The sequence below is a fragment of the Cohnella phaseoli genome, assembly GCF_003386235.1.
Lineage (GTDB): Bacteria > Bacillota > Bacilli > Paenibacillales > Paenibacillaceae > Cohnella > Cohnella phaseoli.
Window position 1 is genome coordinate 115,343 of the sequence record NZ_QRDZ01000010.1, and the last position, 54,757, is coordinate 170,099.

Genomic DNA, 54,757 nt, shown 5'->3' on the forward strand with positions numbered 1-54,757 from the left:
TAGGTCTGGCGTTATATGTTCTGATCCTGTCGAACTTTCCATTCAGCAAGATCCTACCTGCGGAGATTGCTGCCAGGCTGGAGGGGGTCAATCTTCAATCTACCAGCGTTTTCTTAAGAAATACATTGTACGAAGACGCATTAAGGGCAGGAGCGGATTATCCGGTATTCGGCGCTGGAGGCGGCGCGTGGTCGGTATTATCCGAGTCGTTCAAAAGTTATCCTTATTCGAGTTCCAAAGTTCATAATTTTTATATAGAAACTTATTTAGAATCGGGATTGTTCGGCTTGATCGTTCTTATGGTTATCCTATGTTACGTGTTTGTCTTATTGATCGGTCAAATAAAGAAGAAGATCAGAGAAACCAATGATGATATTCGGTGGTTGATATTTCCCGTTTTTTCTATCGTTATTCTAGGCCACAGCCTCGTCGATTTTGACATGAGCTTCTTTTATCTGTCTTCCCTTGTTTTTTTAACTTTGGGAGCTACGGCGGCCATCTCGAATAGACCGATCGCAGCTATCTGGGGCAAAGGAAGAGTAACGAAGGCTTTTGCATCAGGATTGTTCCTGGTAGCGATATTTATGATTTACAAGTGCATTATAGCGTTAAGGGCGGATGAATATTATCGATCCTCAATGAACGTGCTCGCCGAGGAGGGGAAATACGCTGCTTATCAATCCGCAATAGAGCAAGCGGAGAACTTGATGCCTGGACATTCCCAATATCTTTTATCCATGGCTCAATTAAATCAACTTATGTATCGCGAAACGAAGAACGAAAGCTTCTCGAAGACTGCGGAGTACGCTTTGAACAGGTTGAAAGCCATTGATCCGTATAACATCGAAGCAGTAGAGATAAATTACGATTTGGATATGGATAGGATGAACTTCGATCGAGCTCATGAGGTTGCAAGAAGAGCCGTCGCACTCTTTCCTTGGTCAATCGGATTCTACGAGAACGCCATAGAGCTTAATCTCAGGCTCGGATCCGATGCTTCTCTCTTGGCAGATAAGCGCAGGGAGTATTCAAATGAGGCTCGTCTACTGGTTGACGAGATCGAGAGAAGAATCGGAAGGATAGATAAATTGCCTGAAACCGAGCGTTTAATGAGCCGAGGAGTCTTCGATGTTAATGACAACCTTCAAGCTCAGTTTCTAATGCTGGATGTAATGGAAGCATTGCAAAAAGCGGAACGTGAACGGTTGTCCACGGAGAGTAAACGACGATGAAGAGATATGCTTGTATTAAAAGGTTTATTGACGTCCTGGTTTCGATAATCGCTCTTGTCTGTTTTTTGCCAGCGTCGCTAATCATCGTTATCTTGATAAAATCGGAATCGAAGGGGCCGGCGTTATTTAAGCAACAACGTATCGGCAAGAACAAGCAACCATTTACGATTCTGAAATTCAGAACGATGAAAGAAGATTCTCCTTGCGATGTACCTACTCACTTGCTGCTTGACGATATTCACAAGTATACAACCAGAATCGGAGCAATTTTGCGGAAGACTAGCCTAGATGAATGGCCGCAATTAATCAACATTCTGAAAGGCGAAATGAGCCTAGTAGGTCCCCGGCCGGCGTTGTGGAACCAGTATGATTTAATTCTCGAAAGGGAGCGCTACGGTGTGAATTCTCTCGTTCCAGGTTTGACGGGATGGGCTCAAATTAATGGGAGAGACACTCTTTCGGTCGATGCCAAAGTTGGTTTTGACAGCGAATACCTCTTAACAAGGAGCACCTTGCTCGATTTGAAGATTATTTTTTTAACGATGATGAAGGTGATAAACAGAGAAGGAGTTGGAGAGGGCGCAGGCGCTGATCGGGGAAAGGGGGAATTGTTGTGAAAGTATTGGTAGTTTGCCAGTATTTTTATCCGGAACAGTTCAGAGTGAACGAAATGTGCTTCGAGATGGCCCGTTCCGGAACAGAAGTAACCGTATTGACAGGTCTTCCTAATTACCCTGGAGGAAACATCCATTCCGAATACAGGCGATTCAAAAGACGAAATGAGAAAATACACGGGGTTACCGTAAAACGAGTGCCGATAATAGGACGGGGTCGTAATCGGATTACGTTATCGCTTAATTATTTGAGTTTTGCACTTATGGCTTCCATTCAATCCTTTTTTCTAAGAAAAAAATTCGATCTCATCATCGTTTATCAGTTATCTCCGGTAACGATGGCATTACCCGCAATTATTCTTAAGCGGCTTATAGGAAAGCCCCTTATCCTCTACTGTCATGATTTATGGCCGGTCAGCGCATCCGCGGGAGGAATAGAGGAAGGGGGCATTCTCTATCGGTTACTGCTGGCCATGAGCAGGTGGCTATACCGAAAATCTGATGAAATCATCATCAGCTCTAAACAATTTGAGCATTATTTCCGCCATGTTTTGGGAATAGAGCGGAGGCTCGCCTATCTTCCGATTTTCGCCGAATCGATCTTCGAAGAATTAAATTTGGATAAGGGCGATTGTGAGGAAACCCATTTCGTCTTCGCGGGAAACATTGGAGAGATGCAAAGCGTCGAAACCATCCTGTATGCGGCTAAAGAGTTAATCGATGAGAATCGCATTCGCTTTCATATTGTCGGAAGCGGTACATCCCGAAAGAAATGCCAACAACTGTCCGAGGCTTTGGGCCTAGTTAATGTGACTTTCTATGGACATCTTTCCTTGGATGAGCTCCCATTCTTCTATAAGATGGCGGATGCCATGATCGTCACGCTGAAAGCGAACAAATCGCTATCCTACACGCTTCCGAATAAAGTTCAATCTTACATGGCTGCAAGCAAGCCGGTATTAGGCGCGATCAATGGCGAGACTAGAAGAGTCATTGAAGAATCGGGTTGCGGATATTGTACGACGGCGGAAGACTACAAAGGACTAGCGTCGATTATCCGAAAGTTTGCCTCTGAAAAAAATAGGCATGAACAATTCGGACAACGCGCTAGGAGCTATTATGAGAGCCACTTTTCAAAATCGTTGTTTATCGAGAGGCTGAATAAAGTGATGCAAAAATATGGTTAAGGTGGAGACGGGAATGTTAGCAGACAGAACGATTGCCATTACCGGAGGAACGGGATCTTTCGGACATGCGGTAGCGAAAAGGTTACTTCAGTCGGACATCAAAGAAATACGGATTTTTTCCCGTGATGAAAAGAAGCAAGACGATATGAGGAAGCATTTCGGAGATCGAAGGCTTAAATATTTCATTGGCGACGTCAGAGATTCGCACAGCCTTAAAGAGGTTTTCTACGATGCGGATTACGTTTTTCATGCGGCGGCTTTAAAGCAAGTTCCTTCCTGCGAAATGTTCCCGATGGAAGCCGTTAAAACCAACATTATCGGAACGGAAAATGTATTAAGCGCAGCAATCGAGAACGAAGTTAAGAAAGTGATTTGTCTATCTACGGATAAAGCTACGTATCCCATCAACGCGATGGGAATATCCAAAGCCATGATGGAGAAGTTGGCAGTTGCCAGATCAAGGCACGCATCCTCGCAAAATATGGTGATCGGTTGTACCCGTTTCGGCAACGTAATGGCTTCACGCGGCTCTGTTATCCCCTTGTTCATCGAGCAAATCAAAGCCGGACGTGCGATTACGGTGACTCATCCCGATATGACCAGGTTTATGATGAGTTTGGAGGATGCGGTTGACTTAGTTCTATTTGCATTTACGCACGCACAAACCGGGGATATCTTGATCAATAAATCTCCAGCATGCACGGTTGGAGACTTGGCAACGGCGATCAAAGAGTTATTGAATGCAAGCAATGACATTGTCGTTACAGGAGTAAGGCACGGAGAAAAGTGGCATGAAAAGTTACTTACGAATGAGGAATCCATGATCGCGGAAGAATTGAATAGCTTCTATAGAATTCCGGCCGACCATCGGGAGTTGAATTATTGCAATGATTACGTGAGCAGGCACAGTCTTCCTTATCTTGATAGGGAATATTCTTCAAGCAGCGCCAGACGGCTGCAATTAAGCGAGATTAAAAATAAATTACTGACATTGGATTGTATACAAGAAGCAATCGGGCAACGGGGGGAGGAAGTGTTATTAAATACTTAATTATCGGTGCTGGAGGTATGGTCGGCCACACGGTTACCCTTTACTTAAGCGAGCAAGGTCATTCCGTTACCGCGGTTGCCAGACGTCCACTGTCGTTTACTCCCCATATGGTTTGCGATGTGAGAGAATTGAAAAGATTGAATGAAATGATTCTAGCTGAACCATACGATACAATCGTCAATTGCTCCGGAATTCTTAACCGCGAAGCCGATTCCCGGCCATCCGAAGCCGTGTTCGTGAATAGTTTTCTGCCCCATCACTTAAGCGATATGACGAGGGACACGAACACGCAAGTTATTCACGTTAGCACGGATTGCGTCTTTTCAGGTCTTCAGGGGGGATATTCGGAACACTCGTACCGGGACGAAATTTCTTTATACGGTCGATCTAAAGCGCTTGGTGAAATCGACAACCATAAAGATCTTACCTTTCGTACTTCTGTGGTCGGACCGGACTTAAACCCCGACGGTATCGGATTATTGAACTGGTATATGAAACAGAAGAAGGAAATGGTCGGATTCGTCAAAGCAATATGGACAGGAGTTACGACTTTAACGCTAGCGAAAGCGATAGAAAAGGCGTCTATCGTTAAGCTAAGCGGGATCTATCATCTCGTTAATCAAACGTCTATTCCTAAGTTCGGGTTGTTACAACTGTTTAATAAACATTTCACCGATAACAAAAGGATCATTCATCCCAGCGAAAGTCTCGTTGTGGACAAATCTCTAATCAACAATAGGACGGAATTTGAATTTGTCGTACCTTCTTACGAAACAATGGTCGCCGATATGAAGGATTGGATGGAGCAGCATAAAGAGTTGTATCCGCATTACGATAAAGATTGAAAGGAAATGGGCGATGGATCGACTCAAAGTCATGACTATTGTAGGGACAAGACCCGAAGTGATCCGATTGAGTGAAACGATCAAGAAAATGGATCGTTACTTCGATCACGTACTCGTTCATACCGGACAAAATTGGGACTATACGCTGAACCAAGTGTTTTTCCAGGAGTTGGGCATCAGGCCTCCGGATTATTGCTTGGAGTGTATTGGAGATCATTTGGGCGAGACGATGGGGAATGTGATTTCGAAATCCTATGCGCTCATGTCGGAGATTAAGCCGGAAGCGCTGTTGATTCTAGGGGATACGAATTCGGCGTTATCCGCGATCGCCGCCAAGCGCTTAAAGATTCCCGTATTTCATATGGAAGCGGGCAATCGATGTTTCGATGAGAATCTCCCCGAAGAGATTAACCGAAGAATCGTGGATCATATTTCGGATATTCATATGCCCTATACCGAGAATGCCAGAAGAAATTTGATCGCGGAAGGGTGCAGAAGCGAGCATATTTTCGTCACGGGGTCTCCTCTGACCGAAGTCATACTCCATCATCGGGACAATATTGAGAATAGCAATGTTCTCGAGCGCCTTGGGCTTAAGGAACGCGGCTATTTTCTCGTATCGGCTCATCGGGAAGAGAACATCGATAACGAGAATAACTTTCTCTCCTTAATGAACGCGCTTAACGAAATCGCCCGTAGATATCAAATCCCAATTTTCTATTCGACGCATCCCAGAAGCCAGAAGATGATCGAAAAGAGAAATTTTAATTTCGACCCTCTAGTTAGAACAACAAAGCCCCTCGGATTTTTTGATTACAATAAGCTCCAATTAAACGCGTACTGCGTATTGTCAGACAGTGGGACACTTCCGGAAGAAGCCTCCATACTCGGCTTCCCGGCAGTATCGATAAGAACTTCTACCGAGCGGCAGGAAACGTTCGATAAGGGCGTCATTCTGATCGGCGGAATTACGACAAACGAAATTATGCAATCGGTTGAACTGTGCAGGCAAATGTGGGATAACGATGAAGCCTATTCCCTAGTCGGCGATTATGCGGATTCGAACGTAGCGAGCAAAGTGATCAAACTCATCCAGAGCTTTACTCCGATTGTAAATCGAACGATCTGGAGGAAATCATGAGCGTGACGGAAGGGGGAAAAGCCGCTCCAAAGAAGGTACTCACGCTTGTTCCGTATTTCGAACCGGGATTTAAGGCGGGAGGCCCGACCACGACGATCCGTAATTCCGTCGATCATTTATTCGATAAAGTAAAGTTTAAGATCGTAACTTCCGACAGAGACTTGGGCGATAAACATCCTTATCCGCTTCCGCTAAATCGCTGGATCCCGGGAGTCCCCGACATCTATTACTTATCGGGACGGAACGGAACAAAACTCATACGAATCATGCGCGAAACGGATTCCGATGTTTTATACTTAAACAGTTTTTTTTCGTTCCAATACTCCATACTGCCCGTTACTTGGAATAAATGCTTTAAATTGCACTTAAAGAGAACCGTATTGGCTCCAAGAGGAGAGTTTTCCGAAGGCGCATTATCTATAAAGCCCTTAAAGAAAAAGGTATTTATAGCGTTAGCGAAATGGTTTGGCATTTACTCGGATGTAATCTGGCAGGCTTCAAGCATTAAAGAAGAAGCAGAGATCGTCAAGGTGTTCGGACCCAAAGCTCTGGTGATCGTAGCACCGGATTTCCCATCTGCAACTAAGCTCGGAGAGGAACCCATTTTCGAGAAAATGCCCAAACAACGCGGTTCTTTAAGACTCGTATTTCTATCGCGCATATGCAGAATGAAAAATTTGAAATTCGCCATCTCATCTCTTCGAAATGTTAAGGGAGAGGTGCAATTCGACATATACGGGCCAATTGAGGATGGGCCCTACTGGGAAGAATGTCTTACCTTGATCCGGGAGCTTTCCGATAACATTAAGGTTAATTATCTAGGGGCGGTAACGTCAGCTAAAGTCAAAAAGATTTTAGGGAGTTATGATTTATTTTTTCTTCCTACGCTCGGGGAAGGGTTCGGTCACGCGATATTCGAAGCCTTGCAAACGGGTTGTCCCGTTTTGATCTCGGATCGTACTCCCTGGGGAGAAGTAACCCGATCGGGAGGGGGAATGGCGATCTCTTTGGATAAGCCGGGAGATTTCGCCTTATGCCTCCAACGATACGTAAATATGGATTCCGATGAACATGCAAAGGCTTCGTTATGTGCTCTTGCATTTAGTTCTAATTATATAAATAATATCGAATTGTTAAATTCGCATCTGTCATTATTTGAGTGAACGATGTGTACGAAAGCTACGACTTTCCGGTTTTATGCAACAGCTGGCATATGCTTCAGTTGTACGGCCTTTACAATCCAAACTGATGTGAACATCGTTCTTCTTCAGTAGAACCATCTACTGTGAACAAACTCATGCGGACACTTTCGCTCGATCGAGCAGAACCGTCTGCAACCGCTCTTGAGGCCAGGGGGAGAGACATGCTGCTGTGTGCGTTGCTTCTCTTTACCGCGGGTAATGAAACAAGAACTCAAGGGAAACAGGTAACAACTGGAAGCATTGAATTTGCTTAATATTCAAACTGCTTCCATAACTTGTGTTGGAACAAAAGGACCTCATCGTGTTGTTCATGTTCAGCGCCTCGCACAGATTTGCAGGGCACATGTTCTCTTAATGATGTTATTATTAAGAGAACAAACTTACTTATCGCGCATCTCTAGATTGGGGTCGGTCTCATCATGAGGTGTATTCTCCGTTTCGGTTCTCGTACAATCCTACTTTATATAGCTGCTGCCGTTTTCCACCAAGTATATCGAGCTGAGCGGAAGCGATGCATTAACCGGAATCGTCGCTGAAATGTTCATCACTGCAAGCCTGCTAGTCATTGGCGTGTGTCACCTGCACAGGAAGTCCCATCGAGTACATGCAATCTTCTCGTGTGTATTTGAGCAACTTTACGCTTGGCTATATGCCAATTGGCTCTGCCATTCTTCCTATGGGCCATCCGGCGTTGCCATCGCGCAAGCCGTCGCTCTTACTTTACCAGCGAGGTGTATTACGATTTATCTGAATATAAGTATCTTTATACAAGTTTTGGGGATAGGAATTGTAGTGACGATGCTCCTTTCTTTCTGGAAAAAGAGAGAGATCGAACGCTTGTATAGGGGTATGGGTTCAATTGTGGCGATTACCGGTATAGTCGGATCGTTTCTGATTCGTGATGCACTAGTGAAGTCTTTGGATCGTGCCCGTATTCGATTTAATGATGAGGAACGATTTATCCAATGGGCTCTTTCGAAGTTCGACACTTTCGCATTGTGGTCGCTGTTGGTGTTGGCCATTATTATTGTAGCTTTACTATTATACATATGGAAAAATAAGCAACGTTTAACGCCTGATAAACGGCTAGGCTTAACAGTAATTATCGTTCTTCTGATGGTTGCTTCCCCGATCGCGGCTATCGTTTATGGATTTGGAACGATCAATAAAGAATTTGATGTGGCGGCCTATATTTTGACACTGTCGATCTGTGAACTATCGATACTTTACATTCCGCTTCTATTTAAGAGAATGATGGCTTAAAAAATCGCCTGTCCCTTCAAGAGGACAAGGCGATTTTTTTGTCGTGACGCAATAATCCGTCTAGATCAAATCCGATTTTTGCAGCAAGCGTTTAACGATAGAGGCAACCTCGGCTCTGGTTATATAATCTTTCGGAGCCAGCTTGGTGCCGCTTTTTCCCGTTACGATTCCGGACTGTATGATGTCGGCGATGCCGCTAAGCGCCCAACTGGAAGCTTTTTTCGAATCCGCAAACGGACTTAATATCTTGTCGATCGATTGAGCGGAAAGCTTAGCTTTCAATCCGGTGATCGTCATCGCTTTAGCGGTAATGACCATAGCTTCTTCGCGAGTAATCTTAGCATTCGGATGGAAACTGCCGTCCTTCAGGCCGTTGATCAATTGATACGAATAGGCGGTACTAATCGCGCCGTTATACCAGTCGGAAGCTTTTACGTCCTTGAAAGGAGAGGCTTCGTTTTCCGGTTTAAGTCCCAATCCGCGAACGAGAATAGCTACGAATTCAGCACGAGTGATATCCGACTCCGGACCGAAAGAACCGTCTCCTTTGCCGTCGATGACCATACGCGAACCCAAGTCGTTGACTGCGTCTTTAGCCCAATGATTGACAACATCGCTAAACTCTATCGGATGCCATATGATCGAGTAGGCGCTATTGGTCAAACTATTCACTTTCGCGTAATACTTGCCGTCAATCATGACGATCTTGGTAGGTACATGACGTACGGTTCCGTCCGCTTCGACAACAACGCCCGTTGTAATCTTCTTAGGATCAACGCCGTCCGGAATTGCAAACGTGCGTTCAACATAGGCGCTGAACTTGGATACGACAACCGTTTTACCTTCATAGGTCGCTTTAATCGTAAATTCAATCGGCGGTGCGATAAGGGTGAAGCTTCCTTTGTTCGCTGCATTCTCCACCGCTTTTATCGTATTCGCGGTCGATTCGGCGATTTCGATCCGCACCTTTATATCTTTCAGAGGGACCGAATTGCCGATCTGATCGGAGATAGAGCCGATGTTGATTTGTTGAACGGGGAGCGTGTAAGCTGCTTGATTCGTTCTGATTTCCAAAACCGCTTGCTTGCTTTCCATGTTTCGAATCATCTGACCGTTCAGTTCGCCTACGACGACATCGGACTCGGCCATCACCGGAATAATGACGGTCGCGCCCGGACCTTCCGCGGCGAGCTTGTCCTCCAGCTTTTTCTGGTCGACGGTTACGGTGATTACGGTTCGTCCGTTCACTTTGGATGTCATTGCCGTGCCCATGCGCTCCACTTTGCCGTTAACGAGCACATCCACGCTTGTTGTCGCGGAACTTGGATTCTCGTTCGAAGCGTTGCCGCCGCCGGATGGCGAAGGGCTGCCACTGGGTGACGAAGCCGTGACAGCAGAGGTCAATAAACTCTCCGCAGCTAATCCTGTAGTCGTGCCCGTATTCGCAATCGGCGTCACTTCAAAACTAATGTACTTTCCAAGATCGGCCGACCGCAACGTATAGGAGGTTGACGTTGCTCCCGAGATTGCCGTCTTGTTCGCTCCCATCGCATCATCTGAGCGATACCACTTGAATAAACTCGTACCTTCCGCATCAGAGTTTGCATCGCTATAGGTGTAACTTCCGGTTAAGGGTGAGCCAACCTGTGCCGTTCCCGTGATACTCACATGGGAGGCTTTCGGTGCGACCTCTCCGAAAACAATGCCGGATGTGTTTTCAACATTGTTTAGCGTCAGATCAGCTTGAATGCCGTCTCCATCTTTGCCTATTAAAGTTCCTCCGTTGGCAAGCAAGGAACTTCCAATGGTAATGACATCGGTACCTAGGTCAGAAGCCTTCACCACATATTTGAATGTCAGGATACTGGTGCGCGTACCGCCGGAATAAATCGCCTCAACCGCGTTGCTACCGATCGTTAACGGCAAAATTGCAGGGTTTATACGCGCCCGCATCACTTCCGAGAAATGAACCTTAAAGAGCAATTCTTCGCCCACATTATAAACCTTTGCCTCAGGCACTTCGACCGACGTGATCGTCGGAGCTGAAGCGTTTAGACTGATCTGGACAAACGGCTTAGTGTCAATGCTCGCTTGACTGGCATTGCCTCCAGCATCGACAATCGATCCGTTCGTGCTGTCAATCAGTCCTAATGCGTCAATATTGACGTCTCTATCCGTATCTTGAACGGTATAACGGAATATGAGATCGGTCGGTTCTAAGTCCGGTACATCGGACACATATACAGCCTGAGCTACGGAATGGGCGCCGGACAGTAACGACAAACTCGGAATACCGCTAACCTTTACGGGTTCCGTGAAGCGAATCCCGAAATCAAAGCTTTCTCCTGTGACGTAATTCGGCTTGGTCGGATAATTCGGAGGGTAAAAGAAATGCTGTACTTTAGGGAGGACGGCATCGACGCGCACGTCCGAAAGCGCAAGCTTGTAAACGGCGAGAGGCATCGGCGTCGATGCGCTCGCGTCGTTGATGCTTCCACCGTTTAATTGAATGGCGTTGTCGACCCTAATCCCGTTAAGAGCTTCGTCCCCGTTCTGAACGGTATATCGGAACGTAACTTTGTTCCCTGATACATCCGCAACCTTTGCTTGCTTTTCTATTGGCGCTTGTGTTGTTCCGAAGAACAATGGGAGATAAGGCTCGTCGGTCACGGTCACGTTCTGATTATATTGGAATACGAAATCCAAGATCTTGCCTTCATTATAGTAGCCGTCAGCAGGAATGATCTCCGTTACGGGGAAAGATCCGCCGGCGCTTACTTTAACGCCGGTAAGTTCTGTAGCCGTTCCATTCGGGAAAACCGGATTGATTAGGTTATGTGCGGCATCCTCAATCACGCCTCCATACATCTTTATTTCATTGTCGATCGTAATCCCGTCGAGATCTTCAAGGCCAGCTTCTACGTTATAAACAAATTCAAGCTGAATGAGCCCGTTTGTAGAGTTTACCGCTTCTGCGCGTACTTCAGTTCCACCGATATTGAGACTGAGATAGGGCTTACCATAATTACTGACAACGTTGATATTCTCAGAGAATGTTACAAGGAACGAGAGAGGTTCGTTTGCAGCATACGTTTTATCAAGGGGATAACTAACGGAAAGAATACTCGGAATGACCGTATCTATCTTGGTATTGGTATTCAGCACCGATGCACCGCTTGGACCAAACCCGCTGCCGAGATCGGCGGCCTCGCCAGAAGCATTCGTTATGGAAGCGCCATTTAATTGAATGGGGCCTAGGACTTGAATGCCGTCCGCATCATTATCGCCCGGTTGAACCTTGTAAGAGAATGACAAATGTGTCGAGGAGTAAGGCACAGACTTATAAAATGCGTCCCGCATTGTACCGTCAACATCGAGCTTCAGGCTAGGCGTTCCGCCTGTCACGCTCACATTCTCGTTAAATACTACGGTGAATTCAATCACTTCTCCGGCTATATACGTTTTGACCAGGGGCAGGCTCAGTCCCGTAGTCGTTGGCGAAGCTGCATTAACGTGATTCACGGCAAGCGATGTCGTAAAAAGCAAAAACACAAGCAATGCTGCGGTCATCCTTCTCAGTGCCACGATGGTGCCTCCTAATTTTTCTCATAATTTTATTCAGAATATATTATTATTTCAAAACAGTAAACAGAAATTACGAATAAGTAATCCTTTGAGGCCGCCTTGATGTTGGGGAAGTTTCTTTTATGGTTAAATCGGTACTCTTAAACTGTGTGATCCAATTAGGTGTCGTTACATCCGGTCATCCCGAATAGTCGCTTAAGGAGTCGACAGATCCCGTGGCTTTCTCTGTTTAGTCTGTGTTTAGGGTGCTCTACTATAATGGAAATTGACGAAAAACAGCGAAGAATAGAATGGGAGGCGACAAGATGTCGACAAGTAAAGAGAAAGAGACCGGCAAGAGGTTCGGTCATAGAAGTAGAAAGGCGATTTTTCTTGTTTTTGCATTTCTGCTGGCGCTGCCGGCGATGACGGGGGGGAATATTGCGAATGCGGCATCCGATGCGAGCAGTTGGACGCTCGTAGACGACGGCGAACTTATCAAAGATAGGTCAAAGAGTCTTTACAATACCGACCTTATCGAGTATAACGGAGACCTGTATGTCCTATGGTCGGAAGATGCCGACTTAAACGTTCTCATGCATGCGATGAAATATGATGGAAGGGATTGGGCTTCCGTAGACGAGCCTCAAACAGGGTGTCCCGCCGGATGCCTGAATGCGTACGGGAATGAAAACAGGTTCGCAAATAAAGCGGTTTTTCCTTCGCTTGCCGTATATAAGGGCAAATTATATGCCTCTTGGTACGAAGGCTATCTCACATTCGACTATCGAGCCAGAGTCAGACAGTTTGACGGGACGAATTGGACGACGGTAGATGGCGGTACGTTGAATATGGCGCCTGGATTGTCGTGGGATCCGCGAATAACGGTTTTTAACGATGAACTGTATGCGATATGGCAAGAAGGTTCCCAAATTCAAGTTAAAAAATACGACGATACGGGAGCGGGATGGCAAGTTGCATCTCCGACGCCAAGTCTGAGCGGAAGTGGGGCAGGAAGCCCTCAATTGGCCGTATACAACGGTTCTCTGTATGCCGTGTGGCGCGAAGAATCGGGCACGCAGGGCGTGCAGAAGATCAAAGTGAGCCGCTATGTCGGAGGAAGAGACTGGGAGTCGATAGACGGCGGAGGCTTTGGTTCCGATGTGGACACGTACATCAACCATCCGAACGTGGCCGTATTCGGGGACAAAATGTACGTCGCTTGGTCGGACAACAACAAGGCTATTCGGGTCAAGTCCTACGACGAAGAGAACGGGTGGCAATGGGCGGATGACAATGCCGGGTTGAATTACACCGCCGGAAGCAACGTTTCCGTTCCGAAATTAATCGCATACGACGGCCTATTGTACGCCGCTTGGGTCGAGTCGAATACCGTCAGGGCGAAAAAGTACGACGGCATCAGCTGGACGAGCGCAGACAGCGACCACGGGCTTAATGCCCGGGACAACTCGACCGCCAACCATCCTTCGCTCGCCGTATATGGCGGCAAATTGTTTGCGGCATGGACGGAGAAGTACGATGGCAAAAACCAGGTTCGAGTCGCAAAAATGCCTGTGCTCGAAGCCCCCGACGCCCCGCAGTTCGTGACGGCTGTCGAGGGGGACGGCGAAGCGACGGTCAACTTTTATCCGCCGGCGAGCAACGGAGGCAGTCCGATTACGGAATATACCGTAACGTCGGAGCCTGAAGGAATTACGAAGAAGGGCAGTACCAGTCCGATCAAAGTGACGGGTTTGACGAACGGACAGAGCTACACCTTCACCGTGACGGCGAAGAATGCATTAGGAACCTCTGAGGCATCCGATCCTTCAAACAGTATAACGCCGAAGGCGGGCTTTAAAATCTTCGTGTCCGGCGGAATGGATGAACCAGCGGACGTGGCTGCCGACGACGATGGTAACATCTATGTTACGGATTCTGAAGAAGGTCAGGTTCTCAAATACGATGCGAACGGCACGCTCCTGTCGGTGTGGCAGCAGATTGACCCGAGTTCGGAAGTTAACTTCAATGTGCCTGTCGGCATTGCCGTAAGCGTGACCGGAAGCGTCTATGTGGCGGACAAATTGAACGCTCGGGTGTATTCTTTCAACGATAGCGGCAGTTTGGTGGGAATAATGGGCGAGAGCGGCGAGTTGACCGCTCCAAGCGGTGTAGCCCTAGACAAGGTTAGCGGCAAAGTCTATGTTGCAGACTCGTCCCAAATCAAAGTGTACGACGCGAACGGCAGCCTTGAAGGAACGTGGGGAGACGTTCCGGGCAACGGAGCGGGACAATTCCGTAATCCTGTGGGCATCGCGGTAGACGCCGACGGCAATGTCTATGTCGCCGACACCGGAAATCATCAAATTCAGAAGTGGGACGCTAACGGCCAATTCGTTAAAAAGTGGGGAAGCATAGGCGCTTTGGACGGTCACTTCAATAGACCGGGCGGGGTCACTGTGGATGGAGACGGGAATGTCTTCGTCGCCGATACGTTTAACAATCGGATTCAGAAGTTCGATTCCGAAGGCAATTTCCAGATGACGTGGGGAATGTTAGGAGATGACGAAGGCCAATTTGTTTTTCCTCGCGGCATAACGGTAGACAATTCTGGCAATGTCTATGTTGCGGACACGGACAACAGCCGCATCCAGATTTTGCGCAAAGGTCCGTTGCTGCCGACGATCACGGCTCAGCCTTCGAATACGACGGCCGCCAATGGCAGCGCAAGTTTTAGCGTTACGGCTACAGGAACGGGATTAACCTACCAGTGGCAAGTGTATTCGGCCTTGTCCAACAGCTTTATGAACGTGCCGGAAGCGACAAATTCGACGTTGACGCTCGTCCAATTGTCTGCGTCAGATAGCGGGGCACGGTACCGGGTGATTGTCAGCGGTAGCGGAGAGTCGGTGACGTCGTCCGAGGCGACGCTGACCGTAGACGGCGCGGCGGCGAATCCTGCGAACAACAGCGTAACGGCGAATACCCTGACGGTCAAGGTGGGCGCAACCATTACTCTGAGCGCGACAGGCGATCGGCAAGCGGCGGATGGAACCGTGAACGGGGACGAAAGGTACGTTCCGACGACATGGACGTCTACGGAAGAATCCAAGTCCGGCGCGTTCGAATGGAACGACGACGTCAACGGCTACGTCTCGTCGTACGTGACTACGGGGACAGGAAGCTTCGTTGTCACGGCAACGTTCCGGAAGCAAAGATGGAACGGCTCGGAATGGGTGGACATCGTTGGCTCGACGTCGACGAGCACGGTGAGCGTTACTGTGAACGCCGCTTCACCGGGAGGCGGATCCGTATCACCGGGAACCGCGCCGTCGACAGGGCCGGCCGCGGGAACCGAGGACAGCAATGCGGATATTCTCGTCAACGGTAAAGCAGAGAGCGCAGGCAAGGCAACGACAACCAGGATGAACAATCGGAAAGTTACGACGATTGCGATTGACGCGGACAAGCTGGACAAGCGTCTAGCCTCGGTAGGAGATCGTGCGATCGTAACCATTCCGGTCGGCGGCGATTCCGATGTCGTCATCGGAGAATTGAACGGCCAAATGATCAAGAATATGGAGGGCCGGCAGGCGATTCTGGAAATCCGAACGGATCGCGCGACCTATACCGTACCTGCGCTGCAAATCGACATCGATGCCGTTTCCAAAGAAATCGGCGCTTCGGTGGCCTTGAAGGACATCAAGGTACGAGTCGAAATTGCCGCATCCTCGGCAAGTACGGTACAACTGGCGGAAGGCGCCGGTACCAAAGGGGATTTCACTCTGGTTGCCCCGCCTGTAGATTTTAAGATCACAATCTCGTACGGCGATAAGACCATCGAGATCGCGAAGTTTAACGCTTATGTGGAACGGACGATTGCGATTCCGGATAGCGTAGATCCGAACCGGATTACGACGGGAGTCGTCATTGAACCCGATGGTACGGTGCGCCACGTTCCGACTAAGATCATCGTTGCGGACGGCAAGTATTATGCACGAATTAACAGTTTGACCAACAGCACTTATTCGGTCGTATGGCATCCGCTTGCTTATAGCGATTTGGCGGGTCATTGGGCGGAAGAAACGGTGAACGATATGGGCTCGCGCATGGTGATCGAGGGGACGGGCAGCAGCACGTTTAGTCCGGACCGAGACATCACCAGAGCCGAGTTTGCAGCAATTGTCGTTCGCGGATTGGGACTCAAGCTGGACAAAGGCACAACGCCATTCACCGATGTAGCGGCATCCGACTGGTATGCCGGTGCGGTGAATGCGGCATACAAATACGGCCTGATTGACGGTTTCAAGGACGGCAAGTTCCGTCCGAATGACAAGATTACGCGGGAACAAGCCCTGCTGATCATCGCCAAAGCGATGGCGATAACCGGATTGAAGGAGAAGCTTCCGGCGAAGTCCGCAGATACCCTGTTGAAAGGCTACGAAGACAATTCGTCCGTGTCCGGTTGGGCGCGAAGCGGAGTGGCCGACAGTGTGCAAGCCGGCATCGTGACGGGAAGAAACGGCGCGACGCTTGCTCCGAAGGCCTATATGACCCGGGCCGAGGTCGCAGCCATCGTTAGTCGCCTGTTGAAGGAATCGGGCCTCATCTAATCTAATATCGAATATGAGAAAAGCCGCTTCCGGCCGACGTTTGCAGACGTTGGCGGAAGCGGCTTTTTAATCGGGGCTCCCGGGGCTTATCATGCCCTGGCGCTTTAGACCGCTCCTGTGTTCTTGAGAAAATCTTCATTTGACTATAAGGCGAGTTTTTTTCATTATTATTTTAGACTTGAAACCATCTTTTCTGGTTAATGATACTTATTACCACAGTTGGAGAAGACATCTATGACAGAACAAACAACATTACTTAAGGAACAAGGCAATAATCGCGGAGCGTCCAAAGTGGCGGCGTTCTCTGGTATCTATAAATTTCTTGTGAGATTCCGGATTTGGATACTTGCATTCCTTCTTGGACTTATGTCGCTTGTGGCTTTCGCAGCCTACTGGGTCAGCTCTCTTGATATTGAGAAGCTTGTCGTTCCAGTGTTAGCACCTACTCAATTGATAGATAAGAATGGGGAGCCGAGCTCCCAGATGGTTTCCGTCAAAATCGAGCCCGTATCGATCGACCAAATTCCGCTACATATGCAGCAAGCCATCGTCGCCGTAGAGGATAAGCGGTATTACGATCATACCGGAGTGGACGCTTTCGGCATCATTCGAGCTGCATTCCGCAACGTGAAGGAAGGCGGCGCAGCACAAGGGGGAAGCACGATTACTCAGCAGCTCGCCAAGAACGTTTTTCTAACAGGGGAAAAAACGTTCTCGCGAAAGCTGACTGAAGCGGCCTATGCCCTCAAGATCGAATCTACTTATAACAAAGACCAGATTCTCGAAATGTACTTGAATCAAATTTACTTTGGAGAAGGCCAATGGGGAATACAGAGAGCCGCTAAGCGGTATTTCGGCAAAGAGACGAAGGACTTGACGTTATCCGAATCCGCCTTATTAGCCGCATTACCGAAAGCTCCCAGTCGTTATTCTCCGCTTAAGAATAAGGAACTCGCATTGGAGCGAAGGGACCTTGTACTCAGCTTAATGCGAGATGGGGGCTTTATTTCGAATGTTGAGTATAACCAAGCGATCGTTGAGCCCGTTCAGGTACTTAAAGAAGCTCCCTTGGAACATCAAAATGATTTGCTGGGTCAATACGCTTCATATACAGACGAAGTGATCGATGAAGCCATTGAATTATACGGATTTACCGAGCGCCAGTTGTTGGCAGGAAATCTTCTTATCTACACGGAACTAGATCCGATCGTTCAGAGTGCGATGGAAAATACGTATCGTAATGAATCTCTGTTTCCCGATAGCGCCCCCGATCAACTCGTACAGAGCGGAGCGGTCATTATGGATCCTTCTACGGGTGGAGTTCGCGGAATCGTGGGGCAACGGGGCGAGCATGTATTTCGCGGTTTTAATCGTGCGACGCAGCTTGTAAGACAACCAGGCTCGGCATTCAAACCGCTGATGGTCTACGGACCTGCTTTGGAAAACGGCTATGAGGCGAAGTCGATGCTGTACGATGGTCCGTTAGATATTAACGGTTATAAGCCGAATAATTCAGATCATCGAACTTTAGGGCAGGTATCGCTTCGGGATGCAGTTATTCATTCGAGGAATATTCCGGCAGTTTGGTTACTGAATGAGATCGGTCTGCAAACCGGAAAAACGTTTGTTGAGAAGCTCGATATCCCACTGGGCGAAGAAGATAATAACTTAAGTTTGGCGCTGGGAGGTCTTTCGCAAGGGTTATCCCCGCTTCAATTGGCGCAAGCCTACAGTGTTTTTCCTAATCTAGGTACAATGGCTCCAGCTCATACGATAACCAAAATCACTACGACAGATGGACGAGTTTTAGCGGAAGCTAAACTCGAATCGGTGTCGGTTATGTTACCGAATCATGCTTATGCCATGACAGAGCTTTTGGTCGATGTTGTGCGAGATGGAACAGGAAAGAACGCGGCTATGAATCGTCCGGTGGCAGGAAAGACGGGAACGACACAGCTTCCGCAAAATAAACAGTTCGCTGGGATTGCCGGAGGTTCCAAAGATGCATGGTTTGTCGGCTACACGCCGGAATTAGTTGGAGCGGTCTGGCTTGGTTATGACACTACGGATAGCAAGCATTATTTGACCACATCAGGTGGACAATATCCTGCTTTAATTTTCAAAGAGATGATGTCGTTGGCTTTAGAGGGTGTTCCAATCTCCGAGTTTAATCGTCCCGCGACTGGGCAAATAAGCAAAGGGAACGGTCCTAAAGAAAATATGAAAGGGGATAAGGGGAAAAAAGAAAAGGATAAGAAAGACAAAAAAGATAAGATCGATAAGAAAGATAAGATGGATAAGAAAGACAAAAAGGACAAGAAAGATAAGCAGAATATTGATAAAAAAGAACGGAAAGGGAAGAGAGAGGAGTAAATAACGACTACGAGTCATATCAAAATGCACAACTAAAATAAGAGCGAGACGGTAGCCTTCACAGCCTCCTGTCTCGCTTTGATTAATCCTGTGAACCCTTATCCTTATGCGGATTTGGGCTGTTTGTGCGCAGTTCTTTTATTATTCTTTTATTGGACGAGCTTAAGATGAAGATAGAGAGAAATGTTGGAAACCGGAGGACGGATTCGGGTATGGATGCGGGTGGCGCAAGCGGGAATCATTAGCGGTAAAGGGGGCGGGAAATTCGATCCCCATAATAAAGCCACACGCGCAGAAGCGTTGCAGATCATTTTGAATGTGTTGAAGCTCAACCCGCAATTGAAGGCACGGTTGGATTCGCTTAACTAATAGCATGAGAGACCGCGAAGCCAAACGGCTTCGCGGTTTTTCACGTCCGGCCCGTCGATCGTTTAGTAGAGCAACAGGCTGCCAGCACTACCGGCAGCCTGTTTGCTGTGTCTAAGCAGGAGATACGCAAGAAACCTAATAAAAGAACAAAATCGCACGATGTTAAACGCTTTCACCCGATTTTATACTGGGGATGACCATGAAGAAGGCCATAAAATGAGCAATAGCAGAAAGGATGCTAATGGAATGGTTGTCAAAACGGTATACGCCAGCTCAGTCGCGACGTTGGACAGCAACGTTTTTACGGGTGGCGGCACAAACGTCACGCGGCAGCTTCAGGAGGTTCTTGACAGAGCCCTAGTAGACGGAGGAATTCATCTGGTGATGGATGGCGCCGCGCTAGTGAGCGGACTTGTCGTTCACTCCAATACCACGATCGAATGTCTGACTAAAGACTGCGGTTTCTTTTTGGACGAACAGTCCAATTGCTCCATCGTTATTAACGCCGACCGGGACAAAAAGGTGATCAAGAGTCGCAGCATCTCGCTGTTGGGCGGCACTTACAATCACAACGCCCAAAACCAGCTGCATCATGCCCCCACCGACCAGCGCGACCTTGTATTCGGTACGCCCGGTGAACCTGATTTTTTCGACGGCCGTTTGGTGATGGCGCTAGAGTTTTATGGCGTGGAGTATTTGACGATCAAGGATATTACCATTCGCAACCAAAGATCCTGGGCAGCTATTATATGTAATTGGCGTCATGTGGTCGTGGAAAACGTGCATATTGATCTGATCGACCACATGAGCGGACAGAATCAGGACGGCTTGCACTTTTGGGGGCCGGGGCGTTTCCTTACGGTCAAAAACCTCAGCGGACGTACGGGAGACGATATCCTTGCTCTTGCCCCGGATGAGCTTGATCGGGAATCGGATATTACCGATGTAGAAGTCGACGGGGTGTTCATGGACAATGTCGATCAGGGGATCCGCCTGCTCAGCAGGGCCAAGGGACGTCTCGACCGGGTGACTATCCGCAACGTCAGCGGGACCTACAAGTGCTTCGGATTCTATATCAATCCGTGGTTCAGCGAGGACTATGGGTCTTTCGGGAATATTGTGATTGAGAACGTCGATCTGCGTCAGTCGGAACCTAATTACCATTATACGAACCCATTCCTTTTCCGCATCGGTGGGAATATCGAATGTCTTACGCTCAAAAATATCCGGCATCATTTCCCGAGCGACGATCGTCCGATCGCCGAGATCGGCATTCCGTTTGTAGATAAAAAGAAAAACATTGAAAAAGGGCAGGGCCAGCACATTCATACAGTCATCATTGACGGCCTGACTATTCTGGAGGAAGGCGGCGCCACAGCCAACGCCGAGTATATCAAAGTGGCGGGCCCTGTGGAAAATCTGGTGCTGAAAAACGTCATGGCCGTACGGAAAAATGATGCGCCTTGCGGCAAAATCGTTTCCATTGACGAAGAAGCGGGAAGCGTTGAAAACCTTCTGATTGACGGGGTTTACAGCAAAGGGTATGAATGCTTCGCCGATACGCGAGGCAAAGCTTCCAACGTTGATATTCTGAATACGATATGCGACGGCAAGCCTTTGAAGTGAGTAGGATCTGCCTTTTCGAAAGGGGCCATAGGTTGGCTCCTTTGTTATACGTAGGCTGCACACAAATTCGTTGGATAGAAGGTGTTTCGCGTGAGTGTTCATCCCGGCCAAGAAACGTGGAGCAAGGAAGATATTTGCGCGCATCTTGGAGACGATTACGACCGGTTTCTTGGGGCAATCGTCCCGCCGATCTTTCAAAATTCACTTTTTACGAGGAAAACGGTTAATCACGGCTATACCTATACTCGCGTAACCAATCCCACGACCGAGATTGCGGAGACCAAAATCGCCGCTTTGGAGGAAGGGGAGGAAGCCAAATGTTTCGCTTCCGGCATGGCCGCGATCACATCGACTCTGATGAGTGTGTTGGAGCAAGGAAGCCATGTCCTATGTCCGAGAAGCGTCTACACGCCTACACGCGCTTTTCTGGAAAACTATATGCCCCGTTTCGGCGTGGAGGCGACCTTTGTCGAATCGGAGTCCGTGGAAGCGTTCGAGCGGGCGATTCGCCCGAATACGAAGGTGATTTTATTGGAGAGTCCGGTTTCCAACCTGTTCACGCTTCAGGACTTGGCGCAGTTGGCAGGGTTGGCTCGCGCGCACAACCTTACGACCATCATCGACAACACTTGGGCCACCCCCATGTATCAGAATCCGATTCGCTTAGGCATCGACCTGGTCGTTCATTCCGCCTCCAAATATATGGGAGGGCACAGCGATATCGTCGGAGGCGTCGTCGTCGGTCGGAAGGAGACCTTGACCGAAATCATGCATCGCGAGAGAGGCTTGTTCGGCGCGATCATGGACCCGCATCAGTCCTGGCTGCTGCTGCGCGGTCTCCGCACCCTACCGCTCAGGATGCGTCAGCATCAGGAAAGTGGGATGAAGGTGGCAAAGTTTCTCGAAGAACATCCGGCCGTGGAACGCGTATTTTACCCGGGCCTTCAGAGCCACCCGCAATTCGAGCTCGGCCGTAAACAAATGTCCGGTTATTCCGGGCTGATGAGCTTCGTACCGAAGGGCAGCGTCGAGCAAATCAGGGCATTCATAAAGCAATTAAGCTTTTTCGAGGAGGGGCCGAGCTGGGGCGGATTCGAGAGCCTTATCAATTCTCCCGGAGTCGGGATCTCCGAGGAAGCTTCAAGCCTTACCGGCATTCCTTCGGGCCTGGTCCGAATATCGGTAGGCTTGGAAAAGGCGGAGACGCTGATCGACGATCTGGATAGAGGCTTATTCGCAATGAAGGCTTAAAACGGCTTCCGATTTATCGAGAATAAAAGAGCAAGGCAGGGGATGAAGATGCTGATCGGGGGCGAAATGGCCCAATATCGGAATGAGATCGTCCATCACATTTCCGAATTAGTCAAAATACGAAGCGTTCAAGAGGAAGCCGAGCCCGGCAAGCCTTATGGCAGCGGGGTTAACCGGGCTTTAGAGTACATGCTCGAATTAGCGTGCTCGATGGGATTTGCGACTAAAAACGTTGACGGATATGCCGGCTATGCGGAATACGGGAGCGGCGAGCGAATGACGGCGGTTCTGGTTCATTTGGACACGGTTCACGAAGGAGAAGGCTGGACCTATCCGCCGTTCGGAGGCCTGATCGAGGAGGAGCGAATCGTCGGCAGAGGGGCATCCGACAACAAAGGACCGGCTGTTGTTGCGCTATATTGCTTGAAGGCCATTCGCGACCTTGGCCTTCCGATCCGCACCCGAATTCGAATCATCTTCGGAACGAACGAAGAAAGCGGAATGAAGGATATGGACTATTATTTCTCCAAAGAACCGCAACCGGACTTTGCCTTTGTGCCGGATGCAGGCTACCCGTTATTCAATGTAGAGATGGGCAACGCGATGATCCGGATCTCCCACACTCGGGATCGTCGTCAAGGGAGCGGCTCACTCCAAATCGACAGCCTGACGGGCGGGATGCCGCTGATTATGGCGCCGGAAAGGTGCGAAGTCCGGATCGCCTCCGGGCACGTCTCTGAAGGGAAATGGCACGAGTTGTTGAACCGTCGAACGAACCTGCAAGCGGAGATGGGAGCTGACGGGTATATCGCGATTACGGCAAACGGAAATACCGCTAACCAACCAAGCGGCAATGCAATTGCAGATATGATGGAATGGCTCGCCGGTCTCCCATTTAGAACCGATGCCGATCCGTTCATTCTCTTCCTGAACAAAAAGATCGGACATGACACAAGCGGGAAGGCGCTGGGCATCCACCGCAGCGACGAGGTTTCGGGACCGACGCTTGTCCTTCTCAAGCAAATTCTCACAGAAGGAGATACCCTGACTGCCATAATTAACGTTCGTTATCCGGTAACCGAGGATGGGGATCGGCTACTCGGCCTCGTCGCGGAGCAAGCTCAATTGCATGGGCTGCAGATGACGATTACCCGGCATCTCCGTCCAGTGTATGTCTCTCCCGACCATCCCGTCGTTCGCACTTTAAGTCGAGTGTACGAACGTGCGACCGGAGAGAAGGCCGAGCTGTTAAAAATGGGAGCGGGCACGTATGCCCGAAAGCTGAAAAACAATGGCGTCGCCTTCGGTGCCGGACTGCCAGGCGGGGTCGATAACAACGTGCATCGGCCGGACGAGTTTGTCCGCATCGAGGATATGATGAAGCATGCGGACATCTGTCTACAGGGGTTATATGAATTAGCGATACAAGAAATAAATCCGTCCCTTACACAAATTTAGAAGATAATTTAGAGGAGATGATCGACATGAATTCCCACTTGATGCAAGCAAAGAAACATTACGATGATTTAGGCTATGCGGTTTTTCCCGATGTTCTGGACGCGGAAATCGTCCGGGAAGCTCAGGAGCATATCGCTTGGCTAATGAAGAAGTATCCCGACAAGCGTCCCGAGCTGCTTACTCACGACTTGGTCGCCAAGGATCCGTTTTGGGTTCGCCTCATCAGCGACCCGCGTCTTTTGGACATTGTCGAGCAGTTCATCGGCCCCAACATAGCCTTATTCGCTTCCCACTACATTTGCAAGCCTCCGTACGAAGGTCGGCCCGTACTGTGGCATCAAGACGGAAGCTACTGGCCGCTCGAGCCTATGGAGGTAGTTACCTTATGGCTTGCGGTAGACGATTCTGTAAGGGAGAACGGCTGCTTGCGGGTAATTCCCGGCACACATACGATGCAGCTGCAGCAGATGCAGCAGAGGACGGACATCGACAACGTGCTCGATTCCGAGGTGGATCCTTCGCTTGTGGACGAAGCCAAAGCCGTCGACTTGATTTTGAAGGCGGGAAGCGTGTCCATTCATAATCCGAATATTATCCACGGCTCCGAAGCGAATCATTCCGCCATGAGGCGATGCGGATTAACGATTCGTTATATTCCGACGACGACGCAAATCAAGTCTAAGGGCCCGTGGGCGTCCGCCTTCTTGTTGCGAGGGGAAGCGGTACCGGGGATAAACACGTATTTACCTTACCCCAGGTACGTAGAGGGAGAGCATATGCCTTTTCGCGGCTGCGAGCAATGGCAGGGGCATTCGATGACTAAAGAAGGTGAAAAATGAGATGAATGCATCTGCACGATTATCGGAACTGGCTGAGAAGATCGACCGGCTGCGCAATATGTTTCGTTCTAAGAAAGAGCAGCTTCAGGCGATCGCTTCTCTGAGCAAGTGGAGCTATACGAACCAGATTGTACCCGTGGAGCATTGCTCCGCGCAGCATCGCGAGTGGGAGGAAGCGCGCATTCGCTTCGCATGGCCCCCTCAGGAAAGCGACAAGACTTTTTACCTCCAAGTCCGGATTCCGGAGGAGTATATGGGCCTTAAGCTCGTCGGCTCCGAGGCTCTTCTCGAGATTTGCCTGCTGATCGGTTCGAAAATATATATTAATGGCGAGCTTGCGTATGCGGTCGACTATTGGGCCGATACGAAGGTCGTGCCGATCCCGCTGACTGGCGCGGTGAACGGGGACGAAATATACGATATCGTCGTTCACTGCCGCAAAGGGGACGGTTTGGGTTACTTTCACGATGCGGATCTTAGAATCGGCGCCGTCGAGGAATGGCTATACACGCTGGATACGTTCTCGGAAGAGCTTCGCTTCGTGCTCTTCCTGCTGCAAAACGGGGATGCCGATGCAGAGGGCCATATCCGGGCAGTCGAGGACGCCTTGGACAGCTTTGCTTACGCCGCTCTGGAGGAGAATCGCTGGGAGGAGCTCGGGCTGTCCATTGCGTCGGTGCGGGAGAAGCTTCATTCGTTCGAATCGTATGCCAAACAGTACCGGATCTATCTGGTCGGACATGCTCATATCGATATGAACTGGTTGTGGCCTTGGGAGGAAACGGAGGATTTGATCCGCCGGGACTTTGAATCGGTTAACGCCATCCTGGAGGAATTTCCGGACGTCTGTTTTTCGCATAGTCAAGCCGCCACGTACAAGGCCATGCAGGATCGCTACCCGGAGCTGTGGGCCAAGGTAAAGGCGCGGATCGATGAAGGACGCTGGGATGTAACGGCTGCGACATGGGTGGAAGGCGATTTAAATATGGCCGGCTATGAGACGATGGTCAGACAATTGAGCGAAGGAATCTCGTATTGCCGGGAACAACTGAATGTATCTCCGGAAATTTGCTGGGAGCCGGATACGTTCGGGCACCCGGCAACGATGCCGGATATTTTGTCCCTGGCGGGGCTGAAATACTATTATTTTTGCCGGGCAGGCAAAGGGATTCCGATTTTCTGGTGGGAAGGGGAGCACGGCTCTCGCGTGCTCGCCTTTCAGGACCCCCGTCATTACAACGGCAGAATCTATGCCTCGGACATCGTTCCGGGCACGATCGAGATGGCCCAAGACTTCGGATTGGCCTGCAATATGTACGTCTACGGAATCGGCGATCATGGGGGCGGCGTGACCAAGCAAGATATCCGCAGGGGAATGAAGCTGAACGAAAGCCGTCTTTTGCCTCGTTTCATATTCTCGGGCAGTACCGCGTTTTATCGGGATGTGGAGCAATCCGGCGCCCGCCTCCCCGTAATTCAAGGGGAGCTGAATACGGTTTTCGAAGGCTGCTACACGTCTCATGGCGATATCAAGCGAGCGAATCGAGAGACGGAGCATGCGCTTGTTCGAGCGGAAAGCTTATCCGGCATTGCCGCCGCTTACTCGCTTGTATCCGGAACTGAGCCGACGCCGACCGCGGAAACGGAGCAGGCGCTGCGCGAGCCGTGGCGCACGCAATGCTTTAATCAATTTCACGATATCGTTTGCGGCTGCGCCATACAGCTGACTTATCAAGACGCGGTGCCCGCGTCCCGGAACGCCTATTCGATTGCCGAGAGCCAAGGTCGGCTCGCAATGGAGCGGGCATTCCCTAGTCGCGAACATCGCAGCGGCTTCGATCAGGTCATTACCGTCTTCAATTCCCTTTCCTGGAGCCGGACCGATATCGTCACGCTGAGAGGATGCGATTATCCGCAGGTGGAAGGTTGGGAGACTGGCGATGCATTGATCGATTCCTCGGGGAAACGGTCGCCGATCCAAAAGCTGAAGGACGGCTCCGTCGTTTTCTTGGCGGAAGGAATTCCTGCCTATGGCTTCTCTTCTTATCGTTATTCCAAAGCGGTTTATACCGAAGTCTTCAATACGGAAATCGCCGCGGGAGCCGGAAGGACGCATGTGATGGAGAACAGCCGTTATCGTCTCTCCGTGCACAGCGATTCCGGCACCCTTACAAGTCTCTACGACAAAACGCTTGCACGAGAGTTATCAAGCGCGGCCGGCTTTAACTTATTCGAGGTGCACGACGAAGCCCCGCACGGCATGTCGGCATGGAGCATCGGTCCGATCGCCCGGATCCATCGTCTTCTTCGCGGAGCGAAAGTCTCCGTAGAGGATAACGGACCTGTGGTTCAATCGATCTCCGTTGTTCACCGTCACAGATCCTCAGAGATCCGACAGGAAATTCGGCTGTATGCCGGAATCGAACGAATCGATTTTATGACCTGCGTCGACTGGCAGGAGAAGGGGACGGCGGACACCGACGCTCCGATGCTGAAGGTGTCGTTCGCAACGCAGCTCAAATCGCCGGATGCCGTATTCGATATTCCTTTCGGTACGATTCGGCGGGAGGCTGACGGACAAGAGGTGCCGGCCGTTCATTGGTCCGGTCTCTCGGAAGCAGCCTCTCCTTTATCCTGCGGGGTCGCGTTGCTTAATAACGGGAAATACGGATGTTCGGTCCAAGGCTCGACGATGTCGCTGACGCTTCTAAGAAGCTCGTACGAGCCGGATAACCTTCCGGATATCGGGTTGCATGAATTTGCCTATGCGATATATCCCCATTCGTCCGACTGGAAGGAGGGACAAGCGGATCGAAAAGCTTGGGAGTTTAATCAGCCCTTGGCCGTTCATATGAGCGAATCGGATGATGGACAATTAGCGGAATCGTTCGGGGCGATCCGAATCGAGGAGTTCGGTTCTTCCGGCTGGCAGCCGTCCGAGGGCGTGATTGCAACGGCGTTCAAGCCGGCTGTCGGAATCCCCGGCTCACAGACGGATTACGCGATTCGGCTCTTCGAGCCCTACAAAAGACCGACGCGTGCTCGGATCGTCTTCTCGTTCCCCGTCGAATTCGCGGAAGAAGTGAATCTGGTGGAAGACAAGATCAGGCGCCTGTCTCTCGATAATCCTCGTATTCTTGATCTAGGCTCGTTATTGCCGGGAGCGATCGTCACCCTCCGTCTACGAGCCGCGATGCCCGATAGCTCGAATTAAGGAGGTTTGGAATTGGAAAGATCGGGGGAAACTCCCCGGTCTTTTCTTCTGCATTCGTTCTCGGAATAAATAGCGGCACGGAAAGCGCCTATGTTAAGATGACAGAACCATTTATCTTTTCAAGACGGGCGGTGGACAACGTTGATTCCAATAGCGGTTAGTTTACGCGATATGAAGCTCCGCACGAAGTTTTTGCTGTCCTTCGTTTTGATCATCTTGATTCTGGTGTTGACGATCACGACAGTCATTTACAAAGTATCGGTGAATACGATCAAAACCAATACGTCCAACTATTCCCGGTTTCTAAACGAACAAATCGGCATTAACCTGGAGAAGCGGACTTCGGAAATCGAAGATCTGGCCTTCGAGGAATTCAGAATTTCGAATCTGGGCCAAGCTCTAACTCAGGAAAGCGATGACAATTCCGAACATGTACTTCAGAGCAGAGAAATCGCCAACTATTTATCCGATTTGCTCTATTCACGAGAATTTATCGTTCAAGCCGCTTTTATCGAACCGAACGGCGTTCCCCATAAAATCGGGAGAACGTTCGATTCCAATTTGATTGAGCGCGGACTCGACGAGGTCGACCTGGAGAAAGTGAAGCAGAAGAGAGGCAAGGCTTTATGGGTCCCGGGTTCGAGAGGAACCCTATTAATGTTCAAGTCTCTCTACGAATTAACGACGGGCGTTTATGTCGGGACAGTGATCCTGGGTGTCGAAAGCAAACAAATCGAAAGCATCTATACGGAAATCAATCGGTTAACCAGCTCCGGCATTTTGATTTTGAACGAGGATAACCAGCTTATTAACAGCGGCGGCATCGTTCCGGAATTATCCGCATTTTTTCTGGACAATCGCTTTAACTTAAATAGCGACAGCGCTACCGAATCTTTTCGCTGGAATAAGAGCGACTATTTATATACGGTTCTTGCGACATCAAGCGATAAGTGGAAAATCGTTCAGATCATTTCGGTAGCCGAGCTGACGCGGGGGACGTCCGTCATTAAGTATTGGACCATCCATATTACGATCATCGCGTTGATTGCCGCCTTTCTGCTTGCGGCCTTTTTGTCCAAAAGCATAACGGGCAACGTCAGGCTGCTTTTGCAAAGCATGACAAGCTTTACGATGGATTTCTCTCATAAGGTGATTGTGCCGAAAACCAGGGACGAAGTGGGACTGCTGGCGGAAAAGTTCAATCTGTTGACCGAAAAAATCAGCGAGCTTGTTCATACGGTCTATAAAGAAAAGCTGCTTAAGCAGAAAGCCGAGTATCGAACGCTGCAGTTCGAATATAAAGCTTTGCAGGCCCAAATCAATCCGCATTTTCTATACAATACGTTGGAATCGATTTACGGATTGGCCAAGCTTAAGGGCGAGGAGCAGATCGGGGAATTGATTTATTTGCTCGGCTCGTTGCTGCGCGAAAGCATCGGGAAGAAAGGCGACATCATTCCGCTAAGAGAAGAGCTTGATTTTATCCGCAAATATTTAAACATTCATCAGATCATTTACGAGGATAAAATCGAGGTTCGCTATGAACTCGGCGAGACATGGATGGATTGTTCCGTGCCGAAATTTATTTTGCAGCCGATTGTAGAGAATGCGATCAAGCATGGAATCGAAGAAAAACCGGGGAAAGGGACGATCCAAATCGCTTGTCGATCCGAAGGGGAGACATTGCTCCTGGAAGTCACCGACAATGGAATCGGCATGGACGAAGCGATGATCGACAAAGTGATGAACCCCGGGAATTACCCCGACCTGCCCGTTAAGGATAAACATACAAGAGTGGGCATCGTCAGTGTCCACAAACGCATCGGGATCCTGTACGGAGGCGACTATGGATTATCGGTTCGCAGTCTTCCCGGCGAGTATACGACGATTCAAATCCGATTGCCTATTATGTGGGGAGCTGAGCCAGATGAAAAAGAAAGTCATCGTAATTGACGATAAGCCGATTATCGTGAGATCTATTGTCCAGACGCTCGACTGGGATCGTCTGGGCTGCGAAGTGGTCGGTCATGCGGAGGATGGAATAGAAGGCGAGCGTCTGATTCAGAACGTGCGCCCCGACATTCTCATTACGGATATTCGTATGCCCGGCCATGACGGCCTGTATTTGTCCGAATTCATGAGAACGTATCTACCGCAGTCGAAGACGATTATCATCACCGGTTATCAGGAGTTTGAATACGCGCAACGGGCGATTCGTCTGGGTGCATTCGATTTTATCGTAAAACCGATTCGCAATGATGAGCTTTATAAGATTGTAGAAGCAGCTGTCCGCGAGATCGATGCGGTGCGGTCCGAGAAGCTGGCCGTAGAGCAACTGGGCCGCGAATACAACGATCTGGAGCAGCGGCATAACAGCAGCTTGCCTGCTTTACGCAGTCAATGGATGACGGCCCTGATCCGCGGAACGGCGATGGACGAAGAGGGTTTTCTTGCTAAGCAGAAGGAGCTTGGGATTCATTACAGCCGGTTTGCGTTGATCGCACTAAAACCGCTGCAGTCGGGAGTCCAAGAACGAGATCCCGCTAACGTCGCCTATCGCGAACGGATCGTAGACACCGTACTGTCCGCTTCGGTTAAATATGAGCTCCAAGTCATCCCTGCTTATTGGAACGACATAGTCTTGTTCGTCTGCCTGTTCTCCCGCATTCCAACAACGCGCGAAGCGCGAATGAAATTGAAATCGCTTGCATCGGATTGGCTTGAGCGTATTCAGCGATTAAACGGAGTACGTTCCCATATCGCTGTAGGGATGCTCCGAAAGTCGCTGAAGGAGCTGGAAGAAGCCTATAGTGAAGTAAGAGGGTTAATTGACTCCGGCTTTTTCCTGGACGATGACCATATCTTGCTGCGAGATTCGGGTTCGGAATCCCGGGCAACCGGGAAATTTTCCATTATGCAAGATCTAGAACAGTTTAACCGGGTCCTTGAGCAATCGACCGCGGAGGAAGTTATCCGTTACTTGGAACGATTTGTAGATCAGATTCGAGTCTACAGCGAAGGCAACATATTGGTCGTAAAAGGACTGCTGTCGGAGGTTTGTATCGCAACGGCTCGTTATTATTTCCGCTTGACCGGGGATGAGTTCGGACTTGGCAAAAGCATCGATCAGGTGCTCGACGACGTGTTCCGTTTAAATAGCCTTAAGGAAGCATCGGATTACTTGGCAGATTGGGTCGGGGTCGTCAAGCGCAAGGTAGTTGTCGGGGACAAAGAGTACAGCCTAATGGTCAGGAAGGTTATAGACTACATCAACACGCATTTCTCGGAAACGATCAACCTGACCTCTGTCGCCGAGCATTTCGGAATCAGCCACAGCTATCTCAGTCGGCTGCTGCGGACGGAAACCGGCATCAATTTCGTTGACCTAGTGTCTAAGGCCAGAATCGAAGCAGCCAAACGGCTGCTTCGAGATCCCAAATATAAAGTCAATGAAGTTGGCGAGTTGGTCGGATATAAAGAGTATGCGTATTTCTATCAAGTATTTAAGCGAATCGAGGGGCGTTCGCCCAAGGAATACAAAAATGCAGTTAAAGAAAACTAATAAAAGCGTAAAAATCCCGTATGTAAACCTCCTTTGCCCTACATTAAAGTGGGAGATGAACAAGGGAGGAGAATACGGATGCTGAAGCAGCAACTAGATCGGAATGAAATCGAAGCTTTGATCCAGAAGGTCATAACGGGCATGCAAAACCTTGAAATTGGAATCCAGGAGGACACGCCTGTAAGCATCATTTCGATGGAGAAGTGGGATTGGTCGCAAGGAGTCGGGTTGTTCTCGTTGTATCGGTATTATTTGGAGACGGGAAATGATTCGATCCTGACTTATTTGACGGAATGGTTCGACAATCGTATTCGGGAAGGGCTGCCCGCGAAGAACGTCAATACGATGTGCCCGCTGTTAACGTTAAGCTACCTTTACGATCTGACGGGAAACCCCGACTATTTGCGGATCTGCGAGGAATGGGCAAGCTATGCAGCCAACGAGATGCCGCGAACGAAAGAATTCGGCATTACGCATAACGCGATCGATAATCCCAATCAGGGCGAGCTGTGGGACGACACTTTGTATATGACGGTACTCTTTATGGGACGAATGGGAATCCTGCTAAACAAAGATCATTACGTACAGGAGAGTATTCGTCAGTTTCTCGTGCACCTCAAGTATTTGACGGATCCGCGGACCGGCTTGTTCTTTCACGGCTGGACGTTCGAGGGCAATCACCATTTTGCGGAGGCGCTATGGGGACGGGGGAACGCATGGTATACCGCCGGGCTAGTCGATTTTCTCGACATCGTTCAGCTCCCTCTGGGCGTCGAGCTCTTTCTCCTGTCCTCGCTGGAACGTCAGGTTCAGACGCTCGCAGAGTACCAGTCTTCCAGCGGAATGTGGCACACGCTGTTGGACGATCCGCTTTCTTACGAGGAAACGTCGGCGACCGCCGGATTTGCATACGGAATTCTGAAAGCGGTCCGCATGGGCTATTTGAGCGAGTCGTACAGGGAGAGCGGGATGAAAGCCATGCATGCGGTGATCCGCAAAATAGACGATAAAGGCACGGTGCATGGCGTTTCTTACGGAACGAGAATGGGACGCACTTTGGATTTCTACAAGCAAATCCCGCAATGTCCGATGCCGTACGGTCAATCGATGGCCCTGTTGATGCTGGTCGAAAGCCTGAGGCATGTAGAGGATGATCAATGCTAGTTTTCGCGGGTCCTAAGTTAAATAACTAATAAAAAGTAAAGATTGTTATATTTGAAACGCTTACATTCCTTCTTATACTTGTCCCATAGCACTTGTGAGGGGACTTGAAGGCGGCTGCAATCAATCCTTTTAACTGCTTCATTTTTTCGATAAGGAGGGATTCGAAGTATGGCGGAGAAGGGGCGTTCCGCAAGCTTGAGCATACCGGGCAAAGCCGAAGCCCCGGCGACATTGGGGCCGTTCCGGAAGGAATTACGAAGAAACTACGACCTGTATCTGCTGCTCGTTCCCGGATTTTTGTTTTTCTTGATTTTCTCTTATATTCCGATGGGCGGCTTGGTTATTGCATTCAAAGACTACAACCTCTTCAAGGGAGTTTTTGCAAGCGATTGGGCAGGAATGACGCATTTCAAGGAAATGCTGGAGATCCCCGCTTTCTGGCAGATGGTTCGAAATACGTTGACGTTAAACGTTCTAAGTCTGTTAATCGGCTTTCCGGCCCCAATCCTGCTTGCATTGATGTTAAATGAAGTCCGAGCCAAATACTTCAAGAAGATTTCTCAATCGCTTCTTTATTTGCCTCACTTTATGTCTTGGATCGTGCTTGGCGGCATTGTATACAATATTTTGTCTCCCAAGTACGGGATCGTGAACGAGCTGCTGCGGGGAGGCGGCTTCGAGGAAATTTACTTTATGGTCGATAAGTTCTGGTGGGTTTTCGTTTACACGCTTTCGGGCGTGTGGGCGGCAGCCGGCTGGGGGACGATCATCTATCTGGCGGCCATGACGGCCATCGATCCGCATCTCTATGAAGCGGCGGTAATCGACGGGGCAGGTCGCTTCCGTAAAATCTGGAATATTACCTTACCCGGCATCATGCCGACTGTCGTTGTCTTGCTGATCCTGAACATCGGGCAAATGGTCTCGATCGGTATCGAGCAGCCGCTGGCGCTCACGAATCCCGTCGTCACCGATGTATCGGAGGTCATCAGCACTTATATCTATTCCGTCGGGATCAAGCAAGGCGAATTCGGTCTGACGACCGCCGTCGGCATGGTTCAGTCGGTTATCAATCTCATACTGATCCTTGGAGCGAACCATTTGGCCAAGAGGATGGGACGCGAGGGAATATGGTAAAGCGAGCTTCGGAAGGAGATCAGCTATGACGCACTCCAAAGCGCAGGCACAGTCGAGGAGAGTTTTCCGAAAATATACGCCGGGTGAAATGACCTTTAATGTAATCAACTACGGTTTGCTGAGTTTGATTACGTTCGCCTGTTTGTTTCCTTTTCTTAATGCAGTTGCGAACGCTTTCAGCAGCAATCATGCGATCCAGAGCGGATTGGTAACTCTGTTCCCGGTGGAATGGCAGTGGAACGCCATGAAGACCGTGCTGGGCGACGCGCAAGTCATTCGATCCTTATTGGTAACCGTTTTCATCACAGTTGTCGGCACATCGCTGAATTTGCTGTTTACCGTCATGACCGCCTATCCGCTGTCAAGAAGAGATCTAAAGGGTCGCACGATCTTCATGAACTATATGATCGTAACGATGCTGTTCAGCGGCGGCTTGATTCCCTTCTTCCTGCTGGTGAAGTCGCTCGGTATGCTCGACACGCCGTGGGCGCTCATTTTTCCCGGATTAATCAGCTCATTTAACGTCATCATTATGAAGACCTTTTTGCAAAATATACCTGACGAAATGCGCGAAGCCGCCGTTGTCGACGGCTGCGGCAACATCCGTTACCTGATCCGCATTATCCTTCCGTTGTCTGGCGCTTCGCTCGCAACGATCGGTTTGTTCTATGCCGTGGGTCACTGGAATTCCTACTTCAATGCGGTGCTGTTTATTAACGATGCCGACTATTATCCGCTGCAGGTAAAGCTGAGAAATATTCTGTTGCTGGCGCAGATGGATACTTCACTCGAGACTCTGCAGCAGCAAAATCAGCTGCAAATTATAGAGGAATCGTTAAAAGCCTCGACTGTCGTATTTGCTACATTACCGATTCTGATCGTTTATCCGTTCCTGCAGAAGTACTTTGTCAAGGGGGCCATGCTCGGCTCCGTCAAAGGCTGACAGGGAATAGGGGCTTCTTTCGTAGAAGTTGCCGGAAGAGCTTCCCTTAAACATATACCTGTAGATTAGAAAAGGGAGGAATAGAAGTGAAAAAGGGTTTTATGCTGAGTTTGGTTCTCGCCATGATCACGACTATCTTTGCAGGCTGCGCTAAGAGCAATGAAGCCGGCAGCGGCGGTTCCGGGAACGCAACGTCCTCGGCTTCTACGTCAACGCAATCTGAGACGAAGTCATCCGAGAAACCGCAGAAGGTACGCGTCTCGCTCTGGGATCGCTCCAATTCACCGGACGGAACGAAGATTACGGACAGCATCATCGTGAAGTGGCTGCAAGAAAAAGCTTTGAAGGACGAAAATCTGGAAGTGGAATACGTCACCTTGCCCAGATCGCAGGAAACCGACAAGCTGAACGTGTGGATGGCTTCCGGAGGGGCTCCCGACATAGTCATTACGTACAATGCCGGATTGGTCTACCAATATGCCGAACAGGGCGGAATTTGGGAGCTCGACGACCTGCTTGATCAATACGGTCCCGATATCAAGAAGCTGGTCCAGCCGGCACTTGATGTTGCGGGCACCTATAAAGGCGTACGCTATGCGATTCCGGCTCTTCGGATGAATCAGAGCGGCGGACCTTCGATGAAAATCCGTCAAGACTGGCTCGATAAGCTTGGCATGCAGGCTCCAACCACACTTGATGAGCTGTACACCGTTCTTAAAGCGTTTAAGGAAAAGGATCCCGGCGGCGTAGGCAAGGAGAACGTCGTACCCTGGGCCTTGCCGACCATTAACCAATCGGCGAAAGCCTTCTTCTTTGGTCCGATGTGGGGTGCCGGCGTGAACAGCGGTCCGGGCTTGGTGGACCTCTATATGCCTCAAGGCAATCTGGTGGACGGTCAGTTCCATTCGGCCATCGACACGCCGGAAGGCAAAGAGTTCTTCGCCTTTATGAACAAGCTGTACAAAGAAGGGCTTATTTCCAAGGAATTCGTAACGGACGTTAACTCGCAGAAGTTCACTCAGCAAATGACGACTGGGCAGGCCGGCTTCGTTGATTCGAACGAAGATCCTTATATCATGACTACGAATACAAGGAAATCGGTCCCCGAGGCCAAGTGGGTAACGGTCATGCCGTTCAAACGGAAAGACGGCACCCAGTACATGGACAAGACCGGCGCTCAAGGATTGTTGAACATGATTCCGAAAAGCACCAAAAATCCGGAAGCGGCGGTTAGATATCTTAATTTCTTGGCCAAAAACATAAGCGTCGTCCAGAGCGGCTTCGAGGACGTTCACTACAAGGTCGACGACGGGCTTCGGATTCCAATCGATCCAGATAAGAATGCGAAGGAAATCGGGTGGTATCTCTCCGACCTGAACCTGCTGACACAGGGCTATATGGGATCCCCGACGAAGGAACAGCTTCTCAAATTGGATCCCGATCCGGAATATGCCGAATTAATGGCGCCTTTCTATGAGCAATTCCAGAAGTATGGCGGATCGGGTCCGGGAATCGACAGCCCTCGTCCGGTTGCCCAGGAGAAATCCGTTAACCTTACCAAATACGCGTATGAGGCGCTCTCCAAAGCGGTCATCGCTTCCGACTTTGAGAAGGAATGGACGAAAACGCTGGACGGCTGGATCAAGCTCGGCGGACGCGAATACGATCAGGAAATTACCGAGAAGCTTGCTGAAATCAGAAATAGGTAAATCGAAAAATCGGTAAATGAGAACAAACAGGCCTGCACAAACCGGTAATCCGGAAGGTGCAGGCCTGTTTGCCGTCTCATGCGAAGGAAATGACGGTCTCGTACATCGTTTTGTCCGAAGCTTGGATCAGCTTGAGCAACAGCTCTTTGGCTGCGTCGTAATCATCCGTATGGATCATGGAAGCCGACGTATGGATGTAACGGGCGCATATTCCAAGTACGGCGGTCGGTACGCCGCGGCCGTGCAGTTGAATTTTGCCTCCATCGGTCGCACCCGGCGATATGAAATACTGGTACGGGATCTTATGGGTTTCGGCCAGATCGAGGATGAATTCGGTCAAGGTGCGATTCGGGACGATGGCGCTGTCCAGAATTCGAACGACGGCTCCATTGCCGATACGGCCAAGGGCGTACGGATCTCCGCCGGTATCCCCGGCAGGTCCGGCCTCCAGCGTATAGCATAGATCCGGATCTATCAATGCCGCTGCGGTCTGAGCCCCGCGCATGCCGACTTCCTCTTGAGCAGTCGCCCCGGTATACAAAGTATTCGGCAGCGGAACGGACTTCAGCTCCTGTGCCAGCTCGATGGCCAGGCCTACTCCGAACCGGTTATCCCAAGCTTTGGCCAATATTTTCTTCTCGTTGTGCAGCGGCGTAAATTCGCTCACGGGTACGATGGATAGCCCCGGCCGTACCCCCATACTCATTGCATGGTCGCGGTTGTCCGCGCCAACATCAAGGTGCATGGCGGCGATCTCGACCGGTTTGCTTCGCTGGGCCTCGTCAAGCAGGTGGCGCGGCGTGGACGCGATAACCCCCAGGATGGGACCCCGAGACGTGATGATCTGCATCCGCTGCGCGAGCAACACTTGATTCCACCAACCGCCTAAAGGTTGAAAGCGGATCATCCCGTTGTCGAGAATCGCCGTCACCATGAACCCGACCTCGTCCATATGTCCGCATGCCATAATTCGAGGCCCGGCCGGATCTCCGCGCAGCACCCCGAACACACTGCCTAGCCGATCCTCCACCAGCTCGTCGGTGTGCTTCGCCAATTCCCGTCGTACGAACCTGCGTACCTCGTGCTCGAAGCCCGGTGCTCCCGGAAGCTCGGTTAAGGTCCGAAACATCTGCTTAGTCTCCTGATCCATTCTAATTCCCTCCAATCGCTTGATTACTTTCTCAAATTATCCCGCGCCTGTCGGCCTGTCAATATCGGATGCCGCCAAGCGCAATAATCCTAATAAAAGAACAAGATCGCACGATGTTTAACGGTTCCAACCGCTTTTATACTGGGTTTGACCATGAAACTAAAACGGGAGTTGAGCCTTGTGAGTAGTTCCGCCGTTGGGACGATTCGGGAAATTGTGAGACTGCAGGATGAACGATTAAGTCAATTTCGCAGCATGCGTCTGGAGGCCGAAGCAGCGGGAGAAACGCCTGAGCCGCTTGGGCTCGTCTCCGCTTCTCTCATGCTGCCTTTGTTTGCTAATCCGGAATCAAGCTATTATCGGGACGCATCGCTCTTGCGCGAGCTAGAGGAAGCGCTGGCGCTATTTCTGCAAACCCAGCTGCCGAGCGGCTGTATCTCACTGGTAAACTGCAATATCGATTCGCCGCCGGATACGGCCTTTTCCGTACATCTGGCGGCTTTGCTCTATCAGATCGTCGATCGCTCCGGGATGGACGAGCTGTCAGGGGCGCGAGTGTCGTTGCTTCTCTTTCTTGAGCGGGCGAAGCCCTGCCTTCTGAACGGAGGCATTCATACGCCGAATCATCGCTGGGTGATGGCGGGGGCGTTTGCGAAAATTTATGAAATTTTCGGGGGCGAAGCCTTCCGCGAACGCGCTTTTCAGTTTCTAGACGAAGGTCTCGATATTACGGATTACGGCGAATGGACGGAGCGCAGCAATGCGATCTATAACGGAGCGTGCGCGATCCATCTGTACGATGTCGGACTGATCTTCGGGTACGAGCCGGCGTTTGCAGCGATTCGCTCGAATTTAAATATGATGCAATACATGCTGCACCCGGACGACTCTATCGTTACCGAATATTCCGGGCGCCAAGATTATGGACGGACGATGATGATGGACGATTGGTATTATGCGGTATGTCATCTGATGGCCACGCGAGACCGGAGCCCGCTTTTCGGGGCGATGGCCGGCGTCGCCGCCAAGACTGCGCCTCTCGGCGCGCATGCCTTGATTTTTTGGATGCTGTATCCGGAGCAGATGAATGCTTTGGACCTGTACGAACCGCTCTCGGATGACTACACGATTTTGCTTGGCGAAGAGAACGAGGTTCCGGTACCGAAGAACGTGCCTTATCTCGGCAAGCTTGTGCAGCATCCGCACGGGGCTTCCGTCCTTCGCCATCGGAAGGGCAAAATAAGCGTAACGGCAATGGCGGGGCAACCGGAGCTGCTCCATATTCGATACGGCAAAGCGGTCATGCACGGTTTGAAAATCGGCGCAGGCTGGTTTGGAATCGGGGCGGTAGCTTTCCCTTCGATTAAGAAGGTCGGCGAGCAGACGTACCGGATGGAAGTAGAGCTGGAAGGATGCTACTGGGGTCCGCTTCCCAAGCGCTTGACGGCAGGGACGAACGGCATGTACGTCAAGATGCCCAATCATTTGCGCGAGAAAACGAACGTACAGTTTTTGCCGGTTGCGCTGGAGATCACGATGCTGGAGAACGGCGTCGATGTTCGCGTGCTGTCCGAATCCATACCGAACATTTATTTGCAGACGGTCTGTATGTTTGACGCTAAAGGCGAATTGTCCGGACGTAGCCTGAAGGAAGCCGCGCCCGCCATCGTACAGCTTACGGATGGCGACGCTGTATTCTCAATGGACGAGGATGCCATCCTGATCTCGACAGGGGCTCATGAACACGCGGATGTCTCCATGCGCAACGATCCTATCAACCGTGATGCACTTAACCTGACCGTCAACTGGGTGACGCCGACGGACAAGACGCTCCGCATTCGATTCCGATAAGGGAGGACGGCAGGATGAATCGACAATCGTACCTGAAATACATCAAAGAGGCCGTCCTGGAAGGACGGCGGCAGTACGAGCGGCAGATCGAGAGCTGGAAAGCCTCGTTCGATCCGAATCGTTTCCTGGGTATGTACTCTCCTCCAGGGTTCATTCCGTTGCAAGCGCAGACCGAAGGCTTCCTGTTCCGAGTAACCGGTGAACGCGAATATGGAGAGCAGGCGAAGCGGATGCTGCTGGCTGTAGAGGAGTTCAAGGCGATCCTGCCTGCGGAGGTTGCACAGCGGCATCCCGAATACGCCAAGGGGATTCCTTCCTTCGAGACGATGTTCCAGGGGTCCCATTATATTCAAGGGTACTTATTCCTGAAAGGGTCGGAGCTGCTAAGCGAAGCGGAAACAAGCCGTATTGAGGCATCGATCCGCAGCGCTATTCACGGAATGCTGCATTATCCCGAATGGGGGGCGCACAACCGTTCTATGCTGCGGGTATTTGCGCTGTCTCTGGCTATTGCGGCACTTGGGGATACGGAAGAGACAAGGGAGTGGTCCCAGCTTCGCGATATCCTCGCAGAGGAATCGTATGGTCGTTGGTCGATCGAGGATTCGGAGCTTTACTTGCCGCTATGGTTGATTTCCTGCATGGCTTATGCCGAGCTTACGGGCAAAGAAGCGGACTATTACGCCAAACCGCAGACGAAATATTACTTCGATTTCATCACTCGCGCTATTACTCCTTACGGGCAAATTCCGGATTACGGAGATGCGATGTTTAACAGCCACTGGCTTCTGTGGTTCGTCTGTATGGAGAAGGGGGCGGCGCGATACCGCTGCGGGCAAATGAAATACGCGGCGCAACAGATCCGCGATTACGCCATGAGCCAGCTGGAAGGACCGCAGTCCCTGTTCGTAGCTGCTTATTTCACCTATGCTTATCTGTGGGGAGACGATACGCTGGAGCCGGTGAAGCCGGATTGGAAAAGCGAGCTGCTGCTTGACGACGTGGTCGGCAAAAAGATTGTTTTCCGCGACGGCGCTCAAGAAGATTCCTCCTATTTGCTCCACAATTATCGAGACGAGGGCGATTACGCGTTTACTTCGCGCGAATACTTGCGCCGTACGATCAATGCCCCCGCGGAGAAGGTCCATCACGGGCATGCCGATGAAAATTCGATTTTGATGCTTGTTAAGCAGCAGAACATTTTGCTGCATGACGGCGGATATCGGGACCAGGCTCCTAACGGCAAATACCGGGCGGACATTTATCACAACCGTCTCGTATTTCGAAGCGGACGTCCCGATCCCGAAGGGACCATGTACGACTTTATTCATGACGACGGAACCTATAGACGCGTATCCACGGAGCTGCTGCATTTCCATTCCTTCGGCGGCATCGAGTACAGTAGAACCCGATTATACGATCCATACCGACAGGTGCTGTGGGACCGCTGCATTACGTTTTTGAAGGAGGAAGGGGTGTACATTATCGTCGATTGGACGGTGTCCCGAATCGATCAGTCGCTTAGCACGGTAAATCTGTGGCATCCCGGAACGGTCATCGAGGCGGACCAAGATTACTATGTCGGACAGGTTAGGCATATTTACAGCGCTCCCGACGATCCGAAGCCGTTCGTTAACCGCCGAGAGCTCGGCTTATTGATCGAGTTTCCCGGCAGCAGTCGCCCTAAGGGACATGAACGGATCAGACGCTGTTACGGAGAGAGCGATATGATCTTCGAAGCGGACAGCCGGCAGTTGGAGGCTGGAGGAATGAGCTGCTTCGCGACGGTGCTGACTCCCATTCCGCTTAGTCGGAATGCGAGAGAATTCACCGGAAGAACCATTATTACAGCTCTTTCTCCATCCCATGATCAGCTTGCCTTAACCTATACAGGACTGAACAAGAAGATTGAGCTGACCTATAAATTGGATCTGAATAAAGGCGTTCTCGATGTTCCGGATTACCCTAAATATGATTGGGAGCAGGGCTGCCTTCATTACGGAAGCATCGCGACGGATGCCGATTTCTCGTTTGTATCAACGACGGACTCTTCTACGGGGCGGTATGGATTCGTGAACGGCATCGGAATTCGCTACCGGGATTCGGAGTTGTTTAGGACGCCTGTCATGTCCTCCTATCAATTCCAAACGGATAGCTACAAGGAAGCGAATCATAAGTGGCGAGCATGGCATGGCATATTCCATCCAGGAGGGACACGATGACTAGACTTACGGGAAAAGTAGCGATAGTGACCGGCGCAGGGCGCGGAATCGGCAAGCGGATTGCGATGGATCTGGCGAAAGCGGGAGCAAGCGTTGTCGTGAATTACGCCCACAGCGAGCAAGGAGCTTTGGAGATTGTAGACCAAATAGCGAGCATGAACGGTTCTGCTATCGCAGTCAAAGCGGATATTTCTTCGCTTGAAGGAGTCGATCATCTGGTACGGCAGGCCGTCGACGAATTTGGCCGAATCGATATTCTGGTGAACAATGCGGCTGTCGATCCGACGGAGGATTTCTTTGAAGTTACGGAAGCGTTCTGGGACAGAGTCGTCAATACGAATTTAAAAGGTGCCTTTTTCTGTGCGCAAGCGTGCGCAAGAGAGATGGTCAAATTGGGCAAAGGGAAAATCGTCAATATCAGCTCGGTACACGGGACGCTCACGATGCCTCGCTATGCCGTATACGCCTCGACAAAAGGCGGAATCAACGCCATGACCCGGCAGTTGGCGTTGGACTTGGCAAAGTTTAACATTCAGGTCAACGCGATCGCTCCGGGAGCAACGGAGGTGGAGAAGCTCGCGGACAATCCCCTTCACGACAAGGAACACGTCGGCAGCCTGATTCCGCTCGGCCGTATCGGCTATCCGGAAGATGTCGCGAATGTGGTTGCGTTCCTGACATCGCCGGAGGCGGACTACGTCACGGGACAGATCATCACGGTTGACGGAGGCTCCAGCACCCGATTATTTCTGTACTGATCTTCTTTGCGGCAGATTCGCAGAAGACAAGGAGATTCCGTTGACATGACCACTAAGAACAAACGGCAGGCGTTAAGACAGGCTCTGCTGCTCGGTTTATTTTCGATGCTTGGGCCCTTTACGATCGACATGTATTTGCCGGCATTTCCGGAGATCGTCAAGCAATTCGATACGACGGCGTCGGGGGTGCAGCTTAGCCTGACCGCCTGCTTGCTAGGGCTCGGCATCGGCCAGCTTGTGATGGGCCCGCTGAGCGACGTTCACGGCAGACGCCGTCCGCTGCTCGTCTCCATGACTTTATATGTGGCTGCTTCGTTGGGCTGCGCGCTCTCGCCCCATATCGGGCTGTTGATCGCCTGCCGGTTCGTGCAGGGCTTCGCCGCCTCGGCGGGCATCGTGATATCCCGCGCGATCACGCGCGATCTGTACCACGGTCATGAGCTCACCCGGTTTTTCTCGTTGCTGCTGCTCGTAGGGAATTTGGGACCGCTCGCGGCGCCGGTCGCAGGCAGCGGGGTTCTTTCCTTCTCCTCTTGGATCGGCGTATTCGTTGTGCTCTCGCTGCTCGGTACCTACCTGTGGACGGTGACCAAGTGGCGCCTGCAGGAGACGCTCCCCGTCGAGAGGCGCAGCCCCGCCAATATCAGGCTGCAGTTGCGGAACTATGGAGTGCTCTTGCGGGATCGCCACTTTGTCGGCTACATGCTGACACAGGGCATTATGATCGCGGGGATTTTCGCTTATGTTTCGGGTACGCCTTTTATTTATCAAAATATATACGGGGCTTCGCCGACCGTGTTTGCGCTGTTATTCGGCTCGAACGGCATCAGCCTCATGATCGGCTCCCAGATCGTCGGGCGGGCGGCGCATCGCGTGCCCGAACGCGTATTTCTGTTGTTCGGCCTCTGTCTTGCCCTTGCGTCAAGCGTCGTCGTTCTCGCGGTTGCTTTGTTCCACGGCCCGCTTATGGCCTTGGTAATTCCGCTGTTTTTATTTGTAGCATCTATTGGCATGACGTCTACGGCGGCGTTCCCGCTGGCGATGGAGAGCCAGGCGCATGTGGCGGGCAGCGCTGCGGCGCTGCTTGGCGTCATTCAGTTCCTGCTCGGAGCGGTCGTCTCCCCGCTCGTCGGCATCGCGGGCGAAAACACGGCTGTACCGCTGGGAGTCATTATCCTTTCGACGAGCATCGCAGCGATGCTCGCCTACTTCCTGCTTGTTAGAAAAAGCTCCCGTGCCGAGCCGAAAGCAACAGCGTACAAGGAACATAAAACTGCGGATTGTTGATTGGAGTCTGGAATTAAGCGCCGACCGGGATACGAAACTTTTCCGGGAGTGATCCGTCTATCCATATATGGGTTCTGAGGAGGGCAACCGGTTGCTTAAAAGATGGATAATTGTAACGTGTGTCATGCTGATGCTGATTCCCGCATGGACTGACGCTCCCGGCGTACAGGCGGCGTCCAAGCTATTATACGACGGCTCCAGCAATTCAGAGCAGCAGAAAGCGCTGGCGTCCGTGAACGAGCTCCGTCGACAAATGGGGCTGAACGAGGTGAAGCTGGACTCCGCTCTAACCAAGGCTGCGATTAATCATGCCCGCTATGCCAATGCCTACTACACGTTAAAGTCCACGGGGAACCTCTCCGCCGAAGAGAAGGGGAGGAAGTTCTACACCCAGCCTACGGCCGAAGAGCGAGCGGCTGCAGCCGGATACAGCGGGGCAGGGGATATTCTGGAGACCGTATATATGAAAGAGCGGGCTTACGATGAATTCGATATGGCTAGTGAAATTTATGAGCTATCCCTCGATCATGAACGCAGAGAAGTGATGTTAACCCCAAGGGTCTCTGCGATTGGCATTGCGAGAGTAGGGAAGGCTACCGTGATCGTGGGCGCTGCGAATGTAGAAGACGTCATGACTGCGCCGGTAACCGTAAGCGTATATCCTTATGACGGGATGAAGAAGACATGGGCAGGCTACTTTGGAATGGGAGATCCGCAGAATCTGTATCAAGGCATGGGCACGACGCTTACGATCTTCAGCAGCCGACGGGATGTATCCGACATCAAGGCGTCCCTAAGTACCTTGGCAGGCAACCGCCACATCCGCATTCCACTTATCGTGGAGAAGCTGGGATCTGGTTATGGGTATGTACTGACCGCGCAGCGGCAGCTGCGAGGGGATCGGGAGTATACGGCAGAGGTGTCTTTCCAGTCCGGTGGTCAATCGATGGTGAAGAAGTGGAGCTTCCGCACTAGCAATTTCCAGTATCAGCTAAACTTTGACGATATGCCGCTGATGCATGCACCGCCTCTGTATATCGCGAATGGCAGTTCCGAGGTGCCGATGCGTTATTTGTTTGAGCTTTTTGGAGCTAGGGTGGAATGGAACAAGTCAACCCGCACCATCACCGCTGTAAAGAACGAATTGTCTCTGAAAATGACGATTGACAGCCACACCGCATACTTGAATGGCCAGGCTGTGCCCTTGGATAGTCCGCCGCATCTCTATGTATATACAACCTATGTGCCGCTCCGTTTCATATCGGAAGCGTTCGGCTATGAGGTGGAATACCATCCCGCTGACCAATCTATAGACATTTGGACTGAGCTGGTAGACAACCCGAAGGTGGATTCTGAATAAAGGTAATTCGACCATAAGAGAGATTTTTCTTGCGAAAGGGGCGGGCTATCCCAAAGTGTTCGTGCAACTCAGCGACATTCCCATTAAATACGCGAAAGGATCGCAATTTCTCCTAAAAGTGAAGAGTGCGGTCCTTTTTCGCGGAGAAGATTTTACATATTGTGGTTTTTCTATTCTTCTAAAATTAATTTAAATACATGTTCTTCATGAAAAGCTCTTTCAACTTCTCCCGTTGGAATAAATCCGATTCTTTTATATGCTTTAATTGCAGCATAGTTATCATGAATGTAAACCTGACATACGGCAAGAAAGAAAGCATTCGACCCTACCCATCTTTCAAAAGCTTTCTGCCAAATAAACATTCATTTTCTATCTCCCTTGAACGTCTAATCATTCCTGGTCTTGCACATAACGTTGGGATAATGCCGAATGCCCGACACGCTATACATTCAATCTCTTTCTAATCATTCTGATTTGACCTCTATGATTGATCTCATCTTCAAATACATGAAACCACATAAAATAATGGTTAGCTTGATTGTTCCACCAAAAATCCTCTTCTACATTTAACCAATCATCATTAACTGATTTGAAATATTCAAGTGTTCTATTCCTTACTTCATCTAGTTTTTTGAGATAATACTCTAAATCATTTCCCTTTATTCTCTCTTGTCCTTCTTTCCCTAAATCAAGTGCAGGTCTCCAAATTGATATTTCTTCATCATTCAATTTTCGTTTTTCAAAAGTTAAAACCTGATAGGCATATTCCACAGCTGCAAAATGTAATAATAAAGCTCCGATCGAATTGCTTTGAGAATCCAGCAAAAAATCAAGTTGATCTTGCGTTAGATTCTTCACCGCATCTAATGTTGTAAATCTAGCATAATTCATCATGGATACTAACCGACTGATTTGCGGTGTATAGCCGGGAATATCGGTTATTAGTAAAATGTTTTCCATGTTTAGCATTTACTGTTCCTCCAAGTTTTTAAAGCCTCATTCAAGCAAGCTCCTGTATTATCGTTTCTCGTTAATTCAATGTTTTGCTCAATGTTTATAGCTGAATCGGCTTATAACTTAGTGCTTGTTCAACGACTTGCTCTGCTGTCAGTTCGTTTTCATTCCAGTAAATTAAATCACTCACTTCAGGATGTGGAACGCTATATTTTAGAAGTTCAAGCATATGATCGATTTCTTCTTCACTGCCTTCAACGTTCATAATTTTCCTTACCAACTCTATCAATTCCTCTTTACCTAGCGCCTTCATTACTGTCACCTCTCCTCTAAACGATTAAAAGTACTTCTGCGTAATCACTGCGTTAACCTGCCGCGCAACCGCTTTTTGTCTACTTTATCCACGGTCGTTCGGGGCAAAGCCTCGAGAATGAACAGACGGGTCGGCCATTTGTACCGGGAGAGATGAGGCTCGCAAAAAGCCCGCAACCGTGTTAGGTCCAAACGGCCGCCGTCCTGTAACACTACGAAAGCGACGAGCGCCTCGCCTTCTTCTTGAAGAGGAACGCCGAGTACGGCCACTTCGCTTACCGCCTCATGGGTCGCGATGACCTGCTCCACCTCGGCAAAGCCCCCTTTAAAAATTTCCTCATAGCTATTAATTGTGGTAAAACATGAAGCAGATATAATAAAGTTACGATGTACCAAAACTATCAACGGCTAATATCTATATAAGAAGCCGGCAAAGCCATCCCTTTCGGAATGTAATGGGCTTTCTTTTCACTGGTTCAACTTATAAGCTGCCAAGGAGACAAAAGCCGATGATTCGTGTCATGCTGATCGACGATGAAGAAGATGCGCTGGATTTGTTGGAAATTTTGCTTGGTCAAATCGGGAACGTTGAGATAGCGGGAAGGTATATTAATCCGATTCAAGCGTTAGAAGAGCTGGGCCGTAGAGCGCCAGACGCGGTGTTCCTGGATATCGAGATGCCGGGGCTGAAGGGTACGGAGGCGGCGCGGCAAATAAGAAAGATCTCTCCTCAGATGCCGATCATCTTTACAACGGCTTATGTGGAATATGCGGTTGAAGCGTTCGAAATTCAATCGACCGACTACCTGCTGAAGCCGTTTACGAAGGAGCGGCTGCAGAACACGATGGCGCGCATTCCACATTCGTTGCTCAAGCCTGCGGCCCCATTACCTCCGAGCGCAAGCTTTGTCCCGACCGTTCTTTGTTTGGGGGGCTTCCATATTAAATGGCCCGGCGTAATGAGCAAAACGCTGACATGGAAAACGAAAAAGGAAAGGGAGCTGTGCGCGCTCCTGATTCATTACGAAGGCAGGCCGGTAAATGCCGCAACGATTATCGAGGCGCTGTGGCCGGGTCATGATGTGAACAAGGCCAAGACGTATTTGTATACTTGCCTGTCCTATCTGCGAAAAAGCTTGGTAGAGGGAGGGATCCCGATCCGGATTCGGAAAGCCGATCAAGGCTTTGCCGTAGAATTGGACGAGCTTGCGGTTGACATATCCGAATTCGAGCGGCTGCTGGGCAAGGTTCTGGTTGAAGGCAGGATGGACGACTCTCTTTACGATCAGTTGAAAGGATTGTACAAGGGTGAATATATGGAAGGGTGCGATTTCGGCTGGGCCACCTCCAGACAACTGGAGCTCAAATCTTTGTATATTCGGGCGCTACGCCAAGGGTATGCGTATTTTCGAGGCCGGAGCAGGACGGCGCTTGCTATCGACAGTTTGCAGAAGCTGATATCGCTAGCGCCGGATTCCGAGCTTGACGGGCGCGAGTTGATCCGTCTCCATCTGGAGCTGGGGAATCGCAATGAAGCTTATCGCGTCTGTCTGCAGCTAGAGCACGCGGTTCGCGTTCAATTAGGCGCGGAGCTGGAGGAAGAAACGCAGCGGCTGTTCCGGCAAACGAGGGAGAAGACGGAGCGGTCCTCCCTATGAGTCGGAAAATAGCGGCGTTGTTTATCACGATAGCTTTGTTGTTCGCAACCTACGGGTTACTGTTGACTTACTCCTCTCATCTCAAGAAACCTATGCCTGTTGCCGACAACGGAGTTATCGATTTGACCGGGTGGAAATTCCATGAAGAAGGCGTTGTTCGGCTGGACGGGCAATGGGAGTTTTATCCCCGGCGGCTGCTCTCCCGACAGAATTCCTCGGCAACCGGCACCGCAGAGAAAGCGGCTCCCGAGATGATTCAGGTTCCCGGGTCGTGGTCCAAACAAATGGAGACGCTTGGCATGGCGACCTACAGACTGGAGCTCCTGATCGACGATGCAAGCGAAGTGTACGGCTTAAAGACGGCTGCGATTCTCATCTCCAACCGACTTATCGTGAATGGCCAGGTCGTGGGCTCCAGCGGCAATCCGGACGAGAAGGAGCATTATCAAGCGCTTAACAAGCCGTACGTCAGCTACTTCACGCTGAAGCCGGGCCGGAACGAAATTCTTATCGAAGTGGCCAACTATGAATTTCGGGTGAACAGCGGAATCGGCGAATCGCTTCACTTCGGCAAGGTGGAGCAAATCGCCAAGCTGCGCGACCGGGCGACAGCCCATGACTGGGTCGCATTAACCGCTTTTCTAATTATGGGGCTGTATTTTCTTGGGTTGTTCTCCCAGCGCAGAAATGACCACTCTCTGGTTGTCTTCGGCTTTGTCTGCGTATTTATCGCGGCGTTTACAAGCGTCAGCGGCGAGAGAGTACTGTTCGATGCGTTCGGCGCGTTTCCATTCTGGCTTTATTTTCGCATTCAGATGATATTGACGGTTGGCGTAGGCGCGGGATTCTTCCTGTACGTATATACCGCTTTCCGGCCATATACCTTCAAATGGCTCACGCAAGGCGGCCTGATCGCGGGTGCTGTCTTGATCTTGCTGCATTTCGGTTTCGCCTCCCAGATCACGACGGGGCCGTTTCGTCTGCTGACATCGCTATATGTGACGTTTGCGCTTCTGTACGCTACGTACGTGTTTGTCTACGCGGTGTTGCACAAAGTGACCGGCAGCTGGTATTTGGCCGTGGCGGCTCTGGCTTTGAATGCACTGGTGCTGAACCAGAATATGAACGTGTATTTCGGCGTGCCGATCTATTCGCTGGCGCCGGTCGAGCCTTTTCTCGTATTGCTGATGCTGGCGCTTCTGATGTCCCTCCGGTTTTCGAACGCATTCAAGAAAATCGAGGAGCTATCCGGGAAATTGCTGCAAGCGGACAAGCTGAAGGACGACTTTCTGGCCCGCACCTCTCATGAATTCAAGACGCCCCTGCACGGCGTAATGAATATCTCCCAGTCCCTGCTGGACGATGTCGCGAATCCGCCAACGGCCGGGCAACAGGAGAAGCTGCAGCTCGTGACCGACATTATGAGGAAGCTGTCGCAGCTGGTCTACGACATTCTGGACTTGTCCAAGCTGAAGCAGGGCGAGCTCAGAGTCGAGCCGGGCCCGATCGACGTTCGCGCGGTTGCGGAGATTCAAGTGCGCTTCTATTCTTACCTGTGTACAGAAAAAGAAATTCGACTGATCAACGAGGTGCCTGCGGGGCTGTCTTATGCGTATGCCGATGAAATTCGGCTGGGTCAGATCATCGGGAATTTGCTGGACAATGCCATCAAGCATACGGATAATGGCACGATTGCCATTGACGGGAAAGAACGCGGAGGCATGCTCGAAATCAAGGTGCGGGACACCGGTGTGGGAATCGAACCGGAGGATTTGTCGCATATTTTTGAGCCGTTCAAATCGACGGAGGGAGCGCGGCAGGGAAGCTTCGGACTGGGGCTGTCGATTGCGAAGCAACTGGTTGAACTGCAAGGAGGTACGCTATCGGTAAGTTCCACACCTGGGTCCGGTACCTGCTTTACGTTCACGCTTCCCGTTGCCGAAGAACGGCGAGAAGCGTCTCTGTCCTTGTCCTATTCGACGGCGTCTTCAGCCGTGTCCAAGAAAAATGAATATTCCTTTGCAACGCCATATGTGACGAATGCCGATGGCAAACGTACGGTGTTGATCGTCGACGACCAGTATGTAAATCTGAAGGTTTTATTGGATGCGCTGCAGAAGCTGGATTATCGCGTCATCGCGGTTAAAAACGGATATGAGGCGTTAGAGCAGATCGACCAATCGGGCAGAATCGATCTCGTCATTCTGGATTTGATGATGCCGGGAATGTCGGGATACGAGGTGTGCCAGGAGATCCGCAGACGCTATTCGCTGCTGGAGCTTCCCGTTCTGATGGTCACCGCAGCTATTCAACCTCAGGATAAGGTAGCGGCATTCCAGGCGGGTGCCAACGATTATTTGCCGAAACCTTTTGACCTGGAGGAGCTGAAGGCCAGAATCGGCAGCTTGCTCGCCATGAAGGAGTCGTTGGCCCGAGCCGTTCATATGGAGGTGGCGTTCCTGCAATCGCAGATCAAGCCTCATTTTTTGTACAATGTGTTGAACAGCATTGTTGCATCCAGCTATACGGACGCAGAGCGCGCGCGGAAGATGATTACGGCGCTCGCGGAATACTTGCGGGGAAGCTTCCGCTTCAGCAACGCGGAGGATCGTGTCGGGTTCGCGGAGGAGTTCAGTCTGATCCAAACGTATGTGGAGATTGAACGGGCCCGATTCAGGGATCGCATTCGTTTCGAATACGAGATCGAAGAGACGGCTTATAGCCTGCGAATCCCGCCGCTGCTGCTACAGCCGCTTGTGGAAAACGCCATTCGTCATGGCGTCGGCGATCGCATCGAGGGCGGAACTGTGAGGATGACGGTAGTAAAGTCGGACGAGCAGTGGACTTTCGTCGTATCCGACGACGGCGTCGGGATTCCGCCAGAGCGCTTGAGGACGCTGCTTGAACGAACCGACGGAGCGGAACAGCAAGGCGTCGGCTTGCAGAATATCAACAAACGATTGAAATACGAATACGGAACTTCGCTGGAGATTGCGAGCGAGCCGGGCTGCGGGACCGAAGTCTCCATTCGCATTCCGGTCTCCCGGCTCTGACTCATCTTGCCTCACGAAGGGGCTGTCTGTCCCATAAGCGCTACAAGTTGCTGTGAAAGATAATCGATACGAAATGTAAAAAGGGTATGTACCTCCTTCCGATGCTATACGCTCCCGAAATCTGAATGGGGAAACCCGTGACAAGGTGATTTCAGGAGCGTATGAGGCATCTACAGGAGGTACATACCCCTTCTTTTTTATCGATCATCTTAAGCTGCTTGGCTTATGGGACAGTCTCTTTTGCTTATGTGGCGAAACGTGTCGGTTTTTAAGGTTTTTTTAAGGTGCGATCGGATATGCTGGGTGAAAAATGCGGGACATAGGATATACGACTACGACCACGAAAGGAAGATGACAAATGATCCCGGGAATGAGAAGAAGCATAACTCACGATAGCATCCGAAAAACCATTCATCTCTTGCTCGCCTTTGCGCTAACGATGCCTTTGTTATTTCAAGGAGGCAGTATGGCCTCGGCGTCGGTAGGAGGTTTTACTTTTGTAGATGGCAACCTAGCAACCGGGGTGAATGTGAACACCAACAGAGCAGCCTATGATCCTACCATAGTCGCATTTAATAATGAGATCTATGCAGCATGGCAGGAAACGAATGAGGTTGGCGGAAAAGCCGTTAATCAAATTCACGCGAGGAAGTATAATGGCTCTATTTGGACGAATATCAGCGGACCGAACGGCATCAACGTAGATCCCTCGAAGATGGCAGGTCATCCTACTCTTGCCGTATTCAATGGGTCTGTTTATGCTGCTTGGTTAGAGCTGAGTACCTATGAAAATAAAGGCTCGGATAAAATCCGCATCAGTAGATATACCAACTCAGGCTCAGTCTGGGAGGATGTCACTGGAAATGTAGCCGGATTAAACGTAGATCCCGCTGAACCGGCATTTGCTCCTAGTCTAGCGGTTTTTGGCGATGCTCTATATGCGTCATGGTCTGAAAAAGGAAAAATTCGCATTAAGAAGTATGGTGGAAATAATTGGACGAGTGTGGAGGAGGAAGGGGCAACAGGGCTGAACGTCAATGGTGCAGCTTCTTACCCTAGCATGATTGCCTCTAATGACGCTTTGTATGTGATGTGGGCTGAATCGAGTTCAGATCCGGGTGCTCTTAACCTTCGAGGCAAGAAGTATGATGGAGACAGTTGGACGAGCCTAGACAATGGAGTCCCAGGCGGTTTGAATATCAATCCTTTGAAGCAAGCAGTTGTGCCTTCATTAGCTATGTATAACGGAAAACTATATGTGGCATGGGAGGAAAATATTGGTTATTTGGATTACCAAATTCGAGTGAAGAGGTATGACGGTCCCGGTTGGACAAGCGTTGACGGTGACGGCCCTTATGGATTAAACAGAGATGTTGGACTCAGAGCGGCCGAAGTAGAATTAGTTGTATTCAACAATCTTTTATATGCGGTATGGCACGAAGTGAAAGCATCGACAGTGGTTCAACATATTCGAGTTAAAAAATACGATGGGACAAAGTGGACAAGCGCTGACGGAGACGGACCTAACGGTCTGAACAAAAATCCTGTAGTTGCTGCACAATTTCCAGATGTAGCAGTGCTAAACAACCAATTGTTCGTAGCCTGGCAAGAGAAAAATGGGACTACAAATCAAATAAGAGTGGCGAAACAGTTGCCGCCTGCAATTATTAGCGTAACCTTCACTCATCCTTCCATAGGCATTTTCCAAGGAGGATCCGATCGGCTTGTTGCAAATGTGACGACCGAAGGAGGCGCAGCGAATACGGTAACGTGGACGAGCAGCGACGTTACAGATAAAGTGAAGGTGGACCAGACAGGAACAATAACCGTTGCGACCGATGCCACGCCGGGACAATATGAGATCAGAGCAACTTCGACGGTAGATAGCAGTAAGTTCGCAATTGCCACGGTTAGGGTTGTTGCTCCTTCCATTAATAGCGTAATAGTGAACCCGAGTGTAACAAGTGTAGTTCAAGGAGGAGAAATACAGCTTAGTACCTTCATCAGTGAAAATGGAGGAGCACCAAAGACGGTAACATGGACAAGCAACGACGTTAACAACAAGGTAACGGTAGACTCCAAAGGAAAAGTTGTCGTTGCTGGGGATGCCGCTCCGGGACCCTATACGATCACGGCAACGTCAACGTATGATAATAGTAAAAAGGGTACCTCTAAGATTACGGTTACGGCGGTGCCGCCTGCCATTAACAGCGTAACCGTCAGCCCGCTTACGGCAAGCGTGGAGCAAGGAGGAAGCGAACAATTTACGGCGACAGTAGCTGCGGTTGGGGGAGCGGCGAAGACGGTCGAATGGACAAGCAATGACAGCAAGGTAGCGGTGAGCAGCACAGGGGAAGTAACCGTGACAGAGGATGCTGTTCCGGGGCAGTATACGATTACGGCAACTTCGACGGTAGACAGCAGTAAATATGGAACGGCCGCTATTACGGTTACTGCGGTACCGCCGAGAGTTAACGGCGTAACCGTCACTCCAGCCAGTGTGAACCTGGTTAGAGGAGGAGTGAAGCAGCTCGAAGTCCAGGTAAATGCCGTGGGCGGAGCGGATAAGGCGGTCACATGGTCAACGAGCGACGCAGACGTAGCGGTGGACGGCACAGGGAAAGTAACCGTGGCGGCGGATGCGGATTTGGGCAATTATACGATCACGGCCACCTCGAACTTTGATAGTACCAAGACAGGAACAGCTACAATCACAGTCGTCGAAGCGCCGGCAATTACCAGCGTTACCGTCAGTCCAAGCGCAGAGAACGTAGTGCAAGGAAATCACGTGCAACTGGGAGTCACTGTAGTTGCCGTTGGAGGCGCAGATGAGACGGTAACGTGGACAAGCAGCGATCCTGCAAAAGTTGCGGTAGACAACACAGGCAAGGTAACGGTTGCCGCGGACGCAACGCCGAAGGATTATACGATCACCGCTGCTTCGAATTTTGATGGCAGCAAGACGGGAACAGCCGTCATTACGGTTACTCAAGCGCCGGAAATTAGGAGTGTTATCGTTAGTCCAAGTACGGAAACTGTCATGCAAGGAACAAGCAAGCAATTGACTGTCGCGGTTGATGCGGCCGGAGGCGCGGATGAGACGGTAACGTGGACAAGCAGCGATCCTGCAAAAGTTGCAGTAGACAACACGGGCAAAGTAACGGTTGCAGCGGACGCAACGCCGAAGAATTATACGATTACCGCTACTTCGAATTTTGATGGCAGCAAGACGGGAGAAGCCGTCATTACAGTTACCGAAGCTCCGGCGATTAGAAGCGTCATCGTCACCCCGAGCAGCAAAAATATTGTGCGAGGCGGAGAGACGCAACTTACTGTTCAGGTAGATGCAGCAGGCGGAGCAGATGAGACAGTCACATGGTCAACTAGCGACGGAGACGTAGCGGTGGACGGCACAGGCAAAGTAACCGTTGCGGCGGGGACGGATTTGGACAATTATACGATTACGGCCACCTCGGTTTACGATAGCACTAAATTCGGAACAGCTACGATCACGGTCGTCCAAACGCCGGCAATTACCAGCGTTACCGTCAATCCAAGCTCGGAGAATGTGGTGCAAGGAAATCGCGTACAACTGGGTGTCACTGTTGTTTCCGTTGGAGACGCAGATGAGACGGTAACGTGGACAAGCAGCGACCCTACAAAAGTTACAGTGAGCAGCACGGGCGAGGTAACGGTTGCAGCGGACGCAACGCCGAAGAATTATACGATTACCGCTACTTCGAATTTTGATGGCAGCAAGACGGGAGAAGCCGTCATTACAGTTACCGAAGCTCC

The 54,757-nt window shown here is 50.4% G+C and carries 36 protein-coding genes (1 of these 36 only partly in view); 30 read left to right on the forward strand and 6 right to left on the reverse strand.

All coding sequences use genetic code 11. From position 1 onward, the window contains the following. The 8 genes from DFP98_RS14515 to DFP98_RS14550 form a co-directional block, all read left to right on the forward strand. On the forward strand, positions 1-1,232 hold the 3' portion of the coding sequence (locus tag DFP98_RS14515; RefSeq protein ID WP_116061329.1) for an O-antigen ligase family protein. 988 nt of this gene lie to the left of the window's left edge; 1,232 of the gene's 2,220 nt are visible here — the last part of the coding sequence; its start codon lies beyond the left edge, outside the window; the stop codon is at positions 1,230-1,232. Next, a complete protein-coding gene (locus DFP98_RS14520) occupies positions 1,229-1,849 on the forward strand; it encodes a sugar transferase (RefSeq protein WP_116061330.1) in 621 nt (206 codons plus the stop codon). Before DFP98_RS14515 ends, DFP98_RS14520 begins: the two co-directional genes overlap by 4 nt. Then, positions 1,846-3,033, forward strand: a complete 1,188-nt coding sequence (locus DFP98_RS14525; protein ID WP_116061331.1) for a glycosyltransferase family 4 protein — start codon at positions 1,846-1,848, stop codon at positions 3,031-3,033. The genes DFP98_RS14520 and DFP98_RS14525 overlap by 4 nt, the downstream gene beginning before the upstream one ends. A 13-nt stretch (positions 3,034-3,046) precedes the next feature. Continuing rightward, positions 3,047-4,084: a UDP-N-acetylglucosamine 4,6-dehydratase family protein gene (locus tag DFP98_RS14530; RefSeq protein ID WP_116061419.1), complete on the forward strand. Its 1,038-nt coding sequence runs from the start codon at positions 3,047-3,049 to the stop codon at positions 4,082-4,084. A gap of 17 nt (positions 4,085-4,101) precedes the next feature. Continuing rightward, a complete protein-coding gene (locus DFP98_RS14535) occupies positions 4,102-4,929 on the forward strand; it encodes an SDR family oxidoreductase (RefSeq protein ID WP_246016534.1) in 828 nt (275 codons plus the stop codon). A 13-nt stretch (positions 4,930-4,942) separates the two neighbouring features. Beyond that, positions 4,943-6,070 carry a non-hydrolyzing UDP-N-acetylglucosamine 2-epimerase gene (wecB, locus tag DFP98_RS14540; protein WP_116061332.1) on the forward strand — a complete coding sequence of 376 codons (1,128 nt, stop codon included), beginning with the start codon at positions 4,943-4,945 and terminating at the stop codon, positions 6,068-6,070. Continuing rightward, on the forward strand, positions 6,067-7,233 hold the full coding sequence (locus DFP98_RS14545) for a glycosyltransferase family 4 protein (RefSeq protein WP_116061333.1): 1,167 nt from the start codon (positions 6,067-6,069) through the stop codon (positions 7,231-7,233). Before wecB ends, DFP98_RS14545 begins: the two co-directional genes overlap by 4 nt. Positions 7,234-7,809: 576 nt before the next feature. Further along, entirely contained in the window at positions 7,810-8,535 is a 726-nt protein-coding gene (locus DFP98_RS14550) for a hypothetical protein (RefSeq protein WP_116061334.1), read from the forward strand. A 60-nt stretch (positions 8,536-8,595) separates the two neighbouring features. Here DFP98_RS14550 and DFP98_RS14555 read toward each other — a convergent pair whose 3' ends face one another. Next, positions 8,596-12,120 carry an S-layer homology domain-containing protein gene (locus DFP98_RS14555; protein WP_246016535.1) on the reverse strand — a complete coding sequence of 1,175 codons (3,525 nt, stop codon included), beginning with the start codon at positions 12,118-12,120 and terminating at the stop codon, positions 8,596-8,598. 305 nt (positions 12,121-12,425) lie between these two features. Between DFP98_RS14555 and DFP98_RS14560 the strand changes: the two genes are divergently transcribed. From DFP98_RS14560 to DFP98_RS14625, 14 genes are all read left to right on the forward strand, one after another. Further along, on the forward strand, positions 12,426-16,712 hold the full coding sequence (locus DFP98_RS14560; RefSeq protein ID WP_246016536.1) for an S-layer homology domain-containing protein: 4,287 nt from the start codon (positions 12,426-12,428) through the stop codon (positions 16,710-16,712). Positions 16,713-16,946: 234 nt separating this feature from the next. Beyond that, positions 16,947-19,085, forward strand: a complete 2,139-nt coding sequence (locus tag DFP98_RS14565) for a transglycosylase domain-containing protein (protein ID WP_116061337.1) — start codon at positions 16,947-16,949, stop codon at positions 19,083-19,085. Positions 19,086-19,268: 183 nt separating this feature from the next. Next, positions 19,269-19,454 (forward strand): S-layer homology domain-containing protein, encoded by a 186-nt coding sequence (locus DFP98_RS14570; RefSeq protein WP_116061338.1) that lies wholly within the window; start codon positions 19,269-19,271, stop codon positions 19,452-19,454. Between the two features lie 216 nt (positions 19,455-19,670). Continuing rightward, positions 19,671-21,080, forward strand: coding sequence for a glycoside hydrolase family protein (locus tag DFP98_RS14575; protein WP_147310190.1), 1,410 nt, complete (start codon positions 19,671-19,673; stop codon positions 21,078-21,080). Between the two features lie 90 nt (positions 21,081-21,170). Further along, positions 21,171-22,331 carry a trans-sulfuration enzyme family protein gene (locus DFP98_RS14580; RefSeq protein ID WP_116061340.1) on the forward strand — a complete coding sequence of 387 codons (1,161 nt, stop codon included), beginning with the start codon at positions 21,171-21,173 and terminating at the stop codon, positions 22,329-22,331. Between the two features lie 42 nt (positions 22,332-22,373). Then, positions 22,374-23,789, forward strand: a complete 1,416-nt coding sequence (locus DFP98_RS14585) for a Sapep family Mn(2+)-dependent dipeptidase (RefSeq protein WP_116061341.1) — start codon at positions 22,374-22,376, stop codon at positions 23,787-23,789. Between the two features lie 26 nt (positions 23,790-23,815). Beyond that, positions 23,816-24,628 carry a phytanoyl-CoA dioxygenase family protein gene (locus tag DFP98_RS14590; protein ID WP_220377104.1) on the forward strand — a complete coding sequence of 271 codons (813 nt, stop codon included), beginning with the start codon at positions 23,816-23,818 and terminating at the stop codon, positions 24,626-24,628. A 1-nt stretch (position 24,629) separates the two neighbouring features. Further along, on the forward strand, positions 24,630-27,842 hold the full coding sequence (locus DFP98_RS14595; protein WP_116061343.1) for an alpha-mannosidase: 3,213 nt from the start codon (positions 24,630-24,632) through the stop codon (positions 27,840-27,842). 141 nt (positions 27,843-27,983) lie between these two features. Beyond that, positions 27,984-29,795, forward strand: a complete 1,812-nt coding sequence (locus DFP98_RS14600) for a sensor histidine kinase (RefSeq protein ID WP_181917695.1) — start codon at positions 27,984-27,986, stop codon at positions 29,793-29,795. After that, positions 29,770-31,404: a response regulator transcription factor gene (locus tag DFP98_RS14605; protein WP_181917696.1), complete on the forward strand. Its 1,635-nt coding sequence runs from the start codon at positions 29,770-29,772 to the stop codon at positions 31,402-31,404. Before DFP98_RS14600 ends, DFP98_RS14605 begins: the two co-directional genes overlap by 26 nt. A 78-nt stretch (positions 31,405-31,482) precedes the next feature. Continuing rightward, positions 31,483-32,568 carry a beta-galactosidase BglB gene (gene bglB / locus DFP98_RS14610; protein WP_116061346.1) on the forward strand — a complete coding sequence of 362 codons (1,086 nt, stop codon included), beginning with the start codon at positions 31,483-31,485 and terminating at the stop codon, positions 32,566-32,568. Between the two features lie 168 nt (positions 32,569-32,736). Continuing rightward, positions 32,737-33,705: an ABC transporter permease gene (locus DFP98_RS14615; protein WP_116061347.1), complete on the forward strand. Its 969-nt coding sequence runs from the start codon at positions 32,737-32,739 to the stop codon at positions 33,703-33,705. A 25-nt stretch (positions 33,706-33,730) separates the two neighbouring features. Beyond that, positions 33,731-34,648: a carbohydrate ABC transporter permease gene (locus DFP98_RS14620; protein WP_116061348.1), complete on the forward strand. Its 918-nt coding sequence runs from the start codon at positions 33,731-33,733 to the stop codon at positions 34,646-34,648. Between the two features lie 86 nt (positions 34,649-34,734). Then, complete coding sequence (locus tag DFP98_RS14625) at positions 34,735-36,357, forward strand: extracellular solute-binding protein (protein ID WP_116061349.1); 1,623 nt, start codon at positions 34,735-34,737, stop codon at positions 36,355-36,357. Positions 36,358-36,433: 76 nt separating this feature from the next. Here the strand turns inward: DFP98_RS14625 and DFP98_RS14630 are convergent, their stop codons facing one another. Beyond that, the gene (locus DFP98_RS14630) at positions 36,434-37,507 is read right to left on the reverse strand and encodes a M42 family metallopeptidase (RefSeq protein WP_116061350.1); all 1,074 of its coding nucleotides are present in this window, start codon (positions 37,505-37,507) and stop codon (positions 36,434-36,436) included. Positions 37,508-37,687: 180 nt separating this feature from the next. Here DFP98_RS14630 and DFP98_RS14635 point away from each other — a divergent pair, with 180 nt between their 5' ends. The 5 genes from DFP98_RS14635 to DFP98_RS14655 all read left to right on the forward strand — a co-directional run bounded on the left by DFP98_RS14635 (position 37,688) and on the right by DFP98_RS14655 (position 44,985). Next, positions 37,688-39,358: a hypothetical protein gene (locus DFP98_RS14635; protein WP_116061351.1), complete on the forward strand. Its 1,671-nt coding sequence runs from the start codon at positions 37,688-37,690 to the stop codon at positions 39,356-39,358. A 14-nt stretch (positions 39,359-39,372) separates the two neighbouring features. Beyond that, positions 39,373-41,580, forward strand: a complete 2,208-nt coding sequence (locus tag DFP98_RS14640) for a hypothetical protein (RefSeq protein ID WP_116061352.1) — start codon at positions 39,373-39,375, stop codon at positions 41,578-41,580. Next, positions 41,577-42,338: an SDR family NAD(P)-dependent oxidoreductase gene (locus DFP98_RS14645; RefSeq protein ID WP_116061353.1), complete on the forward strand. Its 762-nt coding sequence runs from the start codon at positions 41,577-41,579 to the stop codon at positions 42,336-42,338. Before DFP98_RS14640 ends, DFP98_RS14645 begins: the two co-directional genes overlap by 4 nt. 45 nt (positions 42,339-42,383) lie before the next feature. Beyond that, complete coding sequence (locus tag DFP98_RS14650) at positions 42,384-43,625, forward strand: multidrug effflux MFS transporter (protein WP_116061354.1); 1,242 nt, start codon at positions 42,384-42,386, stop codon at positions 43,623-43,625. Between the two features lie 91 nt (positions 43,626-43,716). Beyond that, positions 43,717-44,985: a stalk domain-containing protein gene (locus DFP98_RS14655; RefSeq protein WP_181917697.1), complete on the forward strand. Its 1,269-nt coding sequence runs from the start codon at positions 43,717-43,719 to the stop codon at positions 44,983-44,985. Positions 44,986-45,155: 170 nt separating this feature from the next. Here the strand turns inward: DFP98_RS14655 and DFP98_RS14660 are convergent, their stop codons facing one another. The 4 genes from DFP98_RS14660 to DFP98_RS14675 all read right to left on the reverse strand — a co-directional run bounded on the left by DFP98_RS14660 (position 45,156) and on the right by DFP98_RS14675 (position 46,560). Next, entirely contained in the window at positions 45,156-45,347 is a 192-nt protein-coding gene (locus tag DFP98_RS14660; protein ID WP_116061356.1) for a hypothetical protein, read from the reverse strand. A gap of 79 nt (positions 45,348-45,426) precedes the next feature. Beyond that, positions 45,427-45,954, reverse strand: a complete 528-nt coding sequence (locus tag DFP98_RS14665; RefSeq protein WP_116061357.1) for a DinB family protein — start codon at positions 45,952-45,954, stop codon at positions 45,427-45,429. 85 nt (positions 45,955-46,039) lie between these two features. After that, entirely contained in the window at positions 46,040-46,252 is a 213-nt protein-coding gene (locus tag DFP98_RS14670; RefSeq protein ID WP_116061358.1) for a bacteriocin immunity protein, read from the reverse strand. Between the two features lie 44 nt (positions 46,253-46,296). Continuing rightward, positions 46,297-46,560 carry an AMP-binding enzyme gene (locus tag DFP98_RS14675; protein ID WP_181917698.1) on the reverse strand — a complete coding sequence of 88 codons (264 nt, stop codon included), beginning with the start codon at positions 46,558-46,560 and terminating at the stop codon, positions 46,297-46,299. A 200-nt stretch (positions 46,561-46,760) separates the two neighbouring features. Here DFP98_RS14675 and DFP98_RS14680 point away from each other — a divergent pair, with 200 nt between their 5' ends. The 3 genes from DFP98_RS14680 to DFP98_RS39060 form a co-directional block, all read left to right on the forward strand. After that, the gene (locus DFP98_RS14680; RefSeq protein ID WP_116061360.1) at positions 46,761-47,909 is read left to right on the forward strand and encodes a response regulator; all 1,149 of its coding nucleotides are present in this window, start codon (positions 46,761-46,763) and stop codon (positions 47,907-47,909) included. Continuing rightward, on the forward strand, positions 47,906-50,962 hold the full coding sequence (locus tag DFP98_RS14685) for an ATP-binding protein (protein WP_116061361.1): 3,057 nt from the start codon (positions 47,906-47,908) through the stop codon (positions 50,960-50,962). Before DFP98_RS14680 ends, DFP98_RS14685 begins: the two co-directional genes overlap by 4 nt. A 1,651-nt stretch (positions 50,963-52,613) precedes the next feature. After that, the coding region (locus DFP98_RS39060; protein ID WP_220377105.1) for an Ig-like domain-containing protein at positions 52,614-54,757 on the forward strand (2,144 nt) is incomplete at its 3' end.

Excerpts from the sequence above, each read along its gene's own strand:
- DFP98_RS14650 (WP_116061354.1), top strand. The coding sequence starts at position 42,384 with ATGACCACTAAGAACAAACGGCAGGCGTTAAGACAGGCTCTGCTGCTC.
- DFP98_RS14665 (WP_116061357.1), bottom strand. The coding sequence starts at position 45,954 with ATGCTAAACATGGAAAACATTTTACTAATAACCGATATTCCCGGCTAT.
- DFP98_RS14520 (WP_116061330.1), top strand. The coding sequence starts at position 1,229 with ATGAAGAGATATGCTTGTATTAAAAGGTTTATTGACGTCCTGGTTTCG.
- DFP98_RS14570 (WP_116061338.1), top strand. The coding sequence starts at position 19,269 with ATGTTGGAAACCGGAGGACGGATTCGGGTATGGATGCGGGTGGCGCAA.
- DFP98_RS14605 (WP_181917696.1), top strand. The coding sequence starts at position 29,770 with ATGAAAAAGAAAGTCATCGTAATTGACGATAAGCCGATTATCGTGAGA.
- DFP98_RS14535 (WP_246016534.1), top strand. The coding sequence starts at position 4,102 with ATGGTCGGCCACACGGTTACCCTTTACTTAAGCGAGCAAGGTCATTCC.
- DFP98_RS14530 (WP_116061419.1), top strand. The coding sequence starts at position 3,047 with ATGTTAGCAGACAGAACGATTGCCATTACCGGAGGAACGGGATCTTTC.
- DFP98_RS14615 (WP_116061347.1), top strand. The coding sequence starts at position 32,737 with ATGGCGGAGAAGGGGCGTTCCGCAAGCTTGAGCATACCGGGCAAAGCC.
- DFP98_RS14585 (WP_116061341.1), top strand. The coding sequence starts at position 22,374 with ATGAAGATGCTGATCGGGGGCGAAATGGCCCAATATCGGAATGAGATC.
- DFP98_RS14680 (WP_116061360.1), top strand. The coding sequence starts at position 46,761 with ATGATTCGTGTCATGCTGATCGACGATGAAGAAGATGCGCTGGATTTG.
- DFP98_RS14595 (WP_116061343.1), top strand. The coding sequence starts at position 24,630 with ATGAATGCATCTGCACGATTATCGGAACTGGCTGAGAAGATCGACCGG.
- DFP98_RS14550 (WP_116061334.1), top strand. The coding sequence starts at position 7,810 with ATGTTCATCACTGCAAGCCTGCTAGTCATTGGCGTGTGTCACCTGCAC.
- bglB (WP_116061346.1), top strand. The coding sequence starts at position 31,483 with ATGCTGAAGCAGCAACTAGATCGGAATGAAATCGAAGCTTTGATCCAG.
- DFP98_RS14640 (WP_116061352.1), top strand. The coding sequence starts at position 39,373 with ATGAATCGACAATCGTACCTGAAATACATCAAAGAGGCCGTCCTGGAA.
- DFP98_RS14670 (WP_116061358.1), bottom strand. The coding sequence starts at position 46,252 with ATGAAGGCGCTAGGTAAAGAGGAATTGATAGAGTTGGTAAGGAAAATT.
- DFP98_RS14685 (WP_116061361.1), top strand. The coding sequence starts at position 47,906 with ATGAGTCGGAAAATAGCGGCGTTGTTTATCACGATAGCTTTGTTGTTC.
- wecB (WP_116061332.1), top strand. The coding sequence starts at position 4,943 with ATGGATCGACTCAAAGTCATGACTATTGTAGGGACAAGACCCGAAGTG.
- DFP98_RS14575 (WP_147310190.1), top strand. The coding sequence starts at position 19,671 with ATGAGCAATAGCAGAAAGGATGCTAATGGAATGGTTGTCAAAACGGTA.
- DFP98_RS14545 (WP_116061333.1), top strand. The coding sequence starts at position 6,067 with ATGAGCGTGACGGAAGGGGGAAAAGCCGCTCCAAAGAAGGTACTCACG.
- DFP98_RS14645 (WP_116061353.1), top strand. The coding sequence starts at position 41,577 with ATGACTAGACTTACGGGAAAAGTAGCGATAGTGACCGGCGCAGGGCGC.
- DFP98_RS14660 (WP_116061356.1), bottom strand. The coding sequence starts at position 45,347 with ATGTTTATTTGGCAGAAAGCTTTTGAAAGATGGGTAGGGTCGAATGCT.
- DFP98_RS14630 (WP_116061350.1), bottom strand. The coding sequence starts at position 37,507 with ATGGATCAGGAGACTAAGCAGATGTTTCGGACCTTAACCGAGCTTCCG.
- DFP98_RS14560 (WP_246016536.1), top strand. The coding sequence starts at position 12,426 with ATGTCGACAAGTAAAGAGAAAGAGACCGGCAAGAGGTTCGGTCATAGA.
- DFP98_RS14620 (WP_116061348.1), top strand. The coding sequence starts at position 33,731 with ATGACGCACTCCAAAGCGCAGGCACAGTCGAGGAGAGTTTTCCGAAAA.
- DFP98_RS14590 (WP_220377104.1), top strand. The coding sequence starts at position 23,816 with ATGAATTCCCACTTGATGCAAGCAAAGAAACATTACGATGATTTAGGC.
- DFP98_RS14565 (WP_116061337.1), top strand. The coding sequence starts at position 16,947 with ATGACAGAACAAACAACATTACTTAAGGAACAAGGCAATAATCGCGGA.